This is a genomic window from Herbaspirillum sp. (assembly GCF_035644555.1).
Lineage (GTDB): Bacteria > Pseudomonadota > Gammaproteobacteria > Burkholderiales > Burkholderiaceae_D > Herbaspirillum.
In genome coordinates this window covers 1-55,291 of record NZ_DASQOH010000018.1, presented here as the reverse complement: position 1 = coordinate 55,291, position 55,291 = coordinate 1, and the positions used below count along the sequence as shown (strand labels likewise).

Below are 55,291 nucleotides of genomic sequence, written 5' to 3'. Positions count from 1 at the left end.
CGATGGTGCCGTGATAGCCGGGCAGGATCTGCGAAGGCGCGGCGTGGGGCAGGGAGAGATAGTCCTCCATGGTCATGGCATCGCGGGCGGTGCGCTTGGCATAGGCGCAATCGGCGCGCATCAGGCAGACGATGGGGTCGTCGAACAGCTTGGAGAGGTGCAGGTGCGGTGGCGGCTCGTCCCAGTTGGCGATGACCAGGTCCAGTTCGCCGTCCGAGAGCAGGCGCACGTAGTCGGTATCCGGGCCCAGCGCGTGGATCACGATGTGGCTGCGCGGCGATTCGCGACGCAGGCGGGCGATCACCTCGGTGAAGAAGGGCGTGTTCATGTAGTCCGGCGCAGCGATGTGGAAGGTGCGTTCTTCCTCCTGCGGCACGAAGGCGGTCTTGGGCACGAACAGGCGCTCGGTCTCATCGAGGATGCGCTTGGCCGGTTTCAGCAGGCTTTCGCCGTGCTGGGTCGGCACCATGCCACGGGCGCCGCGCACCAGCAGCGGATCACCGGTGAGCTCACGCAGCTTGCGCAGCGAAGCGGAGATCGAGGGTTGCGGCTGGTTCAGTTTCAGGGCCACGCGCGAGACATTCTTTTCGCACAGCAACAGGTAAAGAATGCGGATGAGGTGGATATCGAGGTGGTCAGGCAGCCTGGACATGGGGATGTCTCCGGGGTCTTTGTTCTAGCGTGGGGCAGGTGACGGTTTTTCGTTCACTCTGATGGCACCGCATCGGGTGGGCGCCTTGTCGTTGTTATTCACCGAGGCCGGCTTGCGGCGGCGGCCTGGCGTGATGCGAGCGCAAGCGTCCCACATCCAGGGGGCATTTTTGTATATGGACTTTCGTATGTCAAATATATGTTGTCGACCATGTTTTGCGCGGTCCCCGCGTTTATCGTTCGTGCAACCGGTCCGCGCCAGCCATTGCCAGCCTCACGAGGGCAGCGCCGCAGGACGAGGACCGAGACAACAGATGGCAGCAGCCATCGGGTCGTAGCGGCAGCACGACGGGAGACCAGCAGCGACGCCACTTCCAGGCTTCGTCCGCGTCCCGGCGCGCGGAAAGCCTTCACTCCCACTCATCCAGCAGTTTCCATGCGGCATGCATGGCGGGGGAGGGCTTTCATGGCGGCCCATTCCTGAGGCAATGCCTCGCCTGTCCGGAGTAGGTCGCGGTGGCGGACAGCAATCCTGCGTGGGGAAGACATGGAAGCACTCCTGGTTTCATATGGCATCGACTGGGCCAATCTGCTGGTTCGCTGGCTACACCTGATCACGGGCATCGCCTGGATCGGCGCCTCCTTTTATTTCGTCTGGCTGGACAACTCCATCCGCCCGCCCAAGCCGGGCAGCGACCTGGAGAAGAAGGGCGTCTCCGGCGAGCTGTGGGCAGTCCACGGCGGCGGTTTCTACAATCCGCAGAAGTATCTGGTGGCGCCGGCCGAGCTGCCCCAGGAACTGCACTGGTTCAAGTGGGAAGCCTACGCCACCTGGATCACCGGCGTGGCCATGCTGTTTATCGTCTATTACTTCAATGCCTCGGCCATGATGGTGGACAAGTCGGTGGCCAATCTCTCCGGTATCGAAGCGGTGGGCGTGGGCATCGGCACGCTGGTGCTGGGCTGGATCGTCTATGACCTGCTGTGCCGCTCGCCACTGGGCAAGCGCGAGGGCCTGCTCGGGCTGGTGATGTTCGTCTTCATCGTGGCCGTGGCCTACCTGCTCACGCACCTGCTGTCGGGACGGGCCGCCTACATCCATGTGGGTGCCATGATCGGCACCATCATGGTCGGCAATGTGCTGATGGTGATCATCCCCGGACAACGCAAGCTGGTGGAGGCGATGCAGCAGGGCCGCTCGCCCGACCCTATCCACGGTCGTCGCGGCAAGCAGCGCAGCGTGCACAACAACTACTTCACGCTGCCCATTTTGTTCATCATGATCAGCAACCACTATGCGATGACCTATACCCATGCCCATAGCTGGCTGGTGCTGGCGGCGATCATGGCGGCGGGTGTGCTGATCCGTCACTTTTTCAATCTGCGGCACAAGGGCCGGGTGGCGATCGGCTATCCCATCGCCGGGGTGGCCCTGCTGCTGGCCGTGGCGGTGGCGATCGCGCCGCGTCCGGTGATACCGTCGGCACCGGCAGCACCGGCATCTGCCGCCGCAGGCAGCGCCCCGGTTGCAGCGGCAGCGCCCGACTTCACCAGGATCCAGGCCATCATCACCCAGCGCTGCGCCAGCTGCCATTCGGACAAACCGACCCAGGCCGGCTTTGCCACGGCACCGGCGGGCATGATGCTGCAGACCCCTGAGCTGATCCACCAGCACGCCGCCAAGATATTCCAGCGCGCCGTCCAGACCAAGGACATGCCGCTGGCCAACATGACCCAGATGACCGACCAAGAACGCGCCGACGTGGCCGCCTGGTTCCAGGCCGGTGCCAAGTAGGCCCGATCACGTCAGAAAGAAGATACGACACATGCCTACCATCACCATCGACGGCTTCAACCTCAGCGCCGCGCAAGTCATCAGCGTGGCCCGCGCACCGCATCTCAAGGTCGCCCTGGCCGACTCCTCGCGCGCGGCCCTCAAGCACAGCCGCGACTACATCGAAAGCACCTGGATGCACGATGAAGCGCCCATGATGTACAGCTTCAATACCGGCGTGGGTCTGCTCAAGGACACCCGCATCAAGGTGGAACATATCGAACTGTTCCAGACCCAGTTGATCCGCGCCCACAGCGCCGGCGTCGGCGAACCTTTCTCCGAGGAAGTCAGCCGCGCCACCATGCTGTTGCGTGCCAACGCGTTCGCCTCCAACTATTCCGCGCCGCGGGTGGAGGTGGTGGATCGCCTGCTGGCCTTCCTCAATGCCGGCATCCACCCCGTCATGCCGCAGAAGGGCTCGGTGGGCGCCTCCGGCGACCTGGCACCGCTGGCCTACCTGGCTGCGGCCATCGCTGGCTTCGACGAGGCTGAGGTGATGTTCCAGGGGCAGCGCATGCGGGCTCCACAGGCCATCGAACAGGCCGGCATCACACCGGTGAAGTTCGACCTCAAGGCCAAGGATGCCTCGGCGCTGATCAATGGCTGCACCGCCTCGCTGGCGGTGGCCATCCTGGCGGCGCACGATGCGCGCCACCTGCTGACCGATGCCTGCCTCTCGCTGGGGTTGACGCTGGAGGCCATGCGTGCCGAGATGTCGGCCTTCGATCCGCGCATCCAGCAGGCGCGGCCGCACGCCGGGCAGATCAAGACGGCGGACGTGATCCGCACCCTCCTGCAGGGTTCCACCCGCACCACCCACGCAGCGCGTGCGGTGCAACTGCCGGACGAGCTGCGGCGCACCGATATCCCCTATACCTCACGCATCCAGGATGTGTATTCGCTGCGTTGCGCGCCCCAGGTATATGGCCCGGTATTCGATGCGCTGGACTACATCGACACCATCATCGAGAAGGAAACCAATTCGGCCACCGACAACCCGCTGATCTTCAACAAGGAAGACGGCGAGGGTTTCGAGATCATTTCCGGTGGCAACTTCCATGGCCAGTACCTGGCGCAGGCCATGGACCTGCTGGCCATGACCATCACCGACCTGGGCAGCATCTGCGAGCGTCGCATTGCGCGGCTGATCGATCCCACGCTGTCGTGGGGGCTGCCGCGCAACCTGATGAGTGGCGTGCGCGGCGTCAATACCGGCTATCCGGTGGTGCAGTGTTCGATGAGTGCGCTGGTGATGGAAAACCGCACGCTGTGCATGCCGGGCAGCGTCGACAGCATCCCCTCCAAGGGCAATAGCGAGGACCACATCTCCAACTCCACCTGGTGTGCGCGCAAGGCCCTGACGGTAGTGCAGAACACGCAGTACATCGTGGGCGTGGAAATGCTGCTGGCAGCGCAGGCGCTGACGATGACCGAAGAACTGCTCAAGGACTTCGTCCTGGGCCGTGGAACGCAGGCGGCCTACGACGAGATCCGCCGGCAGATCCCGGCCTGCCTGGAGGGGGACCGCTGGTTCCATGACGACGTGCAGGCCGCGCAGGGCTTTGTGGTCAGCGGGTCGGTGCGCGAGGCTGTAAAGGCAGCTATCGGACGTTTCGTCTGATCCCATCCTGGGGGAAGAAAGCAGAAAGGCCGTCCGGTGTCATGCCGGACGGCCTTTTCCGCTTGAACAATATAAAGAATTTACACTTCGGCCCACTGCCGCAGCAGGTTGTGATAGTGCCCGGTCAGGCCCAGCACTTCATCGGTATCGCCGATTTGCTGACGCAGGCTGTAGATGTTGCGGTCCAGTTCGAAGAGCATGCTGCGCTTCCAGTCGTCGCGCACCATGCTCTGGGTCCAGAAGAAGGAACAGACGCGGGCGCCGCGGGTGACCGGTTCGACACGGTGCAGGCTGGTGGAGGGATAGACGATCATGTCGCCGGCCGGCAGCTTGACCTCGTGGGTGCCGTAGGTATCGACCACCACCAGCTCGCCCCCTTCGTACTCGTCCGGGTCCGACAGGAACACCGTGGTGGAGACATCGGTGCGGATGCTGCCGGCGGCATTGGGCAGGTTGCGCACCGAGCCATCGACGTGCAGGCCGTAATGCTCGCCGCCCTCGTAGCTGTTGAACAGCGGCGGCATGGTCTTCTTGGGCAGGGCGGCGGCGAAGAACAGGGGATTCCTGCGCAGCGCCTCCAGGATGATCTCGCCCAGCTGGAGGCCCAGCGGCGAATGCTCCGGCAACTGCCGGTTGCGCTTCACGCGCGCGCCCTGGTCGCCGACGGTGGCGCGGCCGTCGATCCAGTCGGCGCGGTCGAGTTCGGTGCGGATGTGGCGCACCTGCTCGGCGCTGAGGACTTCGGGAATGTGCAGCATCATGATGAACCTCTCCTGTCGCGAATGAAAAGGCCCCTCCGCGCGGGAGGGGCCGTCAAGTCTGGCTGATCCATGAAGGACTCAGCGGGCGCCACCACTTTAGGCAAAGTGCATGGTGCCGGGGCTGAGGCAGATCAAATCATCGCCATGGGCAGGGTCAGAACTTGAAGTTGGCGGTGAGCGCCACGGCGCGTGGCGAACCCGGGGTGTAACGATAGCCGCTCTTGTTGATTGCCGCTACGTAGTCCTTGTTGAAAATATTGTAGAGATTCAACTGCAGGTCCACGTTCTTGTTCACGACATAACCGAGCATGCTGTCCACCACCCAGTAGGAATTGGCGTACTTGGGCGTGCCGACCGCGCCGTCGGTACCGCGCAGCAGCGAGCTGACGTAGCGTGCGCCGCCACCGATGGTGAAGCCCTGCGGCAGGCGGTAGGTGGCCCAGGAGGTGAAGGCCTGCTTGGGGGTGTAGGCCAGGTTGTTCTCACCCGAAGCGGTGGTGATGGCACCGCTGTCGACCTTGGTATCCATCCAGGTGTAGCCGGCGGCCAGCGAGAGGTTGTTGGTGACGTCACCGGTCACGCCCAGTTCGATCCCCTGCACGGTCTTCTTGCCGGTCTGGAAGTAGCGACCGGAGGTGCCGTCCTGTTCGACTTCATTGCTCACTTCGGTATGGAACAGCGCGGCGGTCACGGCCAGCTTCTTGTTCAGCAGATCCCACTTGGTGCCCAGTTCGCTGGTCTTGGTCTTCTGCGGCGCGTAGTTGGAATTGGCAGCGCTGTTGGCTGCGCTGGAGAGCGCGAAGTTGGCGCCCCCCGGCGGCTGCTGCGAAGTGGCGTACAGCGCGTAGATGCTGCTGTAGTCGGTCGGCTTGAAGATCGCGGCCAGCTTCCAGTTGAACAGGTTGCCCGAAGTCGACAGGTTGGTGATGGTGCCGGCGGCGTTGGAGTAATAGGTGGTGCGATAGTGGTCTTCGCGGATGCCGCCGTTGATCGACCACTGCTCGTTGAACTTCAGGGTATCGAACAGGTAGGCCGAGATGGTGTCGGTCTTGCCGTCGTTGTAGCCGGTCGGGGTGATGGTGTAGCTGCCATTGCCGAAGTTGGGGTTCGGGCTGTACAGATTGGCCGCCGGGAGCGTACCGCTGCTGGTGAAGGAAGTGGCATGCTGCTTTTCCTGCGTGAATTCCACGCCGCCCACCAGGGTGTGCTGCAGCGAACCGGTCTTCAGGTTGGCTGTCAGGTTGGTCTGGTTGGTGAGGATCTCATTGGACTGGTCCTTGCGGGTGGGCAGGTTGCGGGCCAGGGTCCAGGTCGAGAGATTGGTCGCCGAGGGCGTGATCAGGCCAGCGGGTCGGGTGCTGCTGGCGGTACCGCTCGCCATAAAGGAGGTCAGGAAATAATCCTGGCTGGTCTTGGCGTAGCGGGTGGTGTTCTGCAGCTTCAGGTCCTGCGAGAAGTCATGTTCCACGCGGGCGGTGAACATGTCGGAGGTGACCTTGTCGTAGTCGTTCACGTTGCCGTAGAAGTTGCTGGAACCCACGCGCGGGGCGCTGGAGATGTACGGACGGGCCGGGTCCGGCGAGGTATAGCCGGGCAGGCCGATGGTCGGCACGCCGCCGTCGGGGACGTTGTCCTGGTCGATGTGCAGGTAGTTCAGGAACACCCGGGTCGGGCCGTTCAGGCCGAAGGCCAGCGAGGGCGCGATGCCGTAGCGGTCATTCTTGACTTCGTGGCGACCGGGGACGCCGCTGTCCTGCTTCATCAGGTTCAGGCGCAGGGCGATGCCGCGGTCTTCATCCAGGACCTTGTTCCAGTCGGCGGTACCGCGCTTCTGGTTCCAGCTGCCATAGGTGGTGGAGGCGTTGAAGAAGTTGCTCATCTCGGCCTGCTTGGTCACCAGGTTGATGGAACCGGTCGGCGAGCCGCGGCCGTTGTCGGTGCCGGCCGGACCCTTCAATACTTCCACCTGCTGGATGTTGAACATGTCGCGCGAGATCGAACCGAGGTCGCGCACGTTGTCCACGAAGATGGCACTGGAGCTGTCGAAGCCGCGCATGTAGATGGCGTCGCCGGTGCTGGTGCTGCCGTTCTCGCCGAGATAGAAGGTGCCCACACCGGGGCTGTTGCGCAGCGCCTCGGTCAGGTTGGTGGCGCCTTGCTGGTCGATCAGCTGCTTCTTGATGACGGTCAGGGTCTGGGGCGTATCCACCAGCGGCTGGCTGTACTTGGTGGAAGAGGCCTTGTCGGCCTTGTAATCCGATTCCTGGGCGGCGGTCACTTCCACCTTGGGCAGGGTGCTGGTCTGGGCGTGGACGCCGACGGCGGGCAGCAGCAGGGCGCCGGCGACGGCGGCGGACAGGCGGGTCGAAGCGAACGCGGGCTGCGCGTGCTTGCGGCTCTTGATGTAGCTCATGGCAAGGTTCCGAGAGAAGTTGTTTTGGGTTCTCTTGGCTGGCTATGAGTCGGACGGGCGGCCGGTCGGTCAGCGGGGACCCGGCCTGCACCGCCGCAATGGCTGGCGAGTACGTGTTTTTTTGTGATCTGGTATCGCGCGTTTTGCAACAATCGGATACAAGATTTTTACAATTATAAAAGACATGCTAAATAAAAGTGATTCTTATTCGTAAAAAAATGATGAAAGATCGCGGTCGCCGGGCACGGATCGTGCGGGAAGCCTTGTGAAACCGGGATTTCTTCAGCGCCGGCCCGCCGCGTCGCTGTTGTATAAAGAATACGAACGAAGTCGTCGCGCAGGCCGGTCGAAACAAGCGTAAGAAGAATGCAGGTGACGACGGCGGGCCGTCACCGTCGGGCCGGGATCGTTCTGCCCTGGTCCGGTACTGCGGGCGTCAGAACTTGAAATTGCCCGTCAGCGCGAAGGCGCGCGGGGCGCCCGGCGTATAACGGTAGCCGCTCTTGTTGATGGAAGCGGCGTAGTCTTTGTTGAACAGATTGGTGACGTTGAACTGCAGGTCCACTGTCTTGTTGATCACATAGCCGGCCATGGCATCGGCCACCCAGAAGGCATCGGTCCGGGTGGGGGTGCCGATGGCCCCGTCACGTCCGCGCCGCAGGCCGCCCGAGTAGCGCAGGCCGCCCCCGACCACGAAGCCTTTCGGCAGGCGCCAGCTGGCCCAACTGGTGACAGATTGCTGGGGCGTGTAGTTGAGCACGTTCTCGCCGCTGGCGGTGACGATCCTGCCGCTCTTGACGCTGCTGTTCATGCGGCTGTAGCCGGCCGTCACCGACAGGTTGGGCGTCAGTTCGCCACTGACGCCCAGTTCCACGCCCTGGTTGCGCTTCTTGCCGGTCTGGAAATAGACGCCGCTGGCTTCATCCTTCTCGACCTCGTTGCTGATCTCAGTGCGGAACAGTGCGGCCGTCAGCAGCAGCTTGCGGTCCAGGATTTCCCATTTGCTGCCGACTTCGGCGGTGCGGGTCTTCTGCGGCGCGTAGTCGGGGTTGGAGGCGCTGTCCTTGCTGGCGCTGAGGTTGAAATTGGCACCGCCCGGCGGCTGCTGCGAGGTCGCCATCAATGCATACAGGCTGCTGTTGCGGGTGGGCTTGAAGACGCCCGCCAGCTTCCAGTTCAGCAGGTTGCCGGAGGTCTTGAGTTCGGTGCGGCCGTTCTGGTTGAGATTGAAGAAGCGGGTGCGATAGTGGTCTTCGCGCAGGCCCAGGGTGACGGAAAAGCGTTCATCGAACTTGATGGTATCGAGCAGATAGAGCGAGGCGGTGTCGGTCTCGCCCTTGTTGCGGCCGCTGACGTTGATGCTGGGCTTGCTGTCGTCGAAACGCGGATCGGGCGCATACAGATTGGCATCCGGGCGTGATCCGCTGCCGGCGCTGAAAGCCAGCGCATCCTGGCGTTCCCTGCTCAGTTCCAGGCCGCCCACCAGGGTGTGCTGCAGGGGGCCTGTGGCTAGCTCCGTACTCGCATGGGTCTGGTTGCTCAGGATGTGGTTGGCCTGGTCGCGCCGGTTGATCAGCTGGCGCCCCAATAGCCAGGTGGAGCGGTCGGTGATCGAGGGCGTCTTCACCCCGGTGTCGAAGCGGCTGCTTTTCGCGCCCGTGGCCAGGAAGGAGCTGAGACGGTAGTCCTGGTCGGTGCGGGCATAGCGGGTGGTGTTCTGCAGCTTCAGTTGCGACGAGAAATCGTGCTCCACGCGCAGCGTGTACATGTCGGCGTTGACCCGGTCGTAGTCATTGACATGGCCGTAGAAGTTGCGCGGATCGACCCTGGGCGCCCGGCTCAGGAAGGGGCGCGCCGGATCCGGCGAGCTGTAGCCGGGCAGGCCGATGGTGGAGACGCCGCCATCGGGGCGGTTGTCCTGTTGTACGTGGAGGTAGTTCAGGAAGATGCGGGTCGGTCCGTTCAGGCCCCAGGCCAGCGAGGGCGCGATGCCGTCACGGTTGCTGTGGACTTCATGGCGGCCGGGTACGCCGCTGTTCTGCTTCATCACATTGAGCCGCAGCGCCAGACCGCGGTCGTTGTCCAGCACCCGGTTCCAGTCCACCGTGGCGCGCTTCTGGTTCCAGCTGCCATAGGTGGCCGAGGCGGAGACAGCGTCGGCCAGTTCGGGCTGCTTGGTCACCAGATTGATGGAGCCGGTCGGCGAGCCGCGCCCATTGTCGGTGCCGGCCGGGCCTTTCAATACTTCCACCTGCTGCAGGTTGAAGACGTCGCGCGAGATCGCGCCCAGGTCGCGCACGTTGTCCACGAAGATCGCGCTGGAGGCGTCGAAGCCGCGCATATACACCGTGTCGCCGGTGCTGGTGCTGCCGTTCTCGCCCAGGAAGAAGGTACCCACGCCGGGCGTGTTGCGCAGGGCTTCGGTGAGCGAGGTGGCGCCCTGCTGCTCCATCAGCGGGCGCTTGATGATCTGCAGGGTTTGCGGGGTATCGAGCAGCGGTTCGCTGTACTTGGGAGAGGCCGAGCGGTCAGCCTTGTAGAGGGATTCCCGGGCGGCATCGACCTGCAGGCCGGGTAACTGGCCGCCGGCGGCCTGGGCGTGGGCGGCCACGGCGGGCAGCAGCAGGGCACCGGCGACGGCGGCGCGCAGCCGGGTGGGGGGAGTGGGGTGTTTGCGGCTCTTGATCAGGCTCATGTCAGGTTCCGAGAGAAGGGTTGCGAAATCTCTTGGCTGGCGATGAGAGCGGGGACGCGACCGGGGCAGGCGTCGACGCCGCTCCTGCGCGCTTGCCGACGTGTGGCTGGCGATCAGATATCAGGGATGTCCGGCCGCGGGCTGGGAGACCTCATGGCGCCACGGCAAACCGGAACGGGCGAGTATAGGAAGAGCGGAGGGAAAAGAAACTCCTACAAATTTCGATTTTTTGCAGGAGTTTCTGAGGGGGCTTGCGATGGGCGATTGAAGATCATCGGCTTCGATGTTCTTCAATCAGAATCGTCTGAAACCAGAAGAAAGCCTGGCAACGCCCGCACGATCAGAAGTGGTACTCCACCCGCACCATCGGCGTCTTGGCCAGCGAGCCGGGGACATTGGAAGGATTGCCGAACTTGTTGCGCCAGTACTGGTATTCCAGCCCCAGGCGCAGGCTGTTCTTGCCCATGCCCAGGCGGCTGCCGAGGTCATACATCACCTGGGTATCGATGTTGAACTCGGGTGCGGTGGCACCGCCGAATTCGTTCTTGCCCTTGGCCGCGATGTAGTTCAGATAGCCTTCGAAGCCCCAGCCGGAACTGCCCAGCGGGATGCCCCAGGCCAGGTTCAGCATGGGGTGCGTGTCATAGCTGTAGCGGCTGCTGATGCCCTTGGGCTGGTTGCTTTCGAACAGGGCCAGCAGGCTCACATTGAGGAAGCCCGGGACATCCATCATCAGGGTCGGGCCGATGACCCACATGCGCTTTTTGGAGGCGTAGCTGTCGTCGTTCTTGGTATTCCAGTCCAGGCCCAGTGTCAGGCCGACGCCGCGTGCCGGGCCGAAAGCCAGATCGCGGCCGCTGATCTTGCCCAGGTCCAGGGTGTGGCGGTAGGTGAGATAGGCTTCCTGGGCGTTGTCGTCCTTGCGGTCCGACATCAGCAGGTCGATATTGAGGAAGTTGGTGCCGTAGCGGTAGCCGCTGCTGTGGGTGAAGTTGAGGATGTTCTTGCTGATGTCCTGGCTGTTGTAGGGTTCGGCAAAGCGGGTGCCGTAGCGATAGCCGATGGCATTGTCGGACCAGTCGGCGGCGTGGGCGGCGCTCGCCGACAGCGCCAGGATGCTGGCCAGTGAGGTGCGCCGGGACAGGAATGGGATGGGCATGAAGTCTCCTCCAGTAATGGATAAAATTTTTATAGAGATAGTGTCGTCGTGAGGTACGGCACCGGCATGGATGGGCCGGCAGGCCGGCCTGGCAGGGCGCTCCTGTTGGGAGCGTTGGCATGGCGGCGGGGTGGATCGGCGCTGTGGCCTGCATCGGGTGTCTTCCCCGATTTGGCGGCGGCAGCGCGGTAAGGCATTATGTCCGCTGCATCGATGGCGAGTATAAGCGCACTCGTATAGGCATCGCCGCCCGGCGGTATATCATCGGCCGGCATCGCAATTCAAATCAGACAGGGAAAGGACGGCAACATGGGCAAACTGAGTACGCACGTGCTGGATATCACCAGGGGCAAGCCCGGCGCGGGCGTGAAGCTGGCGCTGTATGCGGTGGCGGAGGGAAGCAAGACCCTGCTCAAGCAGGCCGTTACCAACAGCGATGGCCGCTGCGACGAACCGCTGCTGGCCGGCGACGCGCTCAAGGTCGGCAAGTATGAACTGGTGTTTGCGGCTGGAGATTACTTCACGGCCCAGGGCGTGGAGCTGCCGCAACCGCGCTTTGTCGATGAGGTGGTGATCGCCTTCGGCATCGCCGATGCGACGCAGAACTATCATGTGCCGCTGGTGGTGTCGCCGTGGGCGTATTCGACTTATCGCGGGAGTTGATCGGCTAAAGCCGATTCATCCATGCAGTCGATAAAAAATCCGGTCTTCGCAAGAAGCCGGATTTTTTGTTGGGCGCGTGGTTTCGATGAAGCCAGCGCGCCGAGCGCGCGGAAATCAGAACTCGTTCTGCAATTTCTTGTAGCCCAGCACCAGTTCATTGTTGGTGCGCGCCACGTCTTCCGAGAATTCCGATGCCGCCACCGTCACACGGGGGATGGTGGAAAGGTCGGTCTTGGGGCCGATGCGTTCGGTGGAGGGGACGTAGAAACCCGGCGGCAGGTCGCAGCCATCGACCACGGCGTTGTGGCGCACCACGCAGCCGGCGCCGATGCTGCAATTGAAGAGCACGCTGTTGAAGCCGATGAAGGCATCGTCGCCCACCGTGCAGGGGCCATGCACGATGGCGCGGTGGGCGATGGAGGTGCGCTCGCCGATGGTGACGGCCGCGCCCGACTTGGAGTGGATCACCACGCCATCCTGGATGTTGGAATGGGCGCCGATGATGATGGGCTCCATCTCGCCGTGGGCATCGACCTCGTCGGCGCGGATCACGGCGTAGGGACCGATGAAGACATTCTCATGCACGATCACCTTGCCGCACAGGATGGCGGTGTGGTCGACATAGGCGGATTCGTGGACTTGGGGCCGGTGGCCGGATGGGTTGCGGCGAAGCATGGATCGGTTTCTCCTGGGGATGCGGTGGTGCGGGGCGCCGGCGCGGCCCGGACAGGCGGGTGCAGCGGCGCGTTCAAGCGGGGAGCGATCATACCCTGTTTGTCCCCGCCCGCCCACCCGACCAGCGGGCAGGGACTTGTCCTGCGGCATCACAGGCAATATAATTGATAATCATTCTCAAATAATAACCAGTCCTGTCGGACCATCCCTGCGCCAAATGCAAGGGCGAACGGTCGCTGTTCGCAGACTGCGCTGATGCTGATCCTGATTCTGATCCTGACGCTCATCTTCATGCTCATGCGCCGCTTGCCCACCTACACAACATCACTCGAAAGGAATTCATTCATGAAGCGTTTGGCGATCGTCTCCGGCCTGTTCACCTCCCTGTTGCTGGCCCTGCCGGCGGGGGCGCACCAGGTCTGGCTGCAGCAGGACGGCAAGCAGGCGAAACTGTATTTCGGCGAATTCGGCGACAACCTGCGCGAAGTCTCGCCCGGCCTGCTGGACAAGTTCGTTTCGCCCAGCGCAGTGCTGATCGGCCCCCAGGGCGACCGTACCCTGGAACTGAGCAAGGCGGCCAATGCCTTCAATCTGTCGGCCAGCGCCGGCAAGGGCGAATCCATCGTGGCCGAGGATGCCCACTACCCGGTCTTCGAGAACAAGCACGCCACCCCGCCCACCCGCACTGCCTGGACCCCGGCGGCGCGACTGGTGACTTCGCAGCAGGCCCAGGAGCCGCGCCTGGCGCTGGACATCGTCCCCACCGGCAAGCCCGGCCAGTTCAAGGTCAGCTACAAGAACGCCGCGCTGCCCAAGGCCAAGGTCGGTCTGGTGACGCCCTCGGGCTGGATGAAGGAAGCCCATTCCGATGCCGAGGGCCTGGTGCAGTTCGACCTGCCCTGGCAGGGTGTGTACGTTGCCGAGGTGCACCACACCGACAAGACCGCTGGTGAACGCGACGGCAAGCCCTATGACATCGCCAGCTTCGTGACCACCCTGTCGCTGGTCCAGCCCAAGGGCCTGAAGGCCTTGCCGGCGGCACCTGCGGCCACGCCCAACAAGTAAGCCGGGCGTCCTCCTTCCATGGCAAGCATGAAACCGATTTCTTCCAGCGGGCCGGCCTTGCACTATCGCCTGGCCGTGTTCTCCCGTGCCCTGGCCGCCATCGTCGGTGGCTATGTGGTCAGCTCGCTCAGTACGATGGTGTTGGCGCGCCTGCTGCCGATGGCGCCAGCCGACGCGGTGATGACGGCGACCATGTTGTCCTTCGCCATTTTCACCTGCGCCGTGATCTGGGTCTTTGCCGCACGTAGCGCGGCATTGTCCTGGCTGGGGCTGGCGCTGCCGGCGCTGTTACTGAGCCTGCTGGCCTGGCTGACCGGAACCGGGAGCATGCTGCCGTGAGGGAGGGATTCCGACAATCGATGGCCTGGCTGCATACCTGGTGCGGCTTGCTGGTGTGCTGGGTGCTGCTGCTGGTGTTTGCCGGCGGCACCGCCAGCTATTACAAGGAAGAGATCAGCCTGTGGATGATGCCGGAGCTGCACGCTACCCGTTCGGCACCGGTGCCGCAGGCCCAGGCCATCGAGCATGCCGTGGCCTATCTGCAGCAGAAGGCACCCCAGGCCGAGCGCTGGTTCATCACCCTGCCGGCCGAGCGCAGCGTGGCCATGCGGGTGGGCTGGGTGGCACGCGCTGGCGACGGCCAGGGCGGCAGCACGCGCAGCCGCTTCAAGAGCGAGCGCATCGACGCCGCCACCGGCCAGCCGCTGGCCCAGGTGCGCGAGACGCGGGGCGGGGAATTCCTGTATCGCCTGCATTTCGACCTGCACTACATGCCGGTGCAATGGGCGCGCTGGATAGTCAGTATCTGCGCACTGTTCATGCTGGTGGCCATCGTCAGCGGGGTGATCACGCACAAGCGCATCTTCAAGGACTTCTTCACCTTCCGTCCCAACAAGGGGCAACGCTCCTGGCTCGACGCCCACAACGCCACGGCAGTGCTGGCACTGCCGTTCCACCTGATGATCACCTATACCGGGCTGGTCACGCTGATGTTCATGATCATGCCCTGGGGCGTGCAGAGCGCCTACCGCGACAAGGGCGGCGAGGCCGCCTTCTTCGAGACCGTGTTCCCCGGCACCGCCGGTCGCTTCAAGCCGGCCGGCGTGGCCGCGCCACTCACCGCGCTGGCGCCGCTGGCGGCCCAGGCGCAGCAGCACTGGCAGGGCGCGCCACTGGCCGTGCTGGTGGTCAACAATCCGGGTGACGCCAAGGCTACCGTGGTCATCACGCGGCAGAAGATGAGCACGCTGTCCTCCCTGCAACCGGGGCTGATGTACCAGGGCGTGACAGGCGAACGGCTGGCCGCCTATGGCGACGATCCCAGTGCGACCGCCGTCACCCGGGGTGCGCTGTATGGCCTGCACCTGGCGCATTTCGCCGATCCCTGGCTGCGGGCGCTGTTCTTCCTGTGCGGCCTGTCAGGCTACCTGATGGTGGCCAGCGGCGCCGTGCTGTGGGCGGTCAAGACGCGCCAGAAAGAGGCCAAGGCCATCGCCGGCGGCGCACGCGCCAGCTTCGGCCTGCGACTGGTGGAGGCGCTCAACATCGGCGCCATCGCCGGCCTGCCGATCGCCTTCGCCAGTTACTTCTGGGCCAACCGCCTGCTGCCGCTGGAATTGCACCAGCGCGCGCAGATGGAAATCAACCTCTTCTTCGCTGCCTGGGCGGTGGCGGCGGTGCTGGCGCAAGTACGACCGGACCTGCGCATGTGGCGCCTGCAACTGGGGCTGGGCGGGGCGCTGTTCATCGGCCTTCCGTTGCTCAACGTGTTTACGACGCAATCCCACCTGGGCGTGACGCTTCTGCTGGGTCGTGGTCCCTGGCCCGTGGCGGCGTTCGATCTCACCGTGCTGGCGCTGGGGATTGCTCTGGCGATGGCCGAACGGGTACTGGCGCGGCGCCAGCGCAAGCGTCAGGATGGCCTGCAGGCCGTGCCGGCCAAGTCCAGGGCCGAGCGCGATCCCGTGGAGGAGACAGCATGACGGCCTGCGGATTCCTGCTGGCGCTGGGCCTGGCCTATTGCGCCTGGAGCGCCCTGGCACTGGCCATGGACCGGCATCATGCCGAGGTCCATGGCCGCGGCGCCGAACCGACGCCGGCCCGGCGTCGCCGCCTGCGCCAGCTGGGTACGCTGGGACTGGCTGCCAGCCTGGCGGTGACCACGTACATGCAGGGCTGGAGCGTGGGGGCGGTGGCCGGACTGGGGGTGATGACCTTGTCCGCGCTGCTGCAGGTGCTGGCGCTGAGCTACTGGCCGGCGCGCGGACCGGCGCTCACGCGTGCCGTGCTGTTCGGCCTGCCCTGGCTGCTGCTATTGTGGGCGCTGGAACATCTGTTGTGAGCGCCTGCGCGCCACCGGCCGACAAGCGGTGATCTGCGCGCAGCCGGTTTGATGTGGATTAAGGGTTGCCGGCCCGAATTGGAGTTCAATCTCAACTCCTCTCTGTTGTATTTTCGGGCTGCGGTGATCTGCCGCAGCCCTTTTTTATCGCCCGCACCGGCCCTCAGGCCGCACGTGCCGCACCGGCCGCCTGCAGTCCCAGCTCCTGCCGGAACAGGGCTTCCATCTCGCGACGCACCCGCACGGCCTGCTGGCTGTCGTCGATGGCCACGTCGGCCCAGCTCACCACTTCGCCGGCCGCCACGGCGCGGCGCAGCACGATACCATGGGCCAGCCCGATGGGCAGTGCTTCCCGCGCCAGCGAAGCGGCCGCCGGCATCAGCTTGCCGTAGACCATGTAACCGCCTTCGCCATCGAGCTTTTCGCCGATCTGCAGGTCGCGCTTGGCGACTGCCACCGTGTCGCCCCTGAAACCCAGCGTATTGCCGGTGGGCTGGCCGCGCACGGCGATGCTGGCCACCGAATAACCCAGCTCCAGGCCGATCAGGTGATAGGGCTTGTACATGGAAGCGTAGCGACCGCTGGCATCGGTCTTCAGCCCGTATTGCGCGAAGCAGTCGCGCACGTAATCGGTCGGCGCCGCGAAGGTGACGTAGACGCCCCAGCGCAGGTCGCGGAACACCGGGCGCCCATCACGCTCCAGCGAGGACACCACTTCCACCATGCCGGCTTGCGGCAGCAGCCCGCCGTCGGCCTGCGGGCGCAGCAGCGTGGGCAGGTCGTCCACTCCGCAGGGCGGGAAGGCCAGGCCGCTGTCAGCCGGCAGCAGATCGCAGGCATTGGCCACGGCGGTCATCTCCAGCGCCGACTTGGTGCCATCGAGGAAGGAGTTGAACATCTGCGCATTGAAATCGCCACCGGCCACCTGCTCCTCGGAAAAGCCGTAGTGGCCCCATACCGTGTCGGGTGTGGACTGGTGGTACACCGGCAGGTACTTGGTTCCCTTGCCGGCGCATACCACCTCGAAGCCGGAGGTGCGCGCCCAGTCCACCATCTCGGCGATGAGGGCCGGCTGGTCGCCATAGGCCATCGAATAGACGATGCCGGCATCGGCCGCGCGCCGCGCCAGCAGCGGTCCGGCCAGAGCATCGGCCTCGACGTTGACCATGATGATGTGCTTGTGGTGTGCGCAGCACAGCAGGGTGTGACGGATGCCGGCAGCGGGGCTGCCAGTGGCGTCGATGATGATGTCGATCTGCGGCTGCGCGATCAATGCCTCGGCGTCCTCCTGGACATAGGTACTGCCCTGGCGCAGGGCTTCATCCCAGGAGCCGGCGCCATACTGGCCGGCGACCCAGCCCACCCGTTGCAGTGCCGCCCGCGCACGCGCCGGCGAGAGGTCGGCGATACCCAGCAGATGCACGCCCGGCGTGCGAGGCACCTGCGACAGGAACATCGAACCGAACTTGCCGGCGCCGATCAGCCCGACCCGCACCGGTTTGCCCTGTGCTGCCAGGGCTTTGAGTTGATGGAACATGGTTGCCACGCGCTCTCCTTGTCGAATCGGCCGGACGGCCTGCCAAAAAAGAGTAGCATTGGGGTTTTGCCACGTAAATGTCGAACTCTGCACACTGTTCGTGCATGAATTCGCATACCTGCCCCCTGATCAGACCGCCCATGCACAGCTTCGACTGGGATGACCTGCAAGCCTTTCTCGCCGTGGTACGCGCCGGCCGCCTGACGGTGGCGGCGCGCAAGCTGGGGGTGGACCATTCCACCCTGAGCCGCCGCATCGTCGCGCTGGAGCGCGCCATCGGCCAGACCCTGTTCGATCGGCGCGCTGTCGGCTATGCCCTCACGGCCGAGGGCGAGCGGCTGGTGCCGGACGCCGAGGCCATGGAAAACCTGGCCATCCGCATCGGCGCGCGCCAGGACGATCCGGCGCAGGGCCTGTCCGGCTCGGTGCGCATCGGCACACCCGAGGCCTGGGGCACCTATTTCATGGCGCCGCAATTGCAGGAACTGGCGCGCCTGCATCCCGAGCTGGAGGTGGAGCTGGTGGCCAATCCGCGCATGTTCAGCCTGTCGCGGCGCGAAGCCGACATCGCCATCAGCATGACCCGGCCGGAACAGGGACGGCTGATCGCGCGCCGGCTCAACGACTATGCATTGGGGATCTATGCCAGTGCCGGCTATCTGGCGCAGCACGGCCCGCTGACGCAGCGCCGCCAACTGGAGCAGCAGCGTTGGGTCGGCTATATCGAGGATCTGATGTGGTCGCCGGAGCTGGATTATCTGGCCGAGATTTCACCGGCGATCCGCCCGCAACTGCGTATTTCCAACGTCATCAGCCAGGTGCAGGCGGTGGCGGCCGGCGCCGGCCTGGGCGTGCTGCCGTGTTTCCTGGCGCGGCGCGAGGCGGGGCTGGTGAGGGTGTTGCCGGAAGAGATCGCGCTGTCGCGCTGCTACTGGTTGCTGACCCACGCCGATGCGCGCGACCTGCTGCGGGTACAGGTGGTGGCGGACTTCATCGTCGACCGGCTGGTGGCACTGGGGCCGGCATTCTGGGGGGCGGAGGCGGCTTCGGCGCAGGACAGCTGAACGCTCTGCCATGCGACGCGCGGTTCAGTTGCCGCGGGCCTTGTCGATGGTTTCGCGGGCCGCTTCCATCAGGGCCGCCGGTTCGGGTGCATTGGATTCCAGGTAGGAATTTTCCAGCGTCACCGAGAGATTGCTCATCTTTTCCGACAATTCTGCCAGCGCCACGCTGAGCTCACACATCAGGGCGGAGATGTTCTTGGGAGACTGCGTCATGCCGTTTTCCTTTCAGATGTCGCATCCGGGCGCTGCGCAAGCAGGACGGCAGGTTCCACGCGTGTGCAGGCGGATGCGTACCAATCGATTACGTCGTGAGCTTCGGCTATTCTAAGCGAAGCCGGATGCGGGTACGACCACCGCATGCGATAAAAGTGCGACAAAACATCGCCACCCGGCGTGGCCAGCTGCGATGGAGAAAAGGGAAGGGTTTCGGCGCCATGCCGCAGCGGCATGGCTTTGCTTGCTAGCCTTGCCCTGATGCGATGTCAGGCCGGTGCCTGCTGCAGCATGATTTCTTCCACGAAATCCGAAAACGCCCGGGCCTTGGCCGACGCCATGCGCCCAGTGGGAAATACCGCCCACAAGGCAATCTCGGGCAGCGACCATTCCGGCAACAGCCGGATCACGCTGCCATCGGCCAGTTCGGGCGCGAACATCCAGTCCGAGGCGATGGTCAGGCCGATGCCGGCCAGCACGCCCGCACGGATGCCCTCGGCGGCGTTGAAACGCACCCGCGCGCGCACCAAAACCGAGACTTCGCTGCCTTCGCGACGGAAGGTCCACACATTGCTCAACTGGCTAAACACCAGGGTCTCCAGCCCGGCCAGGTCGGCCGGCGTACGCGGCGCCGCGATGTCTTGCAGATAGCGGGCGCTGGCCAGGACCGAGCGCCGGCTGGTGGCCAGCTTGCGCGCCACGACGCCGGAATCGGCCAGGCTACCCATGCGCAGCGAGATATCGATGCCCTCGGCAATCAGGTCGATGGTGCGGTCATCGAGGATCACATCGACTTCCAGGCCGGGATGGCGCGCCAGGAAATGCGGCAGGTGCGGAATCACGAACAGCCGTGCGAAGGTCGGCGCGGCCGAGACCCGCAAGCGACCCGACAGGCCGGCTCCGGCGCCGCGCGCGGCCAGTTCGGCTTCGTCGGCTTCCTGGATGGCCAGACGCGCGCGCTCGTAGAAGCGCAGCCCGGCTTCGGTAGGCGTGAGTCCGTGGGTGGAGCGCAGTAGCAGTTTGACCTGTAGTTTGTCTTCCAGCTGCGCCACGGTCTTGGAGACGGCCGGCTGGCCCACGCCCAGCACACGTGCGGCGCCCGAGAAGGAGCCGGCCTCCACTACCCGTACGAAGTTCGTCATTGCCAGCAAGCGATCCATGGCCTGATCCATTCCTGATTGGAATAGCCATTATAGCTGTTGCCTGGCTGCCATTCCTTTGTGATGGGGATCAGAATGCTTTCCATCGGCTGAGGCCCAAGGCGCCCGCCGATTGATCGCAGAACTCATCCCACTCAATGACCAGGAACTTCATCATGACTTTGCAAGACCGACTCGACGCATTCAAGGCCGACTTCGTGGCCGGCAAGCCGCCCTACAATGTTCCGCCTGCGGTGATCGCCACCATGCAGCGCGCCACCGATGAACTGATCGCCTCGGGCGCGGCGCAACGAGCGCTCAAGGCGGGTGACCGGGCGCCGCAATTCGTGCTCCCCGATCCCGACGGCAAGCCGGTGTCCTCGGCCGAACTGCTGGCCAAGGGGCCGCTGGTGCTGAGCTTCTACCGTGGCGTATGGTGCCCCTACTGCAACATGGAATTGCAGGCGCTTCAGGAAGCCCTGCCGGCGATGCGTGAACTGGGCGCCAGCCTGGTGGCCATTTCACCGCAACTGCCGGCCAACAGCCGCAAGGCGGTGCGTCAGAACGCACTGGAATTCCCCATCCTCTCGGACAGCCACAACGAAGTGGCGGCCGCCTTTGGCCTGCGCTTCGCCTTGCCGGACTACCTGGTAGACCTCTACCAGTCGCTCAAGAACGATCTGCCGGCCTTCAATGGCGATCCGGGCTGGACCCTGCCGATGCCGGCACGCTATGTGATCGGTCGCGACGGCGTCATCGTCTATGCCGAAGTCAATCCCGACTACACCCGCCGTCCCGATCCGGCCGAGATGCTGCCGGCCATCCGCCAGGCCGGCCGCTGAACACGGGCAGGCAATGCCGGCCAGGTGTCAGCGCCCGGCCAGCACCACCAGGCCGGGGACGGGCTGCTGCATTTCCATGCGCAGGCTTTCTTCGTGGATCGCTCGCACATGCAGGCCGGCGCTGCGCAGGCAGTGTTCGAGATAGGCGCGCTGGTGGCGGAAGCGGCCGCTGGGGTGCAGATGGTAGGGCGCCGGCGCGTTGCTGGCGGCCTGCTCGACGGTGAAGAACAGATGGCCGCCGTCGCGCAGTGATTGCGCGGCAGCGGCGAAGAAGTTTTCCAGCTGGCCGCAATAGATCAGCACATCGCACGCCACGATCAGGTCGTAGTGTCGCGTGCGTGCGGCCATCCATTCGCTCACTTCGGCCTGTGCCAGCTGTGCATAGTCGTGATGGCGCGCGGCATGCCGCAGCATGTTGGGCGAGAGGTCGATACCTTCCAGCCGGCGCGCGTAGGGCGCCAGTACCGGCGCACACAGGCCGGTGCCACAGCCGGCATCGAGCACGTCCAGCGTCGAGTCGGGGGCCGGCAGGTGGGCCTGCAGCAGGGCGGCCAGTACCTGGGGACCACGATAGTCCAGATGCGCGACCAGGTTGGTATCGAAGTGGTCGGCATAGTCGTCGAAGCGGCGGACGATGTAATCGCGCGGGACGGTATCGCTGGGCAGTCCGGCATAGGCGGCATGCATGTGGGTGGCGATGGGATGGCCGGGCTCTTCCCGCAGCCACTGGCGGCAGACTTCCGCCGCCTGCTGCGGCTGGCCCAGGAAATAGTAGGAGATCGCCAGCAGTTCGCGCGACTTGCCCTCGTGCGGCGGCAAGACATAGGCCATGCACTGGTAGCGCGAACTGAGCATGCGTTCACCAGCCTGGCCATGCAGCTCGGCCAGCTGGTGCATGGCTGCGGCCAGTTGCGCATCGATGGCCAGCGCTCGTTCACAGGCGGCGATGGCATCCGCATGCTGGCCCTGGGCGCGCAAGGCCGCGCCCAGGTTGTTCCACAGCTGGGCATCTCCGGGGCGCAGCTGCAGGGCGCTATCGTAGGCATGGACCGCCTCGGCGAACTGCTGGCAGGCGAACAGCACATTGCCCAGGTCGTTGCGCCAGTCGGCATCCGGCGCGGCCAGGTCGGCGGCCTGGTGCATCAGGGCCAGGCCCGGCGCGTGCTGGCCGCGCTGGTGCAGCAATACACCCAGATAATGCAGCGCGGGGGCATGCTGCTCGTCCAGCTCCAGCAGCAGGCGGTAGTGGTCTTCGGCTTCGTCCAGGCGGGCTGCGGCGTGATGGGCGAAGGCGGCGGCGAACGTCTGTTCGACGATGCCGTCCAGTGAGCAGGGAGAGGACATGCGGAGATTCCTTATCGGGATGGCAGGGCAGGCGCTGCGGACGGGGAGGGGATGCCGGGTGGCGGCAGGGCGCTATGGTCGACATCGGGCTGGGCCAGTCTGAAGGCGGCCACCGAGGTACTCAGCGTGACCGCGCGGGCGCTCAGGGCCTGGGCCGCTGACGAGGTCTGCGCCACCAGGGCGGCATTCTGCTGGGTGGCATGGTCCATGTCGGCCAGCGTGCGGCTGACCTGGGCGATACCTTCGGCCTGTTCCCGGGTCGCGGTGGCGATGTCGTGGACCGTGCTCATGACCTGGCCGAAGGACAGCGCGATCTGTCCGATGGCCTCATCGGCCTGTCGCACCTGATCTGCCGCCTGATCCACCGACCCGATCGAGGCCGCGATCAGTTCCTTGACTTCGCGCGCGGCTTCGGCGCTGCGCAAGGCCAGCGACCGGACCTCGGCCGCCACCACGGCGAAGCCGCGCCCCTGGCTGCCGGCGCGCGCCGCTTCCACGGCCGCATTGAGGGCCAGGATATTGGTCTGGAAAGCGATACCGTCGATCACGCTGACGATGTCCGAAATGCGTCCCGCGCCGGCGGTGACCTCGGCCATGGCGGCGGCGATACCGCCCATGACCTGGCTGCCGCGCTGGGCATCGGCGGCGGCGTTGGCGGCCAGGGCATTGGTGCGTTCGGCATTCTGTGCATTGTTGCCTACCGCGGCCGACAGCTGACGCAGCGTAGCGGCGGTGGTTTCCAGGGCAGCCGCCTGCGCTTCGGTGCGCCGGGCCAGCTCACCATTGCCCTGTGCGATGTCGCGCGCCCCCTGATGGACATCGCGGGTGGCATCGCGGATCCCGGACACGGTCGCGGCCAGGCCCTGCTGCATGCGTTCGAGTGCTGCCAGCAGCACGCCGATTTCATTGCCCGAGATACCCCGTACCGGCTGCCCGAGATCGCCGCCGGCGATGCGGTCGAAATGGTGCGCGGCCTGCCTCAGCGGGCTGAGTAACAGCCGGCCAAAGAGCCACCAGCACAGGGCCGCCAGCAGCAGCGCGCTGGCCAGCATCGCCACCGCCATATACGAAGCACGGGCGTAACGCTGTTCGGCCGCGACGCGCAAGGCGTCGCGCACGATCTCGGCCTGCGCGATCACCTCGCGCAGGGTGGCGGCGAATTCGTGGTCGGCTGCTTCGGCGCTTACGGTGGCCGCGGCATAGTCGTCCAGCGAGACATCGTAGAGCGCGACCTCGCGCAACCCCAGTACCTTGGTATAGCCGGCGTAGGCGGTGCTCACGCGTTGCGATTGCGGCTCGTTCGCTGCCGCCGCCGGCAATGCCGCGCGGTATGTCTCGAAGGCCTTGCGCGCCGCCTGCAGGGCCGTGGAAGCGCGGCGTGTGTATTCGTTGGACTTGACCTCATCGCCCTTGACCAGATTGATGTAGGCGTTGTCCATGTTGATCAGCGTCGAGAGAAACAGCCGTTCGGTGTCGTAGAGCGGCTGGATACGCTGGTCCGACAGCGCGATCAGCGCGCTGGTGGCCTGGGCCGAGGCGCGGGCGCCTTGCCAGGCGATGGCCACCGCGCTCCACAGAGCGACCGAGAACACAGCCACCACCAGCAGCAGGCCCTTGCGCAAGTTCAGTCGTGCCAGCATGTTGCGCCCCGCGGGGTTCAACGCAGGCCCAGTCGGTTGTCCAGCGACCAGCGGCCACCGCCGCGCGCCACCAGCAGCAGGAGCAGGCCGGCCCAGGAGAGATGCGTCGGCCAGGCGTCGGGGTAGACAAAGATCTCGATGACCGCCGTCATGCCCAGCAGGGCCAGCGCCGCGCCCCGGGTGAACAGGCCCAGCACCAGCAGCAGCGGGAACAGGTGTTCGGCATAGGCGGCCAGGTGTGCGGCCAGATCGGGCGATAGCAGGGGCAGCCGGTATTCCTCCTGGAACAGCACATAGGTGCTGTCCTTGATGGTCAGCCAGCCACTGACCTTGGTGCGACCGGAGAGAAAGAAGATGGCCGCAATCGCCACCCGCGCAACCAGCACCAGCAGGGTGTCACTGATGAGGCGCGAGGCCAGGTCGGCGGCGCGGTTCCAGAGCGTGGGCCGGAACGGGCCGGGGGTGACGGCAGGCAGGGTGGTGGGTGGGGGCATGAGGCTCTCCATCAGTGGAAGGTGGTAAAGGCACCGGCCTGCAGCAGGCCGGCCAGCAGGGTGGCGATATCCAGTTCCGGTTCCCGCGCCAGGGCCAGCGCGGCTGCGCCGGCGATGCTGTGACCCGCGCGGCAGGCATCGAGGAACGCGCAGGCGCCCGGGCCCAGCGGCCGCCATTGAACGTGCGCTTCTGTACGCGTGAGCAGCGCGGCTTCGCCGTGCCAGTCGATATCGTCCAGCGCGGCGACATCGGGCGCGCGATTGGCCGACCAGATGGTGTAGACCGGATGCTGCGCATCGTGATGCCAGCGCGCGGCGGCATGCGGTACCAGGCGCACATCCTGGCCGGCGGCCAGTGCCGCATGCAGGGCTGAGGTATCCAGCGGCGGCTGGTCGGCGGCCAGGTGGGCTTCGGTCCAGTAGCGGTCCAGCTGGGCGACACCGTGCAGGTAGGGCAGCTCGGCGGCGGCCGGCAGGGACGCCAGGAAGGCGGCGAAGCCCTCGCCGTAGGCGATCAGACTGGCCTGTCGCGGCAGGTGCTGGCGGGCGTAGGCCAGCGTCGCGGCCTGCATCCAGTCGTCGCCGACCAGCCGCCGGACCGCGGGATAATTGGCTGCTAGCGCGTCCACGCAGCCCTTGAACACGGTATTGCGATAGACCGCGAAGGCCGGCTGGCGCAGCAGCGCGGCGATGTCGGGATGGTCGCTGCGCTGCTCCAGCAGGGCCTGCAGGAAGGCCGGATAGTAGTCGCTCGTAACGCTGCTCATGCCGGCAGTTCCTCCTGCGCCTGCGCCGCGCTGGCCAGCATGTCGGCGGCGATGGCGCGCTCTTGCAGCAGTTCGTCGAAGGCCGGCACATTGCCATCGCGTTCGATCAGGGTGGGGCGGGGGCCGATGCGCGTGACCAGGTACCGGTACAGCTGCCAGACTGCCGGCGCCACCGGTGCATCGTGCGAGTCCACCAGCAGGCCGGGAAGACTGGCATCGGCGCTGTGGCCGGCCAGATGGATTTCGAGGATGTCGGCGGCCGGCAGCTGATCCAGGTAGGCGTGGGCCTCGATGCCCAGGTTGCTGGCACTGACATGGACGTTGTTGACATCCACCAGCAGAGCACAGCCGGTGCGGCGTACCAGTTCCTGCAGGAACTCCGGTTCGCTCCAGGCATGCTGCTCCATGTGCAGATAGTGGGAGGGATTCTCCAGGGCGATGCGACGCTTGAGGACGTCCTGGGTGCGACTGATGTTGGCCGCCACGCGCAACAGGGTCTCGTTGGTGCGGGGCACCGGCAGCAGGTCGGGCAGGTAGTGGCCGTCCAGGCGCGACCACGCCAGATGCTCCGAGACCAGCACCGGTTCCATGCGTCCGACCAGCTGCGCCAGCCGGCGCAGGTGATCGGCGTCTGGTGCATCGGGGCCGGCCAGCGAGAGGGACACACCATGCAAGGCCAGGGGGTGGCGTTCGCGGATGGCCTGCAGCCAGGCCAGGCGAGGGCCGCCGTCCATCAGGTAGTTTTCCGGATGGACTTCGAACCACAGGCCCGCCTGCCCGCAGCCCAGCGCCGCATCGAAATGCTGCGGCTTCAGACCGAGTCCGGCCGAGATGGTGTGGGTGGTCATGACCGTCCCGCTTACATCGGCTTGAGCGAACCCATGCCGCGCGGGGTCTTGATGGAGGTGCAGGTACCGGCCGGCACGTTCTTCCAGGCATTGCCCTGGTAATCCATCTTGGCGGTGCCGGCGCAGGTGGTGCCTTCACCGGCCTTGCAGTCGTTCTGGCCGGCCATGGAAACGCCATAGCACTTCTCGACGGCGGTCTTGTTCATCGGTTGCTTGTCTTGTGCCATGGCGACGCCGGAGGCGAGGGTGGCGAGGGTCAGGGCAGCGGTGGCGACGAAACGGGTGTTCATGGTGGACTCCTTGAAATGGACGGTGAAGAAAGTAATGGCGACCGGTGCAGTCCGCGGCGATGGAATGCCGTGGCTGCCGATCTGTTGGTTAATTCGTCGCCTCTCCGGCGGCGGTTACAGCCGGCAGGCTTTTTTTCGGATAAATATTTTTTGCCCCTGCTGTAACCGGACGGGTGCCTGCAACGAATACACAGGAGAGCGCTGTCCAGCGCATGGCGGCTCGCACGAGCCACGAGGGGAATCGATGAAGACGATGGAACTGGTCAACATGCTGGCCGCCGGTACCGACGACAGGGCCGGGGCCGGTCAGCCGGGCGTGGTGCGCCACGTGGCCACCCGCATGGCGCTGGCGCTGGCGCTCGGACTGCTGGGTGCGGCGCTGCTGCTGGCCATTCTGTATGGCGTACGCAGCGATGTGCGACAGCTCCTGCTGGCGCCGCTGTTCTGGATGAAGGTGTCGTTTCCGCTGGCGGCCCTGCTGGCCGGCCAGGTGGCCGCTGCCCGCCTGGCGCGGCCGGGCGTGCGCATCGGCCTGGGACCGGCAGCGGCGCTGTTGTTGCCCCCCGTGGTGCTGTGGCTGGCCGGCGGCAGCTGGTTGGCGCTGGCACCGCCCTCGCAACGCCTGGAGCTGTTGCTGGGCAGCAGCTGGGAAGTCTGTTCCCTCAACGTGGCCTTGCTGTCGCTGCCGACCCTGCTGAGCATGCTGTGGTTCATGCGCGGTCTGGCGCCCACCCGCCTGCGCGCGGCGGGGGCGGTGGCCGGACTGGTGGCCGGCGCCCAGGGCGTGCTAGTCTATTCGCTTTATTGCGTGGAGATGGCGCCGCCGTTCTGGGGCGTCTGGTATGTGCTGGGGGTGGCGCTGCCGACGCTGGCCGGTGCCTGGTTCGGCCCCTGGCTGCTGCGCTGGTGACCGGCTGCTTTTTCATGACTGAGAGCCTATCCATGTTCGCCCATGCCGCGCCGGCCCTGCCGGAAGATCTGGCCGCCCGTCCCGGCAAGCCACTGGCCGGCAAGGAGCCGTCGCATCCCACCGAAGAGCGTCTGCGCGCCTTGCTGCTGGCCGGGCTGGACGGGGATGCGGTGGCCTATCGCGATTTCCTGTCCGAACTGAGCGGCCGTCTGCGTGCCTTCCTGCGCAAGCGGCTGCAGAACATGCAGGATGAAGTCGAGGACGTGGTGCAGGAAACCCTGCTGGCCGTTCACAACGCCCGCCATACCTATCGCCCCGACCAGCCGTTGACCGCCTGGGTACATGCCATCGCTCGCTACAAGCTGATGGATTTCCTGCGCGCCCGTTCGCGCCGCGAAGCCTTCCACGACCCGCTGGACGAGGAACATGACCTGCTGGCCACCTGTGACGATGAACCGGCCCAGGCCCGGCGCGACGTCGGTGCCTTGCTGGAGGAGTTGCCCGACAAGCAGCGCTTGCCGATCCTGCACGTCAAGCTGGAAGGCATGTCGGTGGCCGAGACGGCGCAGCTGACGGGGATGTCGGAGTCGGCCGTGAAGGTCGGCATCCATCGTGGCCTCAAGGCGCTGGCCCTCAAGATCAGGGAGAAATTGCAAGCATGAAGACCGATGAACTCATTTCCATGATGGCCAGCAGCGTCACGCCGGTGGACCGACGTCTGCCGCTCAGGCAGATGGTTCAGGCGCTGGCGCTGGGGACCGTGGGCTCGCTGCTGCTGATGCTCAAGATCTACGGCCTGCGGCCCGATCTGGGCCTGATGCTGGGGGTGCCGCTGTTCTGGATCAAGCTGGCCTTCCCGACCGCGCTGGCGACCGGGGCCATGCTGGTGCTGCGGCGCCTGGTGCGGCCCGGCCTGCGGGTGGGCGTCAACTGGGCCGGCATCGCCTTGCCCAGCCTGGCGGTCTGGGCGGGCGGCGCGCTGGTGCTGCTCAGCACCCCGGCCACCCTGCGCCTGCCGCTGCTCATGGGCATCAGCTGGCGCAGCTGCCCCTTCAACATTGCCTTGCTCTCGGTACCGCTGTTCATCGGCATCTTCTGGGCCGTGCGTGGCATGGCGCCCACCCGCCTGCGCCTGACCGGGGCGGTGGCGGGATTGCTGGCCGGCGCCTCGGCCACCATGGTGTATTGCATGCACTGCCCGGAAATGGGAGTCCCCTTCTGGGGTATCTGGTATTTCCTGGGCATGCTGATTCCGTCGGCGGCGGGCCTGTGGCTGGGGCCGCGCCTGTTGCGCTGGTAACCCGGGAGGAATGGAATATGAGTCTGTCGGACCTGTGGCGACGTGCCACCCGCAAGCCGGAGGCGCCGCGCGGCGCCCGTGATGAACCCCTGTTGACCAGCCTGTTCCTGCTGGCCTGGGCGGTGGAGGCACGCGATCCCTATACCGGAGGGCATCTGTGGCGGGTCGCGCGGCTGTCGCGCCTGCTGGCCGAAGCCGCCGGGCTGGACTCGCAGCAGGTGGCGCGCATCACCATCGGCGCCTTCCTGCACGACCTGGGCAAGATCGGCATTCCCGATGCGGTACTGGGCAAGAAGTCCAGGCTGGACGATGCCGAATACGCGGTCATCAAGACCCACCCGGAAATCGGCCATCGCATGCTGGCCGGTCACCCTCTGGCAGCGCTGGCCGAAGACGCGGTGCTGCTGCACCATGAAACGCCGGATGGACGCGGCTATCCCTATGGCCGCCGGGGTGAGGAAATCCCACTGGCCGCCCGTATCGTGGGCATCTGTGACGCCTTCGATGCCATGACCAGCACCCGGCCCTATCGCAGTGGCATGCCGATCGCGCGGGCCATGGAAATCATCCAGGGTGAACTGGGACGGCAGTTCGATGCTTCACTGGGAACGCTGTTCGTGGGCTTGGCGGAGCACCCCGAGCTGGTGCATATCGTCGGCCACAGCGACGAGGGTATTCCCCTGCAGCGCTGCGTGTCCTGTGGACCGGTGGTGGTGCGCCCGCGCCAGGCGGTGGCGGGCGATACCCTTTACTGCCCGGCCTGCCACAGCGAATACACCATCGCACCGGACCAGCAGGGGCTGGTCGCCACCGGCCGGCAGGATAGCGCGCGGGCTCTGGCGGTCGCCCCCGATAGCGCCTTGATCGGACGGCTGGTCGGCGAAAACCTGGAGGCCATCGCCTGACGCCGATATGAAAAAGCCCGCGCAAGGCGCGGGCTGGTCGTGAACCGTGCGCCGGGCGCCGGAGTTCAGAAGGTCTCCCAATCCCCCTCATCTTCACCGGCCGGCAGGCGCGAAGGCGACTTGCCGCCTGCCGCCTTGGAAGCGGGTGCCTCGGCCTTGGCGGCAGCCGGCTTGGGTGCAGCCGCCTTCGGTGCGGCCGGCTTGGGTGCAGCCGGCTTAGGCGCGGCAGCCTTGGGGGCGGGCACTGCTGGTCGGGCCGTAGCCGGCTTGGGAGCGGTAGCCGCCGGGGCCGGCGCACTCGCCGGTGCGGCCGGACGTAGCGGCGCTGTCTGCGCCGTCTGCGCCATGCGGGCATGGCTGCCGTCGATGTGGAAGCCACCCACCAGACCGGCCAGGGTCGCCGCCTGATCCTGCAGCGACTGGGCGGCCGCAGCAGCCTGTTCCACCAGCGCAGCATTCTGCTGGGTACCCTCATCCATCTGGGTGATGGCGCGCCCCACCTCGGCGATGCCGGCGCTCTGTTCCTGGCTGGCCGAGCTGATCTCGCCCACGATATCGGTCACCCGGCGTACGCTGGCCACCACTTCGGTCATGGTGGCACCGGCCTGTTCGACCAGCTTGCTGCCGGTATCGACCTTGGCGACCGAGTCATCGATCAAGGCCTTGATTTCCTTGGCGGCCGAGGCCGAGCGCTGGGCCAGGGAACGCACCTCCGAGGCCACCACCGCAAAGCCGCGTCCCTGTTCGCCGGCACGGGCGGCTTCCACCGCCGCGTTCAAGGCCAGGATATTGGTCTGGAAGGCGATACCGTCGATCACCCCGATGATGTCGGCGATCTTGCGCGAACTGTCGGTGATGCCTTCCATGGTCTGCACCACCTGGCTGACCACGCTGCCGCCCTGGATCGCCACGTCCGAGGCCGATTCTGCCAGCTGGTTGGCCTGGCGCGCGTTGTCGGCGTTCTGCTTGACGGTGGCCGTCAGTTGTTCCATGGCCGAGGCGGTTTCTTCCAGCGAGCCGGCCTGCTGTTCGGTGCGGCCTGACAGGTCCAGATTGCCGCTGGCAATTTCCTGCGAGGCGGTGGCGATGGTATCGGCCGAGGTCTTGATGTTGGAGATGGTGCTCAGCAGCGAATCGCGCATGCTGCGCACGGCATACAGCAGGCTGCTGCGGTCGCCCGGCGCGGTCTCGATGTTGGGGGTGAGGTCGCCCTGGGCGATGCGGTTGGCGACATCGGCCGCCTTGGCCGGGTCGCCGCCGATGGTGCGCAGGATGCCGCGGTTGATCACGATCACCAGCGCCACCAGCGCGGCGGCCACCACCAGGAACAGGATCGCCATGCGCGACAGGGTACGCATGAAGGCGGCGTTGATGTCGTCCATATAGGCGCCGGTGGTGAGATGCCAGTCCCAGGGCTGGTAGGAGATCACGAAGGAGGTCTTGGCCACCGGTTCGGCCGCGCCGACCTTGGGCCACAGATAGTGGACGAAGCCGCCGTTGGGCTGGCTGCCGGCCTTGGTGATTTCGACGAACAGGTTATTGCCGGCCGGGTCCTTGAAATTGGTGAGATCCTTGCCATCCAGTTCTGGCTTGATCGGATGCATCACGATGATCTGGTTCGAGGTGGAGATCGAGAAGTAGCCGTCGGTGCCATAGCGCAGGCTCTTGATGGCGGCCCGGGCGCGCTTTTGCGCTTCTTCCTTGCTCAGGGTGCCGCTTTCGGCCAGGGCACCATAGCCTTTGACCAGCGATATCGCCGTCTGTCCGATATTGGTCAGATCCGCCTTGCGTTCTTCCAGACGGACCTCGCGCACCATGAACGCGCTGAAGATGGAAATCGCCAGCAGTGCGATGAGGCTCAGTACGAGCGGCAGCCACAGTTTCTTGCTGAATGACAACTGGCCCATGATGTATATCTCCCAATTTTTGATGTAAGGCCCCCGGCCTGATGGCGCCGGTGTGATTCGCGGCGGGGCGGGTGGCCCCGGTCGCATCGCCATGTGTGAGCATCCTGATGGCAATGACAAGCTTGGCGCCGCCCCCGCCGGCAATCCGGCGCAGCACGGGGCGACCTTGCCACTTTACCGGTGGATGAGTTCGGCGAAGACGGGAACAGGAGGTGGAAGGGCGGTCACTTGCAGGCTTAGCCTGGCGGCTTCATGGAGTGAGGCCGGCACGCAGCCGGTACCAGGCCTGGCCGATCCACTCGCGCAGCGCATAGCTGGCCATCTGCAGATGGCTGGCGCCGGGCAGGTAGTCGGTCACGCCGGTGCGTGCCGGCGCCAGGAACAGGGTGGGCGCGGCCCGGGCTTGCAAGCCGGTGCGCGCGAAGGCACGCATGGCTCGTGGCATGTGGATGCTGTCGGTCACCACCAGCACCCGCTGGATACCGTTGGCCTGCAGCATGGCCGCGGTCCAGGTGGCGTTGTCGGCGGTGGTGTCGGCCTGTCGCTCCTGCCAGCGCACCGTGACCCCGAAATCGCGCTGCAGGATACGCGCCATCACCTCGGCTTCGCTTTCCGGCGAGCCGTCGGGGCTGCCACCGGTGACCAGGATCGGCAATCCGCTGCTTCGCTGCAGGGCGGCACCGTATTGCAGGCGTTTCATGCCCAGCGGGGTGGCATCGTCCAGGCCACCATATTCCGGCGCCTGGTCGATCCGTCCGGACCCGAGAATGACGATGGCCTGGGCGTCGCCCACCGTCTTCAGCGGCGGATACTGGCGCTCCAGCGGACCGATCAGCCACAGTGCGCCGACCCGGGTACTGAGCAGCAGCAGGACTGCCAGTCCCGCCAGCATCAGCGCCGCCCCTGTGCGCGGTGCCCGGCGACGCCACAGCAGGCCGGCCAGACACAGCAGCAAGGGGGAGACGGGCGGCAGCAGCAGACTGCTGGCCACGGCGGAGAGCAGGATGGAAAAGGACATGGCGGTGGCAAAAAACGGAATCAGCGGCCATTGTGCGGCATTGTGGCTGGCCGGACCACCTGCTTGGCCGGCCCATTTGCCTCGCGGCACGGAATCCCTGAAAATGCGGGATCGCTAAAGGGAAGGGCATACGCCCCGGGGAACGCCGTGATACGACTCGTCTTGTTGTTGCTGGGTGCGGATTTCATCCGTCGCAATTGGCATGCATTGGCTATAGCCGGCCTGGCATGGGGCACGATCGGCGTATCGCTGATGATCGACGCCCTGGACGGCGTGCTCAATTTCCCGCTGACCCTGTTCGGCTACCTGCTGTTGCTGGAAAGCCTGGTCACCCTGTGGGTCGCCAACAGCGGCATGGGGGCGCAAAAGACGCTGCGCTACGTCAAGGGCGGGCTGTTCCTGCTGATCGCGATCCTGGTGATCACCCAGCACCAGGCCAGCAACATGGCGCTGGCCATGCTGTTCGGCATTGCCTTCACCATCGGCGGCTCGCTGCAGATCACCTCGGCACTGGTGGTCCGTTTCCCGCGCTGGCGCACCGCCATGCTGGGCGGCCTGGTGCAGATCGTACTGGCGATCTTCTTCTTCCAGCCCTATCCCACCCATTACAAGGGCACCGTGCCTTACTGCCTGGCGCTGGGCCTGATCTTCGGCGGCTGGAACATGATCTGGCTGGCGTTGCGCAGCCGCATGCTGCCGCAGCAGGCCTCGGCCGACGTGCTGGTCGAGCGCAACAGCGGCGATGACCGTCCCTTCGATGCCGGCCTGCACGACGGCGCAGCCGATCTGCAGTCACGCCTGCGACCGCCGGGCGCGAGCTCGGCGTCGGCCTTGGATGGCAGCGCTGGAGCGGGCCAGCAGGCGCCGCTGACCGTGCACGTCTGGACCCCCACCGGCAGCGCCAAGGGACCGGCTCGGCGGCAGCCGGTGATCGACCGCTATATCGCCGCGGTCGACCTCAATGGCGTCATCTCCACCGGTCACGCGGCGCTGGAAGTCCAGCCCGATCTCTACATCAGCCTGTATCCGGCCGAGGAAATCGACCGCTCGCCGGACCAGTTCGCCCGCCTGCTGCGGGCCACCGCCGAGAATGACGTCAAGGGTCGCTATCTGACCGACTACGCCAGCGAGGCTGCGGCCTGGTGCGAATCGACCGAGAAGATCGTCTTCCGCGATTATCGCCGCGCCTCGCTGGATCGCTTCTGGCAACACTATCGCCGGACCGAGATCTACAACCTGACCCACCGCAACTGCTCCAGCACCGTGGCCAATGCCCTGGAAGCGGCGCTGGAAGGCGTCATCGGCGGCCGCGACCGGCACTGGTTCAATGCGGTGCGGATGATGTTTACGCCCGAGATCTGGGTCGCCAGCCAGATCCGCAAGCGTGCCGTGACCATGGCCTGGACCCCGGGGATGGTACTGGACTATGCCCGCGCGCTGCGCGCCGTGGTGCACCCGCGCCCCTTGTCCTGGGCCGCCTCGCTGCAGTTGGCGTTGCGCCAGAGCCGGCGCCTGCGCCAGGGCTGGCGCGCGCGTCGTCGTTATGCCGAGCAGGAAAGTCAGGTCTCGAAGGAATCATGAGCGCCATCGTCCATCCGCAGGAACACTGGATCGATGCCGCCGATGGCACCCGGCTGTTCTGCCGCGACTGGCTCCTGCCCGGGGCCACGGCGGCGGTGCAGATGGTGCACGGACTGGGCGAGCACGGCGGCCGCTATGCGGCGCTGGCGCAGCTGTTCCACCAGGCCGGGATGTCGGTACGCATCTGCGACCATCGCGGCCATGGGAATTCGGGAGGGACACAGGGCAGCCTGACGCGGCCGGACGACCTGTTGCACGATCTCAAGCAGAGCTTCGACGATTTCAGCCGCCGTACGCAGTGCACACCACTCCTATTCGGGCACAGCATGGGCGGACTGGTGGCCGCGCGTTTCGCTACCGGCGGCTTCAGCCCTGTGCGCGCGCTGGCCTTGTCCTCGCCGGCGCTGGCGCTGGACCTGAGCGGCTGGCAAAGGCTGCTGCTGAAGGTGTCCACGGCGGTGGCGCCGGGCCTGGCATTGCCGACCGCGCTGCCGGCCAGCCGCATTTCACACGATCCTCATCAGGTCAGAGCCTACCGGCAAGATCCGCTGAACCACGGCAAGATCGCTGCGCGCATGCTCAATTTTATGCTGGATGCGATGCACCAGGCGGCCCGCGATGCGGCGCAGTTCACCCGGCCGGTCCTGCTGCAGGTGGCGGGCGATGATGCCTTCGTCGCGCCGCGCGGCAGCCGCGCCTTCTTTGATGCCTTGCCGGGAACGCAGAAAACCCTGCACTGGTACGACACCGCCTATCACGAGATCTTCAACGAGGAAGTGGGACGGCGTGAGCAGGCGATGCAAGATTTGCGTGCCTGGCTGGCGCAGTTGCCGGCGCCCGAGTGAGCAGTCCGGCAGACACCGTGCCGGCTGATGCCGGGACGGACCACTGCAGCGCAGAAATTAACCTGGAATTACCTCTGTAAAGCCGCGCAGCCGGCCTGATGAGGCCTCGGCGCGACGGTTTTTCCGCTCACGGCTGGCCGCTGGGAGTGTTGCTGAACTGGCAGCGGCTGTCGAATCCAACGAACCCCGGCGCGCAGGCGCAGCCTTGCACGGCCAGCAGCAGGGTGGAGGCGGCAAGGAGGGAGGCGAGACGCTTCATGCTTCACTTTCGATCCATTGGCAAAGCCTGCGAGTGTAATGGGCTGCAGACACTTTGCAAGTCGCGGGCAAGGGAGCACTGGTGGCCGACGGCGGTGCAGAACCGCTTGATCGACCCACCATTCTGATATCAGCGCCGATGATAATGGTGCAGGGGCGCCCCAAAAAAGGACGATTCCGCCCGTCGTGAGTGCAAAAAGAAAAAGCGGCTTGTCAGCGTTGCAACGCGACAATCACCGCTTTTCAGGACTGCTGCTCAGGTCTCGTTCCACGCCGGGGGGACGTGGCCGCGGACACGGCCAGGAGGCTGCTTACTTGACCGAAATCAGGTAACGCGCGACCATGGCGCCGATGAGCAGGGTGTACGGGAGGATGTCGGCGACGATGTTCATGGTGAGCTCCGTGAGGAAAAATTGATCTGTTGCATTGCAATATATTCGCTTCACGAGCGGGCTTCCAATTTTGAATCCCAATACCAGTTATCCTCTTTGTGAATATCTTCCGTCACGCGCGCCGGCGGGTGCTGCAGTTTTGTAAATTTTCCTTTTAAATCAATGATTTACTGATTTTCATGGCGAGCCATGAAAAAAGCCCCTGTCGCACGTTGTGTCATCCGTGCGACAGGGGCTGCGGTGTGCGGGGGAGGCAGAGCGTCCGGTTTACTTCAGCAACTGGATGTTCAGGCCGCGCAGTTCGGTACTGATCTGTACCTTGTAGCTGCCGCCGCGGGCCACCTGCACGGTCAGCCGGTCCTGTGGATTGGGCGCGGCATCGGTGAGGGTATGCACGCGCTTGATGCCGAACTCATAGCTGCCGGGCTTGAGCCAGATCGACAGATGTTCGCCGCCGGTGATCTGCGCCAGCACCACGTCGTTGATTGACAGTTCCAGCATTTCATTGTTGAGCAGGCCGCCGGTGCGGCTGAATTCGATCTGCGACAGTCCCTCGGCCTGCTGGGTCATGCTCTTGATATAGACGCGGGAAGCCGGGATGTCGCCGGTGGCGGTGCGTTCCACCGGTGCCGCGCAGGCCGCCAGGGCAAGTGCGACGGTAAGGCTTGCAGCAAGGGCTTTGATCATGTTCCTCATCCTCATGTGGTCGTTGATGGCGTTCGCTTCAGGCTCGCTGCCCAGACGATAGCACGGCCGCTGCAGGGCCCAGTTGCAGCAGGTGCCGCTCAATGGCGAACACGTGCGCATCCTCGGCCCCCAGTTCGCGCAGCGCCTGGGCCAGCTTCAGCAGGTATTCGCTGTTGGGTCCGCTCGGACCCGCCGCGCCGGCGATCTGGCGCGCGATTTCCGGCTCGCCGGCGGGGCCGGCGAAGGCCTGGTTGTCTTCGGCAGCGATGTAGATCAGCCCTTCGGCCTGCTGCCCATCCTCGAACATGATGGGCGTGGCCAGTCGCAGGTAGCCGTTCTTTTCGCGGTGATCCAGGTGGGCAAAGACTTCCGGCGTGATCAGATAGGCCATGCCGGCGCACACCGCCCCCTCCTGCGCGATCAGGGTGACCACCCGGCCCGGCGCGTCGGGTGTGCCGCGGTGATCGTGCGAGGCCTGCCAGAAGCGGCGCGCCCAGCCACGGATGTGGGCTGGGCGCCGCTCCAGGTAGGGGAAGTCGGCCTTGAAGATGATGGAGCCGTAACCGAACAGCCAGACGCTGGCGTGGTCATCGAAATGGCTCATCTGGCGATTGATGGCGATGGTATTGACGGACATGGGCAAGACTGCGGCGCCGCACCCGGCGGCGGAAGCCTGACATTATAGAGGCGAATGCAGGCGAAATCTTTCCGCAGGGACTTGCTGCACTGCGCGCTTTTGCGCATAAAATGGCGCCTGCCGGCAGCGGGCGGGGGCAAGCGCCGGTCCGACCTGGCCGGGCATCCGCGTGCCACAGGGCATATCCGAATTTTCAGGGGAATCTCATGCGTGTCGTCGTCTTGCTGCTGACGCTGGTCGTCGGTGTCGTGCTGGCCGGTTGCGAAAAGACCGATTTTGAAAAGAAGTCCGAATCCGATGCCAACGCGCGCCGGATCTTCAATCTGAAGCGGGAGTCTTCCAAGCAGTAAGGGCGTTGCGCCAGGCCGTCCTGGACGTCTTCAAAAGAACAGCAGGTTCGCCGCCTGCTGTTTTCGTTTGGGCGACGCGCGCGGTGCGCCCTCAATGATGGGACAGCGCCGGCTGTGGGCTACGCAAGGCCTGAGCGCATTCGCGCACCAGTGCCGGCCCCTGATAGATCAGTCCGGTATAGAGCTGCACCAGCGAGGCACCGGCCTCGATCTTGGCGCGCGCATCGGCGCCGCTGAAGATGCCACCCACGCCGATGATGGGCAGGGCGTCGCCGACCTCGGCCTTGAGGCCACGGATCACCTGGTTGGACAGCTCCAGCACCGGCTTGCCCGACAGGCCGCCGGCTTCTTCGCCGTGCGCCATTCCCTGCACGGCATCGCGGGTGATCGTCGTGTTGGTGGCGATGACGCCGTCGATCTGGTGGCGCAGCAGCGCGTCGGCGACGTTCTTGACCTGTTCGCCGTCCATGTCCGGCGCGATCTTCAGTGCCACCGGCACATAGCGGCCGTGGCGATCGGCCAGGCGGCGCTGTGTCGATTTCAGTTGCGCCAGCAGGGCGTCCAGTTCGGATGCACCTTGCAGCTGGCGCAGGTTCTTGGTGTTGGGTGAAGAAATGTTCACCGTTACATAACTGGCGTAGGGATAGACCTTTTCCAGGCAGTGCACGTAATCCTCGGCGGCCCGCTCGATGGGGGTGTCGGCGTTCTTGCCGATGTTCAGGCCCAGTACGCCCTGGCGCTCCTGATAGAAGCGCGAGGATTGCACGTTGCGCACGAAGGCATCCACGCCACCGTTATTGAAGCCCATGCGATTGATCACCGCGTTGGCGGCCGGCAGGCGGAACATGCGTGGCAGCGGATTGCCCGGTTGCGCGCGCGGCGTGACCGTGCCCACTTCGATGAAGCCGAAGCCCAGTGCCGCCAGGCCGTCGATATAGGCGCCATCCTTGTCCAGGCCGGCTGCCATGCCCACCGGATTGGGGAAGTCGATGCCCATCACGGTACGCGGATCGGGCGCCGGTCGCGAGGTGATGAAGTCGGTCAGGCTGTAACGCGCGGCACAGCGCAGCGCCGGCAGCACCAGATGGTGTGCGGTTTCGGGGGCCAGGGAAAAGAGCAGCGGACGCGCAAGCGCGTAGAGGAATTTGTCGGACACGATGGGAAAGGGCGGATGGCGATGAAAAAGTGCCGTTATTCTAACGCGCCGGCCCGCCATTTCCCGCAATCGACCATGCAGCGCCCGCGATTTCAGCGCCGCCAGCGCTCATCTGCGGGTTTGGCGCCACACCCGAGCCTAGCCTTGCAGCAGCTGCCACCGCCCGTCCTGCAGCGCTTCGAGCGGCTGGTAATTGGTCTTGTAGGCCATTTTCGGGCTTTCCTTGATCCAGTAGCCCAGGTAGACATAGGGCATGTCCAGCTGGCGGGCCTGCTCGATCTGCCACAGGATGTTATAGGTGCCGAAGGAAGCGGAAGGCATATCCGGATCGAAAAACGTGTACACCGAGGATAGGCCGTCATTGAGCACATCGATGATGCTGACCATGCGCAACGTGCCGTCAGCCTCCCTGAACTCGACCAGGCGCGTGTTGACCTTGCTCTGCAGCAGGAACTGCGCGTACTGGTCGCGGCTGTCCTGATCCATGCCGCCGCCGGCATGGCGGGCGCACTGGTAGCGCAGGTAGAGTTCGTAGTGTTCGTGGGCGTAGGTCAGGTTGGTGACCAGGGTCTGCAGGCCGCCATTGCGCTCCCAGGCGCGGCGCTGGCTGCGGTTGCGCTGGAAATCGGCGACCCGGATGCGCACTGGTGTGCAGGCAGTGCAGCCATCGCAATAGGGGCGGTAGGTGAAGATACCGCTGCGACGGAAGCCGGTCTTGACCAGTTCCGAATAGACATCGGCATTGATCAGGTGCGAGGGCGTGGCCACTTGCGAGCGGGCCTGCTGGTCATCGAGATAGCTGCACGGGTAGGGCGCGGTTGCATAGAACTGCAACGTGGAGAACGGCAAGTCTTTGAGATGCGTCATGTGCGTCCTGTCCTGTCTTGCGGGAGGCGGCGGCGTGGCGGCGGCCGGCCGATCCGTGGAGTCAGGTTCCAATTTACACTATTTTGGCAGCGGCAGTGAACAGCCGGGACGCGCTCAATCGCGCCGCGCCGCCGGGATGCCGTGTTCCAGCAGGTCCAGCGGCGCCCAGCCGCGGATCTGCGGCCACTGGATTGCCGCGCGCAGATGTTGCATGAACTCGCTGCGGGCAATTGGCCGCGCGCCCAGCGAAGCCAGATGGGAGGTTTCCTGCTGGCAGTCGATCATCTCCACTCCGTGGCTGCGCAGGAAGAAGACCAGATGCGCCAGCGCCACCTTGGATGCATCGCTGACCCGGGCGAACATCGATTCGCCATAGAACATGCGGCCGATGGAGACGCCATAGGCACCGCCGACCAGTTCGCCATTGAGCCAGACCTCGGAAGAATGCGCATAGCCGGCCAGGTGCAGCCCGGTATAGCCCTGCATGATCTCCTCAGAAATCCAGGTGCCCTGCTCATGCCGTCGTGGCCCTGCGCAGCCCAGCATGACCTGCTCGAAGGCGGTATCGAAGCTGACCTGCCACAGGCCGTCACCGTGGCGGCTGCGTTCGATGCGGCGCAGGGTCTTCTTGAGGCTGTCGGAGACGATGAAGCGATCGGTGCGCAGGACCATGCGCGGATCGGTGCTCCACCAGAGGATGGGCTGGCCCTCCGAAAACCAGGGAAAGATGCCGTGGCGGTAGGCTTCCAGCAGGCGTGGCGGCGACAGATCGGCGCCGGCCGCCAGCAGGCCCGGCGGATCGGCCAGGGCGCGCGAGACATCGGGGAAGGGCGTATCCGCATCCAGCCAGGCGATCATCCGCTTGCTCCTGCGGCTCAGATCATGCGGCGACGGATATCTTCGGTGTGCAGCGTGAAGCCGCCTTCACCGCTGCGCAGCTTCCCGAGATCGGCGAAGAAGGCGCGCAGAGTGAACTCCACCGTCGGAAAGGCGATGTCATGCCAGGGGATCTGGTCTTCCGTATAGAGTCCGACTTCCAGACTCTCGACCCCGGCCTGATAGTCGAGGTCGAGCAGCGTAGCGCGGTAGAAGAGGTGGACCTGGTGCACATGTGGCACGTTCACCAGGGAGAACAATTCATGCAGCTGGACACGGGCACCGGCTTCCTCTTCCGTTTCCCGGCGGGCGGCGTCTTCGGTGGTCTCGTCGTTTTCCATGAAACCGGCCGGCAGGGTCCAGTAGCCCAGGCGCGGTTCGATGGCGCGCTTGCACAGCAGCACCTTGACTTCACCGTCCTGCTCCCAGACCGGGATCGAACCGACGACCATCTTAGGATTCTGATAATGGATCGCCCCGCAATTGCCACAGACGTAGCGCAGGCGCGTGTCATCGGGAGGAATCTGCTGGGATACTGTCTGACCGCATTCGGAACAGAATTTCATAGAGGCTCGGATCGTGTCTGTATATATAGAGATATGTAATGGCCGGCAGCGGCATCCCGTGGCACCGGAACTGGCCCTGGGGAAGCTCCGATGCGGTTAGGAGTGTATCACTGTAAAAAGATTGCAGAAAATGTTTGCATTCCGATTTTAGCTGTCCTATAATCATTTTCTTCAGACGCGGGGTGGAGCAGTCTGGCAGCTCGTCGGGCTCATAACCCGAAGGTCGTAGGTTCAAATCCTGCCCCCGCAACCAGTTTTAGAGACATGCCGCTAGAAGCTAGTAATAGTTTCTCAGCGGCATTGTTGTATTCAGCGTAGACATTCTCGCCTTCGGCGACGACATCGATTTTCCCATAGAGCTCGGCCACCAGTATGCGCGCCTGCTGCACGTCAGCGGCCAGGGCGCTTTCTAGGTTGGCCAGCGTCTTCCTGATCCTTTCCCCGATTTCTCCTGCAGATGGCCCATCCTGGCCCGGCCTCGGCTTGTTCGCCGCCAACTGGGCGCGCTCGGTCTCGGCCGCACGCAGGCGGTCCGCCAGTGCCTGCGACGCGCCGATGCTGGCAATGGCATCCACCAGGCGCTGAATTTCCCCGTCCAGTTCCTTGCGCCGGCCCGCCGCTGCCGCACCCTCGGCCACACTGCTGCGCTGGCGCTCGGTCAGGATTGTCTGCACCTGGCGCCGCAGTTGTTCCTGCGCGGCAGGGGAGAGCAGTTCATCGCGCAAGGTGTCCAGCAGGTTCTTGTCCGCGGTCTCCCGCTTGAAGTGAATGCCCTTGCAGACTGTTTGGCCACGGTCCTTCCTGTTGGCGCAGCCGTAGAGCCGGGAGTTGATGGCCACGATGGCCCCGCCACAATATGGGCAGGCCATCAGGCCGCCGAACAAGGTTCTTACTGGCGCTCCCTGTTTGCGGCCAGGCAGCCGGCCATCGATCCGCTTGCGCACGGTCTGCCACAGATCTTCATCGACGATGCGCAGCTCAGGAACCTGGATTTCTCGCCAATCCTCGCGCGGCCGGTCCACTCGCTGGCGCTTGCCGGTGTCCGGATCCTTCACCCACTGCGAGCGGTTCCAGATATATAGACCTTGATACAGGCAGTTGTTGAGGATGCCGCTACCCTTGTTCGGCGAGCCGTAGATAGCTGATACCACCCAGGTGCTGGCACGCGGGGAGGGGACTTTGCGGGCGTTGAGCTCATGGGCGATGCGCTGCACGCTCCAGCCTTCGGCATAGCGTCCGAAGATCCAGCGCACCCAGCCGGCCTGCACATCGTTGATCTGGTACTTGCTGCCGAGGTGGTCGCGAACGATGTCATAGCCATAGGACTTACCGCCAGCGGCATAGCCACGTTCGACCTGGCCAGCCTGGCCGCGGTGCGTCTTGTGGCGCAGGTCATCGAGGAACATCTCATTGATCAGCCCGCGCACGCCCCGCATGATCTTGCGGCCACCCATGCGGCTGTCGTAGCTGTCGGCGACGCCGATGATGACGATGCCGCGGTGCTCCAGGCGGCGTACCAGTTGCTCTTGCTCTACCTGGTCGCGCGATAGCCGGTCCAGGCCTTCAACGATCAGCACGTCGAAACGACCGTTGAACGCATCCATGAGCAGCCGCGCGCCGCCAGCACGCCGGGCTACCGGCGTGGAGCCGGATACCCCGTCGTCACTGTACCGCTGGGACACTTCAAGCTCTTCACGCTCGGCGCACCGTGTGCAAATAGTGAATTGATCCTCGATGGAGGCCTCGCGCTGCTTGTCGGTGCTATAGCGTGCGTAGATCGCTGCTTTCATGGTGCTGAATGTAGAGTGCTTTTTCGGTTTCATCATCGCCGGACAATTCCGGCGCCTGCTGCAGAACTTCGTTTGCCACCTGCTCGGCCAGCATTCGCAGAAGCTGGCCCCAGGCGGTTGGATTTTTAATTGCGAGCATCCATTCTCCCCCTGTCGATAATGTTCGCGCTGTAGTCGCTCAGGCACAGACGCCTAGCTTCGCGGTCAGGGGTGTTGCGGCGCAGGTCTCCGGCATCATCGCAAGTGAGGATGTCTGCCAACGGCACCCCACGGAACAAGCCGGCCGGTTCGTTATCCAGCTCTACCCAGGCGAATCGCTCGCCATTGCCCAGGTGCTGACGAATTACCGACACATAGCCGGCCAGCACGCCATCGTCGGGCGTGTTGAAAGTGATGCGGTCCAGAGACTGCGGGGGCTGCATCACGAAGTCACGCGGCTTGCTGCTGGTGGTGGTGATCACATCAAATTTCACAGCTGCATTCATTGCTTCTTCTCCTTGGTGGCCGTTACAGAACACACGCCAAAGCGATCGACGGCAGCGGCGATCACGTCGCAGCTATGGACTGCGATGGCGGTGTAGGAATGGCGTGCGCTCTCAGTGCGCACGACGACACGAAACGCGGTCATGGGGCGTTCCCTTTCGTTGGGTGGGGATCAATCGGAAGTTCGTTCACATCAAGCCGGCCGGCGCGCCAGTCGGCCACCTGGCGAGGTGTGCCGTGACGCGGTGACTTGTCCGGCAGCGGCACCATGCGCGGCCACGGGCATGCCTTGATGGCGTCCCACGAGGCCAGGGCCTGCCGCTGTTCGTCGACCGTCATAGCCGGTGCTGGCCACGCTGGTCTGTCATCGACCACCGGCCGGGGCCAGGGGCATGCACCTAGGGCGAGCCAGGCATGATCGATCTGCGCGGCCTGGTCGGGCTTGAACATGACCGGCGCTGGCGCCGTCTTCGGTTCGAAGGAGACATCGGCCGCAAAGTCAGGTGCGGCGGGCTGCGTACAGTTATTTACACGAGTCCAAGGAAACCCCGAACCCGCCGATGCGCGGGCGTCGTGCCCTTGAACTGGCGTCCATGTATGTCGGACGGACTTGAACACCACGCCGGCCATTTGGCGGCACTGGACGCCGTAGGGCATTACGCGTTCACACTCTTCATAGCGGCCGGTCACAGTCTTCGTTTCCTTGGCCAGGGTGACCATCAAATCGGCACGTTTCACGATGGCACCGCCTTGGACACGCAAATAGCTGGCCCAGCAAGCCCGCTTCTCGCCCTCGACCTTTTGTACGGCATCCCAGGCGGCGGCCATCGCCGGCGGTGCCTCTTGCACCATGTCTGCTGGAACGCGGCGCAACTCGCGCCAGACGCTCACAGGAGCGCCGCCCCACTGCTGGAATTGCCGAATGCCCCAACGGGCGGCCCAGGCTTCTACGCGCGCCGACGGCGTCAGCTCATAATCACCGGCCGTGTCAGTGGTCACCACATAGCCTTCTTTGGTCTTGTGGTCGGCCACGCCGTCAATGTTCTTAGCCACGTACTTGGCGATGTATCCGGCTGCGCTGCCCTTCGACCAATCGATGCGCTTCACATCGAGACGGCGCTTGAATGCGCCAGGTTCGCCACGGTCCGCGCGCCAGGCATAACGCTTCATCACCCGGATAGCGCGGCTGGCCACGTCCTTGACGTGCGGTGTTGTGTAACCGGGCAAGGCCCGCACGAAAACCAGCATGTGCCAGTGTGGGCATCCATCGTGATGCGGTTCGGCAATCCGAAAACCGTAGAGGCCGATGCCGCGACGGGCCAGCGCTGAGCGCGCTAGCGCTGTCATCTTGCCCAGGTACTTATTGGCCGCGCGAGGGTCGGAACCGTCATATTTCGGATTGGGCTTCCCGCTGTGCAGTGTGGCGTGAAAGCGGGACGGGCATGACCATGTGAGGAACAGACCTTCGTCCTTGCACTCTCGCGCAATGGTTTCAAAGCCGTTGATGCGCAGCATGAGCTCACCGCGCCGAATGGTTTTGTTGGCGGTGGTTTTCTCGGCCAGCTCTGCAATGCTGAATTCCTGGCCAGCCTCGTTGCGCACCATTGTCGCTTCCAACGCCGCTGCATTGCGTTTGTTCTGCGCCAGGCGCGACAGCACCGCATCATTGCTGGCATAGGGCTCGCCGTGATAGTGGACATAGCCCAAACGGATATTGCCGCCCTCGAAGGCGCGGCCGACCACCTTGCGCAGCTGTCGGCGCCACCAGCGCGGGTCCACTACCCGCGCGATGATCGCGCGCAGGTCATCGTCGTCCACCTCGGGCACGTCAATGCCGTAATCGCTACATTCCTGCTCGATGATGTCGCGGGCGTGCGTGTCGGAAATCGCCATCCAAAGCATCTTCTTGACGTTCTCGGCGGCCTTCTCGGCAGTGGCGCAGATTTCCGCATCATCCTGCGATAGATCAATTCCGGCGGGCACGTAGTGCGCGGCGAAGTCACGCACGAAATCGAGCGCGACCGGCTCGAAGATCCGGCGCCAGTGCCATACCGACATGAGTTCAAGTGCCTGACCAACAACACGGCCGCGCCATTTCAGTGGGATGCGTTCCAACTCACTGGCAAACTGGGGCGAATCGAGAAAAGCCTTGTGCTGGCGTCGCGTCTTCGCATCGACTTTTCTATACTGCATTGAGGGCTCTTTCGTAGGTCGAGATTGCGCGCAGCACGGCATGGCGCATGGCCAGCCGTTCGGCTTCGGTAAAGGAGTGAATGGGGGATTCCCAGCGGTCCGCCGAGAGTCCCGCCAAGGCCAGGATGTGTCGGCGTACTGGCCTTGCAGTGGCCGCCCAGGAGTACGCGACGCCGATCTGATGGTTTGGCCGCTTGCGTGAGCGCAGCAGCATCATGGCTTTTTCCAGCTCGGCTTTTGCTGCCTCATCACCCGGTGGTGTTGGCACCTGTGCCGCACGCTCGCGCAGCAGATCTGTGGCAGGACGGAACGACGCATGATCCTTGATACGGGCGCAGCGCATGTTCAACCTTTCACCAGGCCGAGTGCCGACAACAGTGCCGGGGCGAGTAACAGAAGAACTGCCACGCAGTGGGCAAATACCGCTCGCATCACCAAGTCCCCAGCAAACCGTCCAGGAGTTGAAGCCGCCATGCAAGACGATTGCCGATGGCGTGCTTGCCTTCCCAAATCACGTCCCATTGCGGGCCTGTAATAGAGCGACGGCGCAGCATCCTCTGTGCGTAGAGGTACGCGGCCAGATCATCTTTCAAATGCTGCCTGGTAGCGGCCGTTGCATTCAGATTCGCAGTGGTCATGATTTTTAGGGTGAGCGAATCCCGCGCGCGCCAAACGGCGCACGGCAGGTTTTGATTTATCGGGTGTTTGGCGGCCGCTTAGGCGGTTACGAGGTCTAACGTCATCTGGTTCTTCGCAGCCAGAAATGCGCGCGAAGAGATAGGAATGCGCACGTCCGGGTTCGGCATGGCTGACATCGATACGGTGCGCGAAACCTCAAGCGTGGCCACGAAGGTGTGGCCGCATTCGGCGTTTTGGCACTGATAGGTGATTTCTTTCATCATCGACGACATGGTGCGACTCTTTGCCGCGCGCACAGGGCTTTGGCAGTGCGGGCAAGGCAGGCTGATTACTCGCATGGTTTGGTCTTTCCCCCGACAGCGTAGAGTGCCCGGCCTCTGCCGGTGATGCGCCTCGCGCCGTTACGTACTGCTGTTTTGACGAGCCATTCCAATGCCTGATCGATAGACTCCAGACCTTCCCGCTGCCGGATCTTCTCAATCATCTGGCGTTCGTCGTCCGAGAGCATGGTTTCGTTGAAAGGCATTTTCGGTTGCTCAAAAGTTGCTTATTGCTGCCTTCGATCAGAACGGGCCGCGCGCTACGCTAGAGCCTGAATCAGATGCGAGGATTGCCGCTGCCTGGCGCAACGCCAGTTGGCGCAGGATGGTAGCGACGGGCTCGCCCTGGTAGTGGGCCAGTGATTCGACAAGTGCCTGTTCGTAATCGTCTAGGCGGAGCATGTGGCGATGCTGCCTTACGCGCTTCGGGTCTGGATACATGGCGGAATTTCCCCTAAGTCAGACGGTTGCGGATTGGAGCTCTTTTTCGTAGGCAGCCAGGCCACGCAAGAACATGACGCGGATGAAAGCCGCGCGTGTGCGATGGTCTCGGCGGGCGAGAATCTGCGCTTTATCGATTTCTTCGGCGGTCAGACGCAGCGTGATCGGTAGCGAACAAGGGGCCGCTACGCCAGCTTGGGCGGTATCTTGAGTGCTCATGGGTTAATATTTGTGTACGTCACTTAGCAATGACGTGAATATAGAGTCCAAAAAGACTCATGTCAAATTGTTTTTGCGTCTTTATGAACACTATTGGGGAACGTCTCAAGGCCGAGCGCACGCGCTTAGGCTTCAATCAAACAGAGTTTGCCGCCGTCGGCGGTGTCCAACGTAGGGCTCAACTGTTCTACGAACAAGATGAGCGCCGGCCTGATGCTGGATACTTACAAGCTGTCTCCCGGCTGGGGGTCGATGTGCAGTTCGTCGTGACCGGAACACCGAGCATGCAGGCACTGACGCCCGAGGAAACCCAGCTTCTCGATGGATTCAGAAAGCTGGATATCAAAAATAAGGGGCGCGTGCTGGGCGTGATCGAAGGCGCAGCTCCAATCGAATCTCCGAGATCGATTGTCACGGTCGGCGGAGATGTCGGCCAACAGATTCATGGCGATGTGCATGGAATGGTCCAGGGGCCGGATATGCGCAAGAAGATCATCAAGAAGAAATAAGCTGTGTCGGTGCTTCGGCACCGAATCGAGTTTTAGCGCGTGCTGAACGCCGCGTTTTTTAGTTTTCGCGAGCGTGACTGGGAGTAACGCCACGGATGTAATTGGCAGATTTAAATGGCTGAAAAAGTAGAAGTAAGGGGTGACGTTGCTCAACTGATCGGCGGGAGCGTCAATGAAGCTCCTAGGCAAAACAATGTGGTCAATTTCAACTTGGGGGGCAACGCGGCCCCCGTGCAAACACTCACCGACTTGCAACGCAAACGGATAGCCAGCCTGGTACGTGAGCTTTGCGCAATCACTCAAGAGAGTACCCTCGACGTGTATCGCGTAAGCCTGAGAGAGTTCGGCGCAGAACGTGTGAAAGACATGCCGCAGGGAAAGTACCACGAAGTTGTTGTCCAGATAGAGCGCTGGATCGCTGAAAACAAGCAAGGTAATCCGGTGGGGCTCTCTTCTGAGCTAAACGCTGAAAGTTACCCAATATCGGGGGGAGCCAAACTTTGCGATACATGCATGGAGAAGGACATCAGCGATTCACGCCTCGAGCGATTATCGCGATTACGGTGGGCTGTATGCACGGGTCTAATCGTCGCGTGTGGTCTGTTGCTTTGTAAAATCCACTCACAGACCGATCCTTCTCCTACCAGAGATCAAGAGTGCTTTTATGAAGGAAAGCGATTCTCTGCTGGCAGCACTATAAGAGTCACCGGCGAGGTAGTTCGCGAATGCTTAATGGAGCCAGCTGGACAACGCATGGAGTGGGGCCTCCCCCGGTGATTACCGGTAGGTGACCGAACTAGGGCCAACGAAGAACTGTAATGAAGACATATTGAATCCTCACACGATGCTTTTGTAAATGATGGCAAATATCCATCATGCGGTATTGCGAAGCTCCGGCAGGGTGCCCTGTGGACGAGCCCAAAAATACACGGCGTGAATAAGTGCATGTGCGTGAAGCCTTTACCTATTTTGAAATAGCGAAAATCAATTTTAAAGATGAAAAAATTAAAACAAATTCTTTCGCAGGAAGATACAGTCCTTTTCGTTGGTTCCGGCATCTCTCTTTGGTCAGAGCTCCCAACATGGGGAGGGTTAATCGAAGAACTTGCCAAGTATGTCGAGACTAACGGACGTCAAGCGGATCTGATTAGAACGGAGGCTAAGCGAGGCGATTTATTGCAAGCGGCAAGCTATGGTTTTGATATGCTGACAAAACAGCAAATTGGTGAATTCATTCGATCGGCCTGCCGATACGGAACTGCGAAGCCTCATGCTATTCATCAGAAAATCGTATCCCTTGGACCAAGGTGTTTTATTACAACAAACTACGATGATCTAATTGAACAGAGTCTTCGAAAGTGGCAGCCAGAACGTTTTTACAAACCGCCAATTACAAATCGACATCTAACTGAAACGGCCGAGATTGTCCATGCTCGTGCACTTGATTTTATTTTCAAACCACACGGTGACGCTGGGGACAGCGAGAGCATCATTCTCACACGAGAACAATATCGACAGCTTCTACCGCAGGGAGAAAGGCACGCCGCCCTAGAAGCGGTCAAAATGCTATTAGCCAGCCGTCCAGTTGTCTATTTGGGATTCGGTCTCAGAGATCCCGATTTCCTATATATTCGCGACCTTCTAGCCAATATCTTTAAAGGTGGAACACGTGACCACTATGCCATTATTGCCGACGTCTCTGAAGGGGAAATTGCGTACTGGCAGCGAAATTACGGCATTCACTTGCTTGGATACGAAACTCTTGCTCGCCCAGATAACTCTAGAGACCACTCTCAGTTGGCGTCGATGCTCGACGAGCTCTTAAAACCAACGGTATCGAAATTCCCACCAGCTGCATTTGTTCCCGACTCGCTTGAAGTACGACTCTCTCTAGCGCGCCACGCTTCCGCGCTTATGCGCGTGCCAAACTTAGCTTCCGAATTAACCATCCGAGTTCACTCAATCCAAAAAGCATCAAGCCGTCTCTTGGGCCGCTTTGACAAATTCGACCATGAGCGGGTTGATCTGCTTCTCGATTCCGGTCCACCACAAGCAGTCTTACTGGGGCTTCCAGGTGCTGGAAAGACTTTTGCGCTCCGGCGCTCAGCCTCGAGGCTGGCGGAGTCATTAAACGAAGCGTGTCTATCCGACACCTTTAACCATAGGGATGTTTTAGTCCCCATTTTCATTGATCTAAAACTTTATAGAGGCAATTTGGCGCAATTGGTTGGCGAAACCTTACCGAACGGCCTGCCACTCACGGATCTGATCAAGGCATTTAGGGTAAAGATATTTTTCGATTCGTTTAATGAGATGCCTAGAGAGTACTGGGAGAACGGGAGCTATGAATCAGATTTCCAATCCTTTATTCAAAGCGTTGATTGCGCTTCCGTAATTATCGGATCACGGTCTGACGATGGATTATCAAAGTTAAACTTTCCCACTTACAGCTTAGATGAAATTGATCATGAAACCGTCATCAATGAACTGAAGCGATTAGGACTTACTATCACTGGACGATTCAGCAACGAAGCGATCCGGCTTATTCAGCGGCCTTTCTATTTTCAATATATTGCCGCTGGCACTATCAAGATGCCTGGTGAGGCGCATCCTCGAGACTTTTATCGATGCTTTTTCGAAAACGAGAACGAGGCATTAAGTTCACGATTTGGCATCACCATGGATTTAGAAAAGGCGCTAGCCAAAGCTGCATATGAATCTTTGAATAATGGAGAGGAAGCGTTCTTGACTACGGAGCTACTTGGCACGCTTAAACGGAGCTTAAATGTCGTAGGTATCGAGGAAGTTTCTGCACAAGATATTGCAAATTGGCTTGTTTCGAGGTCTGTACTCCTACCTTACTCAGGTAGTCGTGTGGCGTTCGTACATCAATCGATAACTGAATATTTGGCCGCTACTGAATTAGCGACCAGATATCTTAACGATCCCAAAACACTTAAAAATAAACTCGCTTTAACTAGATGGGATCAGACACTTCTATTAACACTAAGCATGCTCCCAGCAGCTGAAGCCGAGTCCTTTTTAGAGGACGTGATAGAAACAGATCTCACACTCGCTTTAACCTCGGCGAAATATCTTGAAGCAGATCGTGACGCAATCATTGCGCGATTGCTTACAAAGGTCGCGGATTTAGAGGATTACAGCTCTCGTCAGACGTGGAAAGTAGAGGCGCTAATCTCTTCCGACTTGCCAATATCAGTGACTCATGAAATACAGCTTCGTGAAATAGTAGCCCGAGGTGGATCGCTCGCCAGCGCAGCAGTTATACGCCTCGTTGATATCTTCGGAAGCCAAGTTAAGGATGAGATGCTGCGGCTTCTGCTTGATCGACGCGGCGACTTCAACCTCTGTGTGAACGGCGTTGGCCGTGCTTTGGAGATGCTCGCCACGCAAAAAGATGCGGCAACTATCGCCGCTTGGGCGGACTCAATTCAAAGCGAAGATTCATTTTCTTTGACAGACGATCGTATTAGCGGATTTACTAGCGGCGCTACCAGATTCTTATCGAAATTAGACTTTGCGCTACTACGCCGCGAATTAATGCCCAGTGATCAGGTGGATTGGAAATCGTCAGTTCGTTTGGCGGTGCTATGCGAGATTGCGAACGAGAATAAGTCGACGGCTGCACTTGAATTTTCTGCGGAGATGCTACTACATGGGGTTCCTGCCGCCTCATCAGCGATTTACTTTATTGCAAGTCACAGAGAAGGGCTAGCGCCTCTCTCTTGGGACTGCTTTGCCTATGACCACGTGAAATGTCTCACAGAGCTTCTGAATGACAAAAATAATCAATGGGCCGTAGATGCACTAATTTGCTTGTGTAAGGCAAGGCAAGACCTAGCAGCAATAGTCGAACAGATCGCGCATCGATGCACAGGAATTCGCAGAATGGCTCTGCTTCATTGCGTCTCACCAAGTGATTTCACTTTAGCACATGAGGAATTGAGTGAGATTGTTAGTATTGAAAAGCAAAGACTTAGCATTGAACCGATTCATCTTTTGGGATGCATTAGGATCGATTGGGCTGACAAAGAAGAGCTATTAGTTGAAATTTTGAGGACCCGAGACAGGACTCTTGTTTCCCACATTTTGGGCCACATGGTTCCAGTTGGACTTCATAATTTGGGGGAGATTGAGATAGGGGACATTCAATTTTGGTTAGATTGGATGGCTGAAGAGAGTAATCAGAAAAACACCGATAATCTATGGTTCCTTTCACAGTTGGGCTCACTATTTGCCAACTATGTATGTCAAGAGAAATTGGGTGAGTTTGTCACTGAATTTAACTCAGGGAATTCAAAATATCGCGGCATATTGTCTCGATACATTCTTGTTTTCTGCAATGGTTTAACGACAGATGTCTTCAGTGAAGATGCAATTTCATTCATGCTTGCCAATTTGAACAGAAACGATCCTTTCATGCATTTCAGAGGGCATATTCTTTCTCATACAGCCACCGAACGATTTATCGAAGAAAGAATTTTGCCACTACTGCCGAAAGCGCAGTCGCCGCTCCTCGAGAATTTAAGCTGTGTTCTCTCGGATGCAGGTGCTCGGCTGGGGCGACGTTTTGTTGTCGAATGACTGCCGCATATAAGAAAAATAGTCCCGAGAGATCAGATTGAAATCTTCGAGAGATTAAGAAAGAGAACAGCACAGCGCTAAAATCGAGACCATGCGCTGTAATTATCTTTACCTCTTATTGTTCTCGACTAAGATCTCTCGGATCTCACATATTTTCCCCCATTCCAGCGTCGCAGCACGTTTTGCACTTTGTTTGGTGGCATAGATCCGCGTCAGTGTCTTGGTATTATCGGCCTTACCTGACAGCTCGGTGCCCTTATTGTTTTTCTTCTTTGCTTTGTCATGCCAATCTGCCTTCACACCGGTGATGCCTTCCTCCGGATCGTGATCAAGCTCGCGCTCTGTATCGACTTCTTCAGATTTGGTCTCGAACTCAATGCGCGTGGTAAAACCGCTGCCGCTGATGGAATGCGTGACGGTCTTCGATAGCCATTCGGTGGCGTCGATATCTGCCTTGAATCCCGAGACCACTACAGGCGATTGCGGCATGATGCTGGCATCACCTAGTGCAAGCTGCATTTCGAAGGTCGCTAGGCCGCGCTCGATGCGCTGCCACTCCGCTGCAGCCGCCGTACGTGCATCCGCTTCATTTGCAAAGGTAGTGCGCAAGCGCTTGCTGTTGCCGGTCTTGCCAGCGACGACGCTACGGCGCCGGCCATATTTCTCATCCATCCAGAAGGCGCGAACGCCGCTATACGCGTCAGATTCAGAGCTGTGATATCGGTGCTGGTCGCCCAGCGCACGCACCACTTTGACCACCGGCAGAGGCTTGCCGCTGACGGTGCGACTCTCGTTGATCGGCATGAACAGCAGGGTGTCATTCTTGACCGTGGCCACAGCGTCATATTTCTTGCCCAGGCGGCGCAGCAGCGCGGAATCGCTCTCATGCGTCTGGTCCAGGTGCTTGATGGTGATGCCGCGCAGGCCGGCAGAGATACCTGACGCCAGACCATTGCCGGCGGCAATGGCATCGACCACGGCGCCAAGCGTAGTTTCATGGAAGCTGCGGTCCCGCTGCTGGCGAAACGCGTCAATCATGCTGGCCGACCTGGCGCGGATGGTGAGGCGGTCCGGCGCACCACTATGCTCCACCTCGGAGACTACGAACGCCCCTTTATCCACCAGGGGCGAACCCTGCCAGCCGAGGGCAAAAGTCAGCTTCGCGCCCTTGGGTGGAATCTTCAACTTGCCGTCAGTATCATCCAGCTCAATGTCCAGCTGGTCAGCCTCGTCACCCCGGCACTCACGCAACGTGATGCTCATGAGCCTGTCCGAGACCGGGCGGCTGATATCCTTGTCTTCGATGACGATGCGGAAAGCTGGCGCGGTAGTGCTCATTGCCCAATCCCACCGAACGTGCCGGCAATGCCGCCGGCGTTCGTCTTGATGCCCTCGATGGCGCTGCCGACCACATCGCGCGCTTTGTCCGCGATGCTGTTCGTGATGCCGTCAATGTCGACCATGTTGCGCAGATCCGAGATATCTCCCAGGCCCAGCGACGACAGCACACTATCGTCGGTGCGCTTGAGCTTGATGGTGAATTCAATGCGCTTGGCATCGCCGTCGCCATCCAGCACCGTGCGCCCCTCGTCCATGCTCTCGATGACGTAGGAACCATAGATGCGCCCGGTTCCCTGGATCAAAAACCAGCTTTTGCCAGTGTCAGCCATCAGGCGCAGGGCATCCAGCGAGAACACGCTACCGGTCAACTCCGGTGCAATCCAGCCCGACAAGGTAATGGTGTCATCCCCTTTACCGGTGAACTGCACCGCATCGCGCCGGCCCACTCGTGCATTGCTGGCGAACTTCCATTGCGTCTGCCGCTGCAGCTCCTGATAGGCCAGCGTGGGCAGGCTGAAGACGAACATTCCCAAGACCATCATCATGATGTGACTCCTTAATCCCAATCTGCGAGGTTCGAACGCTGGCGCGATGCCTTCACGCGGTCGCGCCGGTCCAGCTCGGCGGCCACCGCGCGGGCGATGGCCTGTTCATCCATGCCAGGAGCCGGCTGGATGATGATCTGCACGGTATCCCCCTGATAGACGACGGGCTGAGCGCTGCCCGCGCTGACCGGTGGCCGGCTGTCAAAGGCCATCGCCGGCATACTGCCCGCGCCAATGGCCACGGCGGCGCCGGCGCTGGCCAGCTTGCCGGCCAGGCTGCTTACAGTGGACAGCGGCCCGTCCTGGCCACGATTCAGGCCAACGGCCAGGCCTTGCATGGTGTAGTCGCCCAGCTCGGCAAAGACTCGGCTCGGGCTATGGATGTCGAGCTTTTCCTTGAACCAGCCAATGACACTGGCCCCGGCGCCCAGCACCGCATCCTTGACGGCGCCGATGCCGCCGGTGATGCCGTTGAGCAGGCCGCGCAGGATCATGGCGCCGAACTCGGTAAACTTGGCCGGTAGCTCGATGCCGAACCAGCTCAGCACGCCAGCAAACGCCTGGTAGAACAGGCCCACCGGTGACCAATTCAAAATCAGCGCGCCCACACCGGCCAAGCCGCCCGCAAAGGCGCCGCGTACCTGCTGCCACAGATTGCCGAAGAAGCCGGCAATGGGTTCCCAATTCCGGTACAGCAGATAGGCAGCGGCAGCGATGGCGGTCACCACCAGGCCAATGGGGTTCATTAGGAAGATCCGCCCCAGCCACAAGAAGACTGTTCCAACGCCGCGCAGGATGGGCATGAGCAAACCGCCTTGCAGGCCGATCTTGGCGAACAGGACGTGCAACATGGCATAGGGACCAATGATCGAGGCCAGGGCCAGCATCAGCGGCCCCATCACCACCATGATGGCGGCGATGGCGGAAAAGCCCACGATCATGGCCTTGGCGGTGGCCGGATTGCGCTCCATGAAGCCAGTTAGCGCCTGGACGGCATTGGCGGCCATCTGCAGGCCTGAAGCGTAGAGCGGCAGAATCTTGGTGCCCAGCTCCAGTTTCAAGTCAGCTACTTTGGACAGGGTTTCCAGTTCCTGGCCGCTGGCCGTGTCGCGGCCGAGCTTGTCGAGCTCGTCGATGTTGGCGGCACCCCGGTTCAATTTCTCGTTCTTGTGGATCTGCGCGCGCTGCTGGTACATGGTGGAAAAGAGCTGCGCGGCCGTGCGGTTCGAGAAGATGCCGCCGATGGCATCGAGGATGCCTTTCTCGTCGGTGATGCCCTTGCTGGCCAGCTGCGGCAACAGCACTTTCTCCATCCATTCGAATTGGTTCTCGCGGAACAGGTCCGCGCCTTTGATGGCGCCCGGGTTCAGGAAGGAGACCTGGCCGGCCTTGTCATGCTTCACCTTCGATTGATCACCGATCAGGCCCAGGTCAGCCAGCATGCCAATCGAACGCTTAGTGGTCCGGCCCTGATAGAGGTTCTGATAAGCACTCATCATTGAGGTGCCGACCCGGTTACCGCCCATTTCCTGCACGAGGGATTCCATCTGGTAATAAAAGGATTCGTCCTTGAGACCCTTGGCCGCGATACCGCCCGTCTTGATCAGGTTCAGCCACTCGCCTGGACCGACCCGGCCGCCGGTGGCGGTCAATACCTGCTGCACCATGTTGGCCTGTTTGGAGAACGTGCCAATGTCCTTGGTGCCGTTGCGCATTTCGATGACCTTCAGCATGTCCATGAACTTGCGCTCGTTCTCGGCGCCCTCAGCCTCCCCGTAGAAGGCGTGATTCCCGAATTTCATCTTGGCCATCATGGGCGCGACCATTTCAGCGTGGTGCGTGTCGCCAAAGGCCGTGATGCCATCGCGCAGCAATTGCAGGTTGTCGAGCTGGCT

General features: G+C 62.8%; 55 protein-coding genes and 1 tRNA gene (1 of these 56 cut by a window edge). 20 read left to right on the top strand and 36 right to left on the bottom strand.

Annotation, left to right across the window (positions count from 1 at the left end; all coding sequences use genetic code 11):
- Positions 1-652, bottom strand: partial view of a LysR substrate-binding domain-containing protein gene (locus VE092_RS06595; protein WP_324875047.1) — the 5' portion only. The gene continues 293 nt to the left of window position 1, outside the view; the window shows 652 of its 945 coding nt (coding positions 1-652); its start codon is at positions 650-652; its stop codon lies off the left edge, out of view.
- 546 nt (positions 653-1,198) lie between these two features.
- Between VE092_RS06595 and VE092_RS06590 the strand changes: the two genes are divergently transcribed.
- Entirely contained in the window at positions 1,199-2,446 is a 1,248-nt protein-coding gene (locus VE092_RS06590) for a urate hydroxylase PuuD (protein WP_324875045.1), read from the top strand.
- A 31-nt stretch (positions 2,447-2,477) separates the two neighbouring features.
- Entirely contained in the window at positions 2,478-4,106 is a 1,629-nt protein-coding gene (locus tag VE092_RS06585; protein ID WP_324875043.1) for an aromatic amino acid ammonia-lyase, read from the top strand.
- 80 nt (positions 4,107-4,186) lie between these two features.
- On the opposite strand, the gene VE092_RS06580 is transcribed toward VE092_RS06585, so the two are convergent.
- The 4 genes from VE092_RS06580 to VE092_RS06565 all read right to left on the bottom strand — a co-directional run bounded on the left by VE092_RS06580 (position 4,187) and on the right by VE092_RS06565 (position 11,134).
- Positions 4,187-4,867 (bottom strand): Fe2+-dependent dioxygenase, encoded by a 681-nt coding sequence (locus VE092_RS06580; RefSeq protein WP_324875039.1) that lies wholly within the window; start codon positions 4,865-4,867, stop codon positions 4,187-4,189.
- 154 nt (positions 4,868-5,021) lie between these two features.
- The gene (locus VE092_RS06575) at positions 5,022-7,280 is read right to left on the bottom strand and encodes a catecholate siderophore receptor Fiu (protein ID WP_324875037.1); all 2,259 of its coding nucleotides are present in this window, start codon (positions 7,278-7,280) and stop codon (positions 5,022-5,024) included.
- A 436-nt stretch (positions 7,281-7,716) separates the two neighbouring features.
- The gene (locus VE092_RS06570) at positions 7,717-9,975 is read right to left on the bottom strand and encodes a catecholate siderophore receptor Fiu (RefSeq protein ID WP_324875035.1); all 2,259 of its coding nucleotides are present in this window, start codon (positions 9,973-9,975) and stop codon (positions 7,717-7,719) included.
- A 340-nt stretch (positions 9,976-10,315) separates the two neighbouring features.
- A complete protein-coding gene (locus VE092_RS06565; protein WP_324875033.1) occupies positions 10,316-11,134 on the bottom strand; it encodes an outer envelope protein in 819 nt (272 codons plus the stop codon).
- A gap of 309 nt (positions 11,135-11,443) precedes the next feature.
- Between VE092_RS06565 and uraH the strand changes: the two genes are divergently transcribed.
- Positions 11,444-11,797 (top strand): hydroxyisourate hydrolase, encoded by a 354-nt coding sequence (gene uraH, locus VE092_RS06560; RefSeq protein ID WP_324875031.1) that lies wholly within the window; start codon positions 11,444-11,446, stop codon positions 11,795-11,797.
- A gap of 114 nt (positions 11,798-11,911) precedes the next feature.
- On the opposite strand, the gene VE092_RS06555 is transcribed toward uraH, so the two are convergent.
- Entirely contained in the window at positions 11,912-12,472 is a 561-nt protein-coding gene (locus VE092_RS06555; protein ID WP_180671117.1) for a carbonate dehydratase, read from the bottom strand.
- A gap of 345 nt (positions 12,473-12,817) precedes the next feature.
- Here VE092_RS06555 and VE092_RS06550 point away from each other — a divergent pair, with 345 nt between their 5' ends.
- Genes VE092_RS06550 through VE092_RS06535 form a run of 4 tightly spaced genes read left to right on the top strand, consistent with a single transcriptional unit; the run spans position 12,818 to position 15,878 of the window.
- On the top strand, positions 12,818-13,537 hold the full coding sequence (locus VE092_RS06550) for a cobalt ABC transporter substrate-binding protein (RefSeq protein ID WP_180671118.1): 720 nt from the start codon (positions 12,818-12,820) through the stop codon (positions 13,535-13,537).
- Positions 13,538-13,564: 27 nt separating this feature from the next.
- A complete protein-coding gene (locus tag VE092_RS06545) occupies positions 13,565-13,876 on the top strand; it encodes a DUF3649 domain-containing protein (protein WP_324875027.1) in 312 nt (103 codons plus the stop codon).
- 20 nt (positions 13,877-13,896) lie between these two features.
- The gene (locus VE092_RS06540; RefSeq protein ID WP_324875025.1) at positions 13,897-15,519 is read left to right on the top strand and encodes a PepSY-associated TM helix domain-containing protein; all 1,623 of its coding nucleotides are present in this window, start codon (positions 13,897-13,899) and stop codon (positions 15,517-15,519) included.
- Positions 15,516-15,878, top strand: a complete 363-nt coding sequence (locus tag VE092_RS06535; protein WP_324875023.1) for a DUF3325 domain-containing protein — start codon at positions 15,516-15,518, stop codon at positions 15,876-15,878. The genes VE092_RS06540 and VE092_RS06535 overlap by 4 nt, the downstream gene beginning before the upstream one ends.
- Before the next feature lie 163 nt (positions 15,879-16,041).
- On the opposite strand, the gene VE092_RS06530 is transcribed toward VE092_RS06535, so the two are convergent.
- The gene (locus VE092_RS06530) at positions 16,042-17,415 is read right to left on the bottom strand and encodes an NAD(P)H-dependent oxidoreductase (protein WP_324875103.1); all 1,374 of its coding nucleotides are present in this window, start codon (positions 17,413-17,415) and stop codon (positions 16,042-16,044) included.
- Positions 17,416-17,555: 140 nt separating this feature from the next.
- Here VE092_RS06530 and VE092_RS06525 point away from each other — a divergent pair, with 140 nt between their 5' ends.
- Positions 17,556-18,479: a LysR family transcriptional regulator gene (locus VE092_RS06525; RefSeq protein ID WP_324875021.1), complete on the top strand. Its 924-nt coding sequence runs from the start codon at positions 17,556-17,558 to the stop codon at positions 18,477-18,479.
- A gap of 24 nt (positions 18,480-18,503) precedes the next feature.
- On the opposite strand, the gene VE092_RS06520 is transcribed toward VE092_RS06525, so the two are convergent.
- Together VE092_RS06520 and VE092_RS06515 are read right to left on the bottom strand one after the other, a co-directional pair.
- Entirely contained in the window at positions 18,504-18,692 is a 189-nt protein-coding gene (locus VE092_RS06520) for a hypothetical protein (protein WP_324875019.1), read from the bottom strand.
- 269 nt (positions 18,693-18,961) lie between these two features.
- A complete protein-coding gene (locus VE092_RS06515; RefSeq protein WP_324875017.1) occupies positions 18,962-19,852 on the bottom strand; it encodes a LysR family transcriptional regulator in 891 nt (296 codons plus the stop codon).
- 155 nt (positions 19,853-20,007) lie between these two features.
- Between VE092_RS06515 and VE092_RS06510 the strand changes: the two genes are divergently transcribed.
- On the top strand, positions 20,008-20,673 hold the full coding sequence (locus VE092_RS06510) for a peroxiredoxin-like family protein (protein ID WP_324875015.1): 666 nt from the start codon (positions 20,008-20,010) through the stop codon (positions 20,671-20,673).
- A gap of 27 nt (positions 20,674-20,700) precedes the next feature.
- Here the strand turns inward: VE092_RS06510 and VE092_RS06505 are convergent, their stop codons facing one another.
- From VE092_RS06505 to VE092_RS06480, 6 genes are read right to left on the bottom strand one after another with little or no spacing between them, the layout of a single operon-like run.
- Positions 20,701-22,017, bottom strand: a complete 1,317-nt coding sequence (locus tag VE092_RS06505; RefSeq protein ID WP_324875012.1) for a methyltransferase domain-containing protein — start codon at positions 22,015-22,017, stop codon at positions 20,701-20,703.
- 11 nt (positions 22,018-22,028) lie between these two features.
- Positions 22,029-23,657 (bottom strand): methyl-accepting chemotaxis protein, encoded by a 1,629-nt coding sequence (locus tag VE092_RS06500; RefSeq protein WP_324875010.1) that lies wholly within the window; start codon positions 23,655-23,657, stop codon positions 22,029-22,031.
- A 17-nt stretch (positions 23,658-23,674) separates the two neighbouring features.
- Positions 23,675-24,151, bottom strand: coding sequence for a DoxX family protein (locus VE092_RS06495; RefSeq protein ID WP_324875008.1), 477 nt, complete (start codon positions 24,149-24,151; stop codon positions 23,675-23,677).
- An 11-nt stretch (positions 24,152-24,162) separates the two neighbouring features.
- Positions 24,163-24,918 carry a DNA-binding domain-containing protein gene (locus VE092_RS06490; protein ID WP_324875007.1) on the bottom strand — a complete coding sequence of 252 codons (756 nt, stop codon included), beginning with the start codon at positions 24,916-24,918 and terminating at the stop codon, positions 24,163-24,165.
- Complete coding sequence (locus VE092_RS06485; protein ID WP_324875005.1) at positions 24,915-25,766, bottom strand: DUF692 domain-containing protein; 852 nt, start codon at positions 25,764-25,766, stop codon at positions 24,915-24,917. The genes VE092_RS06490 and VE092_RS06485 overlap by 4 nt, the downstream gene beginning before the upstream one ends.
- Before the next feature lie 11 nt (positions 25,767-25,777).
- Complete coding sequence (locus VE092_RS06480) at positions 25,778-26,056, bottom strand: DUF2282 domain-containing protein (protein ID WP_324875003.1); 279 nt, start codon at positions 26,054-26,056, stop codon at positions 25,778-25,780.
- 244 nt (positions 26,057-26,300) lie between these two features.
- Here VE092_RS06480 and VE092_RS06475 point away from each other — a divergent pair, with 244 nt between their 5' ends.
- From VE092_RS06475 to VE092_RS06460, 4 genes are read left to right on the top strand one after another with little or no spacing between them, the layout of a single operon-like run.
- Positions 26,301-26,966 carry a DUF1109 domain-containing protein gene (locus tag VE092_RS06475; protein ID WP_414653428.1) on the top strand — a complete coding sequence of 222 codons (666 nt, stop codon included), beginning with the start codon at positions 26,301-26,303 and terminating at the stop codon, positions 26,964-26,966.
- A gap of 14 nt (positions 26,967-26,980) precedes the next feature.
- Complete coding sequence (locus VE092_RS06470) at positions 26,981-27,628, top strand: sigma-70 family RNA polymerase sigma factor (protein WP_324875001.1); 648 nt, start codon at positions 26,981-26,983, stop codon at positions 27,626-27,628.
- On the top strand, positions 27,625-28,266 hold the full coding sequence (locus tag VE092_RS06465; RefSeq protein ID WP_324875000.1) for a DUF1109 domain-containing protein: 642 nt from the start codon (positions 27,625-27,627) through the stop codon (positions 28,264-28,266). The genes VE092_RS06470 and VE092_RS06465 overlap by 4 nt, the downstream gene beginning before the upstream one ends.
- Positions 28,267-28,283: 17 nt before the next feature.
- Entirely contained in the window at positions 28,284-29,171 is an 888-nt protein-coding gene (locus VE092_RS06460) for an HD-GYP domain-containing protein (protein WP_324874998.1), read from the top strand.
- 65 nt (positions 29,172-29,236) lie between these two features.
- Here the strand turns inward: VE092_RS06460 and VE092_RS06455 are convergent, their stop codons facing one another.
- Complete coding sequence (locus tag VE092_RS06455) at positions 29,237-31,078, bottom strand: methyl-accepting chemotaxis protein (protein ID WP_324874995.1); 1,842 nt, start codon at positions 31,076-31,078, stop codon at positions 29,237-29,239.
- Positions 31,079-31,328: 250 nt separating this feature from the next.
- A complete protein-coding gene (locus VE092_RS06450) occupies positions 31,329-32,096 on the bottom strand; it encodes a YdcF family protein (protein ID WP_324874993.1) in 768 nt (255 codons plus the stop codon).
- A gap of 147 nt (positions 32,097-32,243) precedes the next feature.
- Between VE092_RS06450 and VE092_RS06445 the strand changes: the two genes are divergently transcribed.
- A complete protein-coding gene (locus tag VE092_RS06445) occupies positions 32,244-33,677 on the top strand; it encodes an MFS transporter (RefSeq protein WP_324874991.1) in 1,434 nt (477 codons plus the stop codon).
- Positions 33,674-34,522 (top strand): lysophospholipase, encoded by an 849-nt coding sequence (locus VE092_RS06440; RefSeq protein ID WP_324874989.1) that lies wholly within the window; start codon positions 33,674-33,676, stop codon positions 34,520-34,522. The genes VE092_RS06445 and VE092_RS06440 overlap by 4 nt, the downstream gene beginning before the upstream one ends.
- Positions 34,523-34,649: 127 nt before the next feature.
- On the opposite strand, the gene VE092_RS06435 is transcribed toward VE092_RS06440, so the two are convergent.
- From VE092_RS06435 to VE092_RS06425, 3 genes are all read right to left on the bottom strand, one after another.
- Entirely contained in the window at positions 34,650-34,781 is a 132-nt protein-coding gene (locus VE092_RS06435; RefSeq protein WP_324874986.1) for a hypothetical protein, read from the bottom strand.
- A gap of 658 nt (positions 34,782-35,439) precedes the next feature.
- Entirely contained in the window at positions 35,440-35,859 is a 420-nt protein-coding gene (locus tag VE092_RS06430; protein ID WP_324874984.1) for an NAD-GH domain containing protein, read from the bottom strand.
- A 37-nt stretch (positions 35,860-35,896) separates the two neighbouring features.
- Positions 35,897-36,496, bottom strand: a complete 600-nt coding sequence (locus tag VE092_RS06425) for a gamma-glutamylcyclotransferase (protein WP_324874982.1) — start codon at positions 36,494-36,496, stop codon at positions 35,897-35,899.
- 206 nt (positions 36,497-36,702) lie between these two features.
- On the opposite strand from VE092_RS06425, the gene VE092_RS06420 reads away from it, so the two are divergent.
- A complete protein-coding gene (locus VE092_RS06420) occupies positions 36,703-36,846 on the top strand; it encodes a hypothetical protein (RefSeq protein WP_324874980.1) in 144 nt (47 codons plus the stop codon).
- 91 nt (positions 36,847-36,937) lie between these two features.
- On the opposite strand, the gene VE092_RS06415 is transcribed toward VE092_RS06420, so the two are convergent.
- The 4 genes from VE092_RS06415 to VE092_RS06400 all read right to left on the bottom strand — a co-directional run bounded on the left by VE092_RS06415 (position 36,938) and on the right by VE092_RS06400 (position 40,311).
- Positions 36,938-38,002: a quinone-dependent dihydroorotate dehydrogenase gene (locus VE092_RS06415; protein WP_324874978.1), complete on the bottom strand. Its 1,065-nt coding sequence runs from the start codon at positions 38,000-38,002 to the stop codon at positions 36,938-36,940.
- Positions 38,003-38,140: 138 nt separating this feature from the next.
- Positions 38,141-38,869, bottom strand: a complete 729-nt coding sequence (locus tag VE092_RS06410) for an arginyltransferase (RefSeq protein ID WP_324874976.1) — start codon at positions 38,867-38,869, stop codon at positions 38,141-38,143.
- A gap of 114 nt (positions 38,870-38,983) precedes the next feature.
- Positions 38,984-39,727, bottom strand: coding sequence for a leucyl/phenylalanyl-tRNA--protein transferase (gene aat / locus VE092_RS06405; RefSeq protein ID WP_324874973.1), 744 nt, complete (start codon positions 39,725-39,727; stop codon positions 38,984-38,986).
- A gap of 17 nt (positions 39,728-39,744) precedes the next feature.
- Positions 39,745-40,311: an NUDIX hydrolase gene (locus tag VE092_RS06400; RefSeq protein WP_324874971.1), complete on the bottom strand. Its 567-nt coding sequence runs from the start codon at positions 40,309-40,311 to the stop codon at positions 39,745-39,747.
- A 176-nt stretch (positions 40,312-40,487) separates the two neighbouring features.
- Between VE092_RS06400 and VE092_RS06395 the strand changes: the two genes are divergently transcribed.
- Positions 40,488-40,564, top strand: a tRNA-Met gene (locus tag VE092_RS06395).
- Here the strand turns inward: VE092_RS06395 and VE092_RS06390 are convergent.
- From VE092_RS06390 to VE092_RS06345, 9 genes are all read right to left on the bottom strand, one after another.
- Positions 40,521-42,101 carry a recombinase family protein gene (locus VE092_RS06390; protein ID WP_324875099.1) on the bottom strand — a complete coding sequence of 527 codons (1,581 nt, stop codon included), beginning with the start codon at positions 42,099-42,101 and terminating at the stop codon, positions 40,521-40,523. The two genes, VE092_RS06395 and VE092_RS06390, sit on opposite strands and share 44 nt — an antisense overlap.
- Positions 42,073-42,240 (bottom strand): hypothetical protein, encoded by a 168-nt coding sequence (locus tag VE092_RS06385; RefSeq protein WP_156481345.1) that lies wholly within the window; start codon positions 42,238-42,240, stop codon positions 42,073-42,075. Before VE092_RS06385 ends, VE092_RS06390 begins: the two co-directional genes overlap by 29 nt.
- Entirely contained in the window at positions 42,227-42,586 is a 360-nt protein-coding gene (locus VE092_RS06380) for a hypothetical protein (RefSeq protein ID WP_204725734.1), read from the bottom strand. The genes VE092_RS06385 and VE092_RS06380 overlap by 14 nt, the downstream gene beginning before the upstream one ends.
- Positions 42,583-42,729, bottom strand: coding sequence for a hypothetical protein (locus VE092_RS06375; RefSeq protein ID WP_166758155.1), 147 nt, complete (start codon positions 42,727-42,729; stop codon positions 42,583-42,585). Before VE092_RS06375 ends, VE092_RS06380 begins: the two co-directional genes overlap by 4 nt.
- Positions 42,726-44,777: a replication endonuclease gene (locus tag VE092_RS06370; protein ID WP_324874965.1), complete on the bottom strand. Its 2,052-nt coding sequence runs from the start codon at positions 44,775-44,777 to the stop codon at positions 42,726-42,728. The genes VE092_RS06375 and VE092_RS06370 overlap by 4 nt, the downstream gene beginning before the upstream one ends.
- Positions 44,767-45,120 carry a hypothetical protein gene (locus VE092_RS06365; RefSeq protein WP_324874963.1) on the bottom strand — a complete coding sequence of 118 codons (354 nt, stop codon included), beginning with the start codon at positions 45,118-45,120 and terminating at the stop codon, positions 44,767-44,769. Before VE092_RS06365 ends, VE092_RS06370 begins: the two co-directional genes overlap by 11 nt.
- Before the next feature lie 373 nt (positions 45,121-45,493).
- The gene (locus VE092_RS06360; protein WP_324874961.1) at positions 45,494-45,754 is read right to left on the bottom strand and encodes an ogr/Delta-like zinc finger family protein; all 261 of its coding nucleotides are present in this window, start codon (positions 45,752-45,754) and stop codon (positions 45,494-45,496) included.
- The gene (locus VE092_RS06355; protein ID WP_324874959.1) at positions 45,745-45,942 is read right to left on the bottom strand and encodes a hypothetical protein; all 198 of its coding nucleotides are present in this window, start codon (positions 45,940-45,942) and stop codon (positions 45,745-45,747) included. Before VE092_RS06355 ends, VE092_RS06360 begins: the two co-directional genes overlap by 10 nt.
- A 253-nt stretch (positions 45,943-46,195) precedes the next feature.
- On the bottom strand, positions 46,196-46,396 hold the full coding sequence (locus tag VE092_RS06345) for a hypothetical protein (protein ID WP_324874956.1): 201 nt from the start codon (positions 46,394-46,396) through the stop codon (positions 46,196-46,198).
- 83 nt (positions 46,397-46,479) lie between these two features.
- On the opposite strand from VE092_RS06345, the gene VE092_RS06340 reads away from it, so the two are divergent.
- The 3 genes from VE092_RS06340 (at position 46,480) to VE092_RS06330 (ending at position 51,510) form a co-directional block, all read left to right on the top strand.
- Positions 46,480-46,905, top strand: a complete 426-nt coding sequence (locus tag VE092_RS06340; RefSeq protein ID WP_324874954.1) for a helix-turn-helix transcriptional regulator — start codon at positions 46,480-46,482, stop codon at positions 46,903-46,905.
- Between the two features lie 114 nt (positions 46,906-47,019).
- Positions 47,020-47,682, top strand: coding sequence for a hypothetical protein (locus tag VE092_RS06335; RefSeq protein ID WP_324874952.1), 663 nt, complete (start codon positions 47,020-47,022; stop codon positions 47,680-47,682).
- A 219-nt stretch (positions 47,683-47,901) separates the two neighbouring features.
- Positions 47,902-51,510 (top strand): SIR2 family protein, encoded by a 3,609-nt coding sequence (locus tag VE092_RS06330; protein ID WP_324874950.1) that lies wholly within the window; start codon positions 47,902-47,904, stop codon positions 51,508-51,510.
- Between the two features lie 108 nt (positions 51,511-51,618).
- Here the strand turns inward: VE092_RS06330 and VE092_RS06325 are convergent, their stop codons facing one another.
- The 3 genes from VE092_RS06325 to VE092_RS06315 all read right to left on the bottom strand — a co-directional run.
- Complete coding sequence (locus VE092_RS06325; RefSeq protein ID WP_324874948.1) at positions 51,619-52,848, bottom strand: contractile injection system protein, VgrG/Pvc8 family; 1,230 nt, start codon at positions 52,846-52,848, stop codon at positions 51,619-51,621.
- Entirely contained in the window at positions 52,845-53,396 is a 552-nt protein-coding gene (locus VE092_RS06320) for a phage tail protein (protein WP_324874946.1), read from the bottom strand. The genes VE092_RS06325 and VE092_RS06320 overlap by 4 nt, the downstream gene beginning before the upstream one ends.
- A gap of 11 nt (positions 53,397-53,407) precedes the next feature.
- The coding region (locus tag VE092_RS06315; RefSeq protein WP_324874944.1) for a phage tail protein at positions 53,408-55,291 on the bottom strand (1,884 nt) is incomplete at its 5' end.

What these genes read in the sequence shown, in the direction of transcription:
- uraH (WP_324875031.1), top strand. Translation starts at nt 11,444, where the DNA reads ATGGGCAAACTGAGTACGCACGTGCTGGATATCACCAGGGGCAAGCCC.
- VE092_RS06505 (WP_324875012.1), bottom strand. Translation starts at nt 22,017, where the DNA reads ATGTCCTCTCCCTGCTCACTGGACGGCATCGTCGAACAGACGTTCGCC.
- VE092_RS06385 (WP_156481345.1), bottom strand. Translation starts at nt 42,240, where the DNA reads ATGCTCGCAATTAAAAATCCAACCGCCTGGGGCCAGCTTCTGCGAATG.
- VE092_RS06450 (WP_324874993.1), bottom strand. Translation starts at nt 32,096, where the DNA reads ATGTCCTTTTCCATCCTGCTCTCCGCCGTGGCCAGCAGTCTGCTGCTG.
- VE092_RS06570 (WP_324875035.1), bottom strand. Translation starts at nt 9,975, where the DNA reads ATGAGCCTGATCAAGAGCCGCAAACACCCCACTCCCCCCACCCGGCTG.
- VE092_RS06475 (WP_414653428.1), top strand. Translation starts at nt 26,301, where the DNA reads ATGAAGACGATGGAACTGGTCAACATGCTGGCCGCCGGTACCGACGAC.
- aat (WP_324874973.1), bottom strand. Translation starts at nt 39,727, where the DNA reads ATGATCGCCTGGCTGGATGCGGATACGCCCTTCCCCGATGTCTCGCGC.
- VE092_RS06470 (WP_324875001.1), top strand. Translation starts at nt 26,981, where the DNA reads ATGACTGAGAGCCTATCCATGTTCGCCCATGCCGCGCCGGCCCTGCCG.
- VE092_RS06365 (WP_324874963.1), bottom strand. Translation starts at nt 45,120, where the DNA reads ATGCGCTGCGCCCGTATCAAGGATCATGCGTCGTTCCGTCCTGCCACA.
- VE092_RS06530 (WP_324875103.1), bottom strand. Translation starts at nt 17,415, where the DNA reads ATGTTCCATCAACTCAAAGCCCTGGCAGCACAGGGCAAACCGGTGCGG.
- VE092_RS06460 (WP_324874998.1), top strand. Translation starts at nt 28,284, where the DNA reads ATGAGTCTGTCGGACCTGTGGCGACGTGCCACCCGCAAGCCGGAGGCG.
- VE092_RS06335 (WP_324874952.1), top strand. Translation starts at nt 47,020, where the DNA reads ATGGCTGAAAAAGTAGAAGTAAGGGGTGACGTTGCTCAACTGATCGGC.
- VE092_RS06375 (WP_166758155.1), bottom strand. Translation starts at nt 42,729, where the DNA reads ATGACCGCGTTTCGTGTCGTCGTGCGCACTGAGAGCGCACGCCATTCC.
- VE092_RS06495 (WP_324875008.1), bottom strand. Translation starts at nt 24,151, where the DNA reads ATGCCCCCACCCACCACCCTGCCTGCCGTCACCCCCGGCCCGTTCCGG.
- VE092_RS06580 (WP_324875039.1), bottom strand. Translation starts at nt 4,867, where the DNA reads ATGATGCTGCACATTCCCGAAGTCCTCAGCGCCGAGCAGGTGCGCCAC.
- VE092_RS06575 (WP_324875037.1), bottom strand. Translation starts at nt 7,280, where the DNA reads ATGAGCTACATCAAGAGCCGCAAGCACGCGCAGCCCGCGTTCGCTTCG.
- VE092_RS06500 (WP_324875010.1), bottom strand. Translation starts at nt 23,657, where the DNA reads ATGCTGGCACGACTGAACTTGCGCAAGGGCCTGCTGCTGGTGGTGGCT.
- VE092_RS06435 (WP_324874986.1), bottom strand. Translation starts at nt 34,781, where the DNA reads ATGAAGCGTCTCGCCTCCCTCCTTGCCGCCTCCACCCTGCTGCTGGCC.
- VE092_RS06325 (WP_324874948.1), bottom strand. Translation starts at nt 52,848, where the DNA reads ATGAGCACTACCGCGCCAGCTTTCCGCATCGTCATCGAAGACAAGGAT.
- VE092_RS06410 (WP_324874976.1), bottom strand. Translation starts at nt 38,869, where the DNA reads ATGACGCATCTCAAAGACTTGCCGTTCTCCACGTTGCAGTTCTATGCA.
- VE092_RS06510 (WP_324875015.1), top strand. Translation starts at nt 20,008, where the DNA reads ATGACTTTGCAAGACCGACTCGACGCATTCAAGGCCGACTTCGTGGCC.
- VE092_RS06590 (WP_324875045.1), top strand. Translation starts at nt 1,199, where the DNA reads ATGGAAGCACTCCTGGTTTCATATGGCATCGACTGGGCCAATCTGCTG.
- VE092_RS06360 (WP_324874961.1), bottom strand. Translation starts at nt 45,754, where the DNA reads ATGCGAGTAATCAGCCTGCCTTGCCCGCACTGCCAAAGCCCTGTGCGC.
- VE092_RS06520 (WP_324875019.1), bottom strand. Translation starts at nt 18,692, where the DNA reads ATGACGCAGTCTCCCAAGAACATCTCCGCCCTGATGTGTGAGCTCAGC.
- VE092_RS06390 (WP_324875099.1), bottom strand. Translation starts at nt 42,101, where the DNA reads ATGAAAGCAGCGATCTACGCACGCTATAGCACCGACAAGCAGCGCGAG.
- VE092_RS06425 (WP_324874982.1), bottom strand. Translation starts at nt 36,496, where the DNA reads ATGTCCGTCAATACCATCGCCATCAATCGCCAGATGAGCCATTTCGAT.
- VE092_RS06565 (WP_324875033.1), bottom strand. Translation starts at nt 11,134, where the DNA reads ATGCCCATCCCATTCCTGTCCCGGCGCACCTCACTGGCCAGCATCCTG.
- VE092_RS06480 (WP_324875003.1), bottom strand. Translation starts at nt 26,056, where the DNA reads ATGAACACCCGTTTCGTCGCCACCGCTGCCCTGACCCTCGCCACCCTC.
- VE092_RS06420 (WP_324874980.1), top strand. Translation starts at nt 36,703, where the DNA reads ATGCGTGTCGTCGTCTTGCTGCTGACGCTGGTCGTCGGTGTCGTGCTG.
- VE092_RS06440 (WP_324874989.1), top strand. Translation starts at nt 33,674, where the DNA reads ATGAGCGCCATCGTCCATCCGCAGGAACACTGGATCGATGCCGCCGAT.
- VE092_RS06585 (WP_324875043.1), top strand. Translation starts at nt 2,478, where the DNA reads ATGCCTACCATCACCATCGACGGCTTCAACCTCAGCGCCGCGCAAGTC.
- VE092_RS06400 (WP_324874971.1), bottom strand. Translation starts at nt 40,311, where the DNA reads ATGAAATTCTGTTCCGAATGCGGTCAGACAGTATCCCAGCAGATTCCT.
- VE092_RS06545 (WP_324875027.1), top strand. Translation starts at nt 13,565, where the DNA reads ATGAAACCGATTTCTTCCAGCGGGCCGGCCTTGCACTATCGCCTGGCC.
- VE092_RS06485 (WP_324875005.1), bottom strand. Translation starts at nt 25,766, where the DNA reads ATGACCACCCACACCATCTCGGCCGGACTCGGTCTGAAGCCGCAGCAT.
- VE092_RS06345 (WP_324874956.1), bottom strand. Translation starts at nt 46,396, where the DNA reads ATGAGCACTCAAGATACCGCCCAAGCTGGCGTAGCGGCCCCTTGTTCG.
- VE092_RS06330 (WP_324874950.1), top strand. Translation starts at nt 47,902, where the DNA reads ATGAAAAAATTAAAACAAATTCTTTCGCAGGAAGATACAGTCCTTTTC.
- VE092_RS06430 (WP_324874984.1), bottom strand. Translation starts at nt 35,859, where the DNA reads ATGATCAAAGCCCTTGCTGCAAGCCTTACCGTCGCACTTGCCCTGGCG.
- VE092_RS06555 (WP_180671117.1), bottom strand. Translation starts at nt 12,472, where the DNA reads ATGCTTCGCCGCAACCCATCCGGCCACCGGCCCCAAGTCCACGAATCC.
- VE092_RS06515 (WP_324875017.1), bottom strand. Translation starts at nt 19,852, where the DNA reads ATGGATCGCTTGCTGGCAATGACGAACTTCGTACGGGTAGTGGAGGCC.
- VE092_RS06535 (WP_324875023.1), top strand. Translation starts at nt 15,516, where the DNA reads ATGACGGCCTGCGGATTCCTGCTGGCGCTGGGCCTGGCCTATTGCGCC.
- VE092_RS06380 (WP_204725734.1), bottom strand. Translation starts at nt 42,586, where the DNA reads ATGAATGCAGCTGTGAAATTTGATGTGATCACCACCACCAGCAGCAAG.
- VE092_RS06525 (WP_324875021.1), top strand. Translation starts at nt 17,556, where the DNA reads ATGCACAGCTTCGACTGGGATGACCTGCAAGCCTTTCTCGCCGTGGTA.
- VE092_RS06540 (WP_324875025.1), top strand. Translation starts at nt 13,897, where the DNA reads ATGGCCTGGCTGCATACCTGGTGCGGCTTGCTGGTGTGCTGGGTGCTG.
- VE092_RS06340 (WP_324874954.1), top strand. Translation starts at nt 46,480, where the DNA reads ATGAACACTATTGGGGAACGTCTCAAGGCCGAGCGCACGCGCTTAGGC.
- VE092_RS06455 (WP_324874995.1), bottom strand. Translation starts at nt 31,078, where the DNA reads ATGGGCCAGTTGTCATTCAGCAAGAAACTGTGGCTGCCGCTCGTACTG.
- VE092_RS06550 (WP_180671118.1), top strand. Translation starts at nt 12,818, where the DNA reads ATGAAGCGTTTGGCGATCGTCTCCGGCCTGTTCACCTCCCTGTTGCTG.
- VE092_RS06370 (WP_324874965.1), bottom strand. Translation starts at nt 44,777, where the DNA reads ATGCAGTATAGAAAAGTCGATGCGAAGACGCGACGCCAGCACAAGGCT.
- VE092_RS06320 (WP_324874946.1), bottom strand. Translation starts at nt 53,396, where the DNA reads ATGATGATGGTCTTGGGAATGTTCGTCTTCAGCCTGCCCACGCTGGCC.
- VE092_RS06355 (WP_324874959.1), bottom strand. Translation starts at nt 45,942, where the DNA reads ATGCCTTTCAACGAAACCATGCTCTCGGACGACGAACGCCAGATGATT.
- VE092_RS06465 (WP_324875000.1), top strand. Translation starts at nt 27,625, where the DNA reads ATGAAGACCGATGAACTCATTTCCATGATGGCCAGCAGCGTCACGCCG.
- VE092_RS06490 (WP_324875007.1), bottom strand. Translation starts at nt 24,918, where the DNA reads ATGAGCAGCGTTACGAGCGACTACTATCCGGCCTTCCTGCAGGCCCTG.